55 protein-coding genes (1 of these 55 cut by a window edge) are annotated in these 57,183 nt (G+C 71.3%); 27 read left to right on the top strand and 28 right to left on the bottom strand.

The features are described 5' to 3' along the window. Positions 1-853: the 5' portion of an HNH endonuclease gene (locus ACXVUM_RS15655; RefSeq protein ID WP_458522691.1), read on the bottom strand. 419 nt of this gene lie to the left of the window's left edge; only the first 853 of its 1,272 coding nucleotides appear in the window; the start codon lies at positions 851-853; its stop codon lies beyond the left edge, outside the window. 280 nt (positions 854-1,133) lie between these two features. Here ACXVUM_RS15655 and ACXVUM_RS15650 point away from each other — a divergent pair, with 280 nt between their 5' ends. After that, the gene (locus tag ACXVUM_RS15650; RefSeq protein ID WP_458522690.1) at positions 1,134-2,312 is read left to right on the top strand and encodes a hypothetical protein; all 1,179 of its coding nucleotides are present in this window, start codon (positions 1,134-1,136) and stop codon (positions 2,310-2,312) included. On the opposite strand, the gene ACXVUM_RS15645 is transcribed toward ACXVUM_RS15650, so the two are convergent. Next, a complete protein-coding gene (locus ACXVUM_RS15645) occupies positions 2,295-3,086 on the bottom strand; it encodes an MBL fold metallo-hydrolase (RefSeq protein WP_458522689.1) in 792 nt (263 codons plus the stop codon). The genes ACXVUM_RS15650 and ACXVUM_RS15645 overlap by 18 nt on opposite strands. 7 nt (positions 3,087-3,093) lie before the next feature. Then, positions 3,094-4,050, bottom strand: coding sequence for a glycine betaine ABC transporter substrate-binding protein (locus ACXVUM_RS15640; RefSeq protein WP_458522688.1), 957 nt, complete (start codon positions 4,048-4,050; stop codon positions 3,094-3,096). Between the two features lie 86 nt (positions 4,051-4,136). Between ACXVUM_RS15640 and ACXVUM_RS15635 the strand changes: the two genes are divergently transcribed. Next, positions 4,137-5,207, top strand: a complete 1,071-nt coding sequence (locus ACXVUM_RS15635) for a magnesium and cobalt transport protein CorA (RefSeq protein ID WP_458522687.1) — start codon at positions 4,137-4,139, stop codon at positions 5,205-5,207. A 7-nt stretch (positions 5,208-5,214) separates the two neighbouring features. Here the strand turns inward: ACXVUM_RS15635 and ACXVUM_RS15630 are convergent, their stop codons facing one another. Next, the gene (locus tag ACXVUM_RS15630) at positions 5,215-5,796 is read right to left on the bottom strand and encodes a suppressor of fused domain protein (RefSeq protein ID WP_458522686.1); all 582 of its coding nucleotides are present in this window, start codon (positions 5,794-5,796) and stop codon (positions 5,215-5,217) included. Positions 5,797-5,835: 39 nt separating this feature from the next. Between ACXVUM_RS15630 and ACXVUM_RS15625 the strand changes: the two genes are divergently transcribed. Beyond that, entirely contained in the window at positions 5,836-6,573 is a 738-nt protein-coding gene (locus tag ACXVUM_RS15625; protein WP_458522685.1) for a metallophosphoesterase family protein, read from the top strand. Next, positions 6,563-7,417 (top strand): chromosome partitioning protein ParB, encoded by an 855-nt coding sequence (locus ACXVUM_RS15620; protein ID WP_458522684.1) that lies wholly within the window; start codon positions 6,563-6,565, stop codon positions 7,415-7,417. The genes ACXVUM_RS15625 and ACXVUM_RS15620 overlap by 11 nt, the downstream gene beginning before the upstream one ends. A gap of 7 nt (positions 7,418-7,424) precedes the next feature. On the opposite strand, the gene ACXVUM_RS15615 is transcribed toward ACXVUM_RS15620, so the two are convergent. The 6 genes from ACXVUM_RS15615 to ACXVUM_RS15590 all read right to left on the bottom strand — a co-directional run bounded on the left by ACXVUM_RS15615 (position 7,425) and on the right by ACXVUM_RS15590 (position 13,678). Then, positions 7,425-8,597, bottom strand: a complete 1,173-nt coding sequence (locus ACXVUM_RS15615) for an ABC transporter ATP-binding protein (protein ID WP_458522683.1) — start codon at positions 8,595-8,597, stop codon at positions 7,425-7,427. Positions 8,598-8,601: 4 nt separating this feature from the next. After that, positions 8,602-9,432, bottom strand: coding sequence for a carbohydrate ABC transporter permease (locus ACXVUM_RS15610; RefSeq protein WP_458522682.1), 831 nt, complete (start codon positions 9,430-9,432; stop codon positions 8,602-8,604). Between the two features lie 8 nt (positions 9,433-9,440). Beyond that, entirely contained in the window at positions 9,441-10,475 is a 1,035-nt protein-coding gene (locus ACXVUM_RS15605; RefSeq protein WP_458522681.1) for a carbohydrate ABC transporter permease, read from the bottom strand. Then, positions 10,472-11,974, bottom strand: a complete 1,503-nt coding sequence (locus tag ACXVUM_RS15600; RefSeq protein ID WP_458522680.1) for an extracellular solute-binding protein — start codon at positions 11,972-11,974, stop codon at positions 10,472-10,474. Before ACXVUM_RS15600 ends, ACXVUM_RS15605 begins: the two co-directional genes overlap by 4 nt. A 220-nt stretch (positions 11,975-12,194) precedes the next feature. Further along, the gene (locus ACXVUM_RS15595) at positions 12,195-12,683 is read right to left on the bottom strand and encodes a general stress protein (protein WP_458522679.1); all 489 of its coding nucleotides are present in this window, start codon (positions 12,681-12,683) and stop codon (positions 12,195-12,197) included. A gap of 26 nt (positions 12,684-12,709) precedes the next feature. Further along, positions 12,710-13,678, bottom strand: a complete 969-nt coding sequence (locus tag ACXVUM_RS15590) for an HpcH/HpaI aldolase/citrate lyase family protein (RefSeq protein WP_458522678.1) — start codon at positions 13,676-13,678, stop codon at positions 12,710-12,712. 118 nt (positions 13,679-13,796) lie between these two features. Between ACXVUM_RS15590 and ACXVUM_RS15585 the strand changes: the two genes are divergently transcribed. The 4 genes from ACXVUM_RS15585 (at position 13,797) to ACXVUM_RS15570 (ending at position 18,476) form a co-directional block, all read left to right on the top strand. After that, the gene (locus ACXVUM_RS15585; RefSeq protein WP_458522677.1) at positions 13,797-15,119 is read left to right on the top strand and encodes a magnesium transporter MgtE N-terminal domain-containing protein; all 1,323 of its coding nucleotides are present in this window, start codon (positions 13,797-13,799) and stop codon (positions 15,117-15,119) included. Further along, positions 15,116-15,640 (top strand): DUF1003 domain-containing protein, encoded by a 525-nt coding sequence (locus tag ACXVUM_RS15580; RefSeq protein WP_458522676.1) that lies wholly within the window; start codon positions 15,116-15,118, stop codon positions 15,638-15,640. The genes ACXVUM_RS15585 and ACXVUM_RS15580 overlap by 4 nt, the downstream gene beginning before the upstream one ends. 210 nt (positions 15,641-15,850) lie before the next feature. Beyond that, positions 15,851-17,242 (top strand): lytic murein transglycosylase, encoded by a 1,392-nt coding sequence (locus tag ACXVUM_RS15575; protein WP_458522898.1) that lies wholly within the window; start codon positions 15,851-15,853, stop codon positions 17,240-17,242. A 61-nt stretch (positions 17,243-17,303) separates the two neighbouring features. After that, positions 17,304-18,476 carry an Mrp/NBP35 family ATP-binding protein gene (locus ACXVUM_RS15570; RefSeq protein ID WP_458522675.1) on the top strand — a complete coding sequence of 391 codons (1,173 nt, stop codon included), beginning with the start codon at positions 17,304-17,306 and terminating at the stop codon, positions 18,474-18,476. A gap of 11 nt (positions 18,477-18,487) precedes the next feature. Here ACXVUM_RS15570 and tatB read toward each other — a convergent pair whose 3' ends face one another. The 4 genes from tatB to sigE all read right to left on the bottom strand — a co-directional run bounded on the left by tatB (position 18,488) and on the right by sigE (position 21,719). Further along, the gene (gene tatB, locus ACXVUM_RS15565; RefSeq protein ID WP_458522674.1) at positions 18,488-18,985 is read right to left on the bottom strand and encodes a Sec-independent protein translocase protein TatB; all 498 of its coding nucleotides are present in this window, start codon (positions 18,983-18,985) and stop codon (positions 18,488-18,490) included. A gap of 13 nt (positions 18,986-18,998) precedes the next feature. After that, positions 18,999-20,471, bottom strand: coding sequence for a S1C family serine protease (locus tag ACXVUM_RS15560; RefSeq protein ID WP_458522673.1), 1,473 nt, complete (start codon positions 20,469-20,471; stop codon positions 18,999-19,001). Then, the gene (locus ACXVUM_RS15555) at positions 20,468-20,893 is read right to left on the bottom strand and encodes a hypothetical protein (protein WP_458522672.1); all 426 of its coding nucleotides are present in this window, start codon (positions 20,891-20,893) and stop codon (positions 20,468-20,470) included. Before ACXVUM_RS15555 ends, ACXVUM_RS15560 begins: the two co-directional genes overlap by 4 nt. 163 nt (positions 20,894-21,056) lie before the next feature. Next, on the bottom strand, positions 21,057-21,719 hold the full coding sequence (sigE, locus tag ACXVUM_RS15550; RefSeq protein ID WP_458522671.1) for an RNA polymerase sigma factor SigE: 663 nt from the start codon (positions 21,717-21,719) through the stop codon (positions 21,057-21,059). A 258-nt stretch (positions 21,720-21,977) separates the two neighbouring features. Between sigE and ACXVUM_RS15545 the strand changes: the two genes are divergently transcribed. Next, positions 21,978-22,670, top strand: a complete 693-nt coding sequence (locus ACXVUM_RS15545; RefSeq protein ID WP_458522670.1) for an O-methyltransferase — start codon at positions 21,978-21,980, stop codon at positions 22,668-22,670. Here the strand turns inward: ACXVUM_RS15545 and ACXVUM_RS15540 are convergent, their stop codons facing one another. Genes ACXVUM_RS15540 through rfbD form a run of 4 tightly spaced genes read right to left on the bottom strand, consistent with a single transcriptional unit; the run spans position 22,671 to position 26,648 of the window. After that, the gene (locus ACXVUM_RS15540) at positions 22,671-23,531 is read right to left on the bottom strand and encodes an SGNH/GDSL hydrolase family protein (protein ID WP_458522669.1); all 861 of its coding nucleotides are present in this window, start codon (positions 23,529-23,531) and stop codon (positions 22,671-22,673) included. It lies immediately after the preceding gene. After that, entirely contained in the window at positions 23,531-24,628 is a 1,098-nt protein-coding gene (gene manB / locus ACXVUM_RS15535) for a mannose-1-phosphate guanylyltransferase (RefSeq protein ID WP_458522668.1), read from the bottom strand. Before manB ends, ACXVUM_RS15540 begins: the two co-directional genes overlap by 1 nt. A 54-nt stretch (positions 24,629-24,682) precedes the next feature. After that, complete coding sequence (locus tag ACXVUM_RS15530; RefSeq protein WP_458522667.1) at positions 24,683-25,630, bottom strand: glycosyltransferase family 2 protein; 948 nt, start codon at positions 25,628-25,630, stop codon at positions 24,683-24,685. A 58-nt stretch (positions 25,631-25,688) separates the two neighbouring features. After that, positions 25,689-26,648 (bottom strand): dTDP-4-dehydrorhamnose reductase, encoded by a 960-nt coding sequence (gene rfbD, locus ACXVUM_RS15525; RefSeq protein WP_458522666.1) that lies wholly within the window; start codon positions 26,646-26,648, stop codon positions 25,689-25,691. A 142-nt stretch (positions 26,649-26,790) separates the two neighbouring features. Between rfbD and ACXVUM_RS15520 the strand changes: the two genes are divergently transcribed. From ACXVUM_RS15520 to ACXVUM_RS15510, 3 genes are read left to right on the top strand one after another with little or no spacing between them, the layout of a single operon-like run. Continuing rightward, positions 26,791-28,530: an LCP family protein gene (locus ACXVUM_RS15520; protein ID WP_458522665.1), complete on the top strand. Its 1,740-nt coding sequence runs from the start codon at positions 26,791-26,793 to the stop codon at positions 28,528-28,530. Continuing rightward, complete coding sequence (locus tag ACXVUM_RS15515) at positions 28,527-29,222, top strand: TIGR03089 family protein (protein WP_458522897.1); 696 nt, start codon at positions 28,527-28,529, stop codon at positions 29,220-29,222. Before ACXVUM_RS15520 ends, ACXVUM_RS15515 begins: the two co-directional genes overlap by 4 nt. A 42-nt stretch (positions 29,223-29,264) precedes the next feature. Then, positions 29,265-30,434: an acyl-CoA dehydrogenase family protein gene (locus tag ACXVUM_RS15510; protein WP_458522664.1), complete on the top strand. Its 1,170-nt coding sequence runs from the start codon at positions 29,265-29,267 to the stop codon at positions 30,432-30,434. Positions 30,435-30,455: 21 nt separating this feature from the next. Here ACXVUM_RS15510 and ACXVUM_RS15505 read toward each other — a convergent pair whose 3' ends face one another. Then, positions 30,456-31,613 (bottom strand): acyl-CoA dehydrogenase, encoded by a 1,158-nt coding sequence (locus tag ACXVUM_RS15505; protein ID WP_458522663.1) that lies wholly within the window; start codon positions 31,611-31,613, stop codon positions 30,456-30,458. 150 nt (positions 31,614-31,763) lie between these two features. On the opposite strand from ACXVUM_RS15505, the gene ACXVUM_RS15500 reads away from it, so the two are divergent. After that, the gene (locus ACXVUM_RS15500; RefSeq protein ID WP_458522662.1) at positions 31,764-32,585 is read left to right on the top strand and encodes a dienelactone hydrolase family protein; all 822 of its coding nucleotides are present in this window, start codon (positions 31,764-31,766) and stop codon (positions 32,583-32,585) included. A 21-nt stretch (positions 32,586-32,606) separates the two neighbouring features. On the opposite strand, the gene purE is transcribed toward ACXVUM_RS15500, so the two are convergent. Both purE and ACXVUM_RS15490 read right to left on the bottom strand, forming a co-directional pair. Next, on the bottom strand, positions 32,607-33,152 hold the full coding sequence (gene purE, locus ACXVUM_RS15495) for a 5-(carboxyamino)imidazole ribonucleotide mutase (protein WP_458522661.1): 546 nt from the start codon (positions 33,150-33,152) through the stop codon (positions 32,607-32,609). A 30-nt stretch (positions 33,153-33,182) separates the two neighbouring features. Beyond that, a complete protein-coding gene (locus ACXVUM_RS15490; protein WP_458522896.1) occupies positions 33,183-34,391 on the bottom strand; it encodes a 5-(carboxyamino)imidazole ribonucleotide synthase in 1,209 nt (402 codons plus the stop codon). A 141-nt stretch (positions 34,392-34,532) separates the two neighbouring features. Here ACXVUM_RS15490 and ACXVUM_RS15485 point away from each other — a divergent pair, with 141 nt between their 5' ends. Then, entirely contained in the window at positions 34,533-35,096 is a 564-nt protein-coding gene (locus tag ACXVUM_RS15485) for a GtrA family protein (protein ID WP_458522660.1), read from the top strand. Between the two features lie 19 nt (positions 35,097-35,115). Here the strand turns inward: ACXVUM_RS15485 and ACXVUM_RS15480 are convergent, their stop codons facing one another. From ACXVUM_RS15480 to ACXVUM_RS15470, 3 genes are read right to left on the bottom strand one after another with little or no spacing between them, the layout of a single operon-like run. Beyond that, positions 35,116-36,447 carry a HAMP domain-containing sensor histidine kinase gene (locus ACXVUM_RS15480; protein WP_458522659.1) on the bottom strand — a complete coding sequence of 444 codons (1,332 nt, stop codon included), beginning with the start codon at positions 36,445-36,447 and terminating at the stop codon, positions 35,116-35,118. Positions 36,448-36,455: 8 nt separating this feature from the next. After that, positions 36,456-37,133: a response regulator transcription factor gene (locus ACXVUM_RS15475; protein ID WP_458522658.1), complete on the bottom strand. Its 678-nt coding sequence runs from the start codon at positions 37,131-37,133 to the stop codon at positions 36,456-36,458. 50 nt (positions 37,134-37,183) lie between these two features. Continuing rightward, the gene (locus tag ACXVUM_RS15470) at positions 37,184-37,705 is read right to left on the bottom strand and encodes a PH domain-containing protein (RefSeq protein WP_458522895.1); all 522 of its coding nucleotides are present in this window, start codon (positions 37,703-37,705) and stop codon (positions 37,184-37,186) included. A 159-nt stretch (positions 37,706-37,864) separates the two neighbouring features. On the opposite strand from ACXVUM_RS15470, the gene ACXVUM_RS15465 reads away from it, so the two are divergent. Next, on the top strand, positions 37,865-38,467 hold the full coding sequence (locus tag ACXVUM_RS15465) for a DUF6069 family protein (RefSeq protein WP_458522657.1): 603 nt from the start codon (positions 37,865-37,867) through the stop codon (positions 38,465-38,467). Positions 38,468-38,525: 58 nt separating this feature from the next. Here the strand turns inward: ACXVUM_RS15465 and ACXVUM_RS15460 are convergent, their stop codons facing one another. Next, positions 38,526-39,338, bottom strand: coding sequence for a biotin--[acetyl-CoA-carboxylase] ligase (locus tag ACXVUM_RS15460; protein WP_458522656.1), 813 nt, complete (start codon positions 39,336-39,338; stop codon positions 38,526-38,528). A gap of 97 nt (positions 39,339-39,435) precedes the next feature. Between ACXVUM_RS15460 and ACXVUM_RS15455 the strand changes: the two genes are divergently transcribed. Genes ACXVUM_RS15455 through ACXVUM_RS15445 form a run of 3 tightly spaced genes read left to right on the top strand, consistent with a single transcriptional unit; the run spans position 39,436 to position 42,004 of the window. Further along, a complete protein-coding gene (locus ACXVUM_RS15455; RefSeq protein WP_458522655.1) occupies positions 39,436-41,064 on the top strand; it encodes an acyl-CoA carboxylase subunit beta in 1,629 nt (542 codons plus the stop codon). 35 nt (positions 41,065-41,099) lie between these two features. Then, on the top strand, positions 41,100-41,351 hold the full coding sequence (locus tag ACXVUM_RS15450; RefSeq protein ID WP_458522654.1) for an acyl-CoA carboxylase subunit epsilon: 252 nt from the start codon (positions 41,100-41,102) through the stop codon (positions 41,349-41,351). Positions 41,352-41,359: 8 nt separating this feature from the next. Next, positions 41,360-42,004, top strand: a complete 645-nt coding sequence (locus ACXVUM_RS15445) for a Maf family protein (protein ID WP_458522653.1) — start codon at positions 41,360-41,362, stop codon at positions 42,002-42,004. A gap of 24 nt (positions 42,005-42,028) precedes the next feature. On the opposite strand, the gene ACXVUM_RS15440 is transcribed toward ACXVUM_RS15445, so the two are convergent. The 3 genes from ACXVUM_RS15440 to ACXVUM_RS15430 are packed head-to-tail and all read right to left on the bottom strand — an operon-like array spanning position 42,029 to position 46,102. Next, entirely contained in the window at positions 42,029-43,363 is a 1,335-nt protein-coding gene (locus ACXVUM_RS15440) for a hypothetical protein (protein WP_458522652.1), read from the bottom strand. Between the two features lies 1 nt (position 43,364). Further along, the gene (locus ACXVUM_RS15435; protein ID WP_458522651.1) at positions 43,365-44,771 is read right to left on the bottom strand and encodes a hypothetical protein; all 1,407 of its coding nucleotides are present in this window, start codon (positions 44,769-44,771) and stop codon (positions 43,365-43,367) included. Then, positions 44,744-46,102 (bottom strand): hypothetical protein, encoded by a 1,359-nt coding sequence (locus ACXVUM_RS15430; protein WP_458522650.1) that lies wholly within the window; start codon positions 46,100-46,102, stop codon positions 44,744-44,746. Before ACXVUM_RS15430 ends, ACXVUM_RS15435 begins: the two co-directional genes overlap by 28 nt. A gap of 193 nt (positions 46,103-46,295) precedes the next feature. On the opposite strand from ACXVUM_RS15430, the gene ACXVUM_RS15425 reads away from it, so the two are divergent. The 9 genes from ACXVUM_RS15425 to ACXVUM_RS15385 all read left to right on the top strand — a co-directional run. Then, positions 46,296-47,381: an ATP-binding cassette domain-containing protein gene (locus tag ACXVUM_RS15425; protein WP_458522649.1), complete on the top strand. Its 1,086-nt coding sequence runs from the start codon at positions 46,296-46,298 to the stop codon at positions 47,379-47,381. Continuing rightward, complete coding sequence (locus ACXVUM_RS15420; protein ID WP_458522648.1) at positions 47,378-48,205, top strand: ABC transporter permease; 828 nt, start codon at positions 47,378-47,380, stop codon at positions 48,203-48,205. Before ACXVUM_RS15425 ends, ACXVUM_RS15420 begins: the two co-directional genes overlap by 4 nt. A 26-nt stretch (positions 48,206-48,231) precedes the next feature. Beyond that, complete coding sequence (locus tag ACXVUM_RS15415; protein ID WP_458522647.1) at positions 48,232-49,566, top strand: hypothetical protein; 1,335 nt, start codon at positions 48,232-48,234, stop codon at positions 49,564-49,566. Between the two features lie 2 nt (positions 49,567-49,568). Next, positions 49,569-50,885: a glycosyltransferase gene (locus tag ACXVUM_RS15410; RefSeq protein WP_458522646.1), complete on the top strand. Its 1,317-nt coding sequence runs from the start codon at positions 49,569-49,571 to the stop codon at positions 50,883-50,885. Positions 50,886-50,958: 73 nt separating this feature from the next. Beyond that, positions 50,959-52,005, top strand: a complete 1,047-nt coding sequence (locus tag ACXVUM_RS15405) for an alpha/beta hydrolase (RefSeq protein WP_458522645.1) — start codon at positions 50,959-50,961, stop codon at positions 52,003-52,005. A gap of 281 nt (positions 52,006-52,286) precedes the next feature. Continuing rightward, positions 52,287-53,819: a condensation domain-containing protein gene (locus tag ACXVUM_RS15400; protein ID WP_458522644.1), complete on the top strand. Its 1,533-nt coding sequence runs from the start codon at positions 52,287-52,289 to the stop codon at positions 53,817-53,819. Positions 53,820-53,835: 16 nt separating this feature from the next. Beyond that, on the top strand, positions 53,836-55,263 hold the full coding sequence (locus tag ACXVUM_RS15395) for an acyltransferase (protein WP_458522643.1): 1,428 nt from the start codon (positions 53,836-53,838) through the stop codon (positions 55,261-55,263). Positions 55,264-55,267: 4 nt separating this feature from the next. Then, positions 55,268-56,623, top strand: coding sequence for a condensation domain-containing protein (locus ACXVUM_RS15390; protein WP_458522642.1), 1,356 nt, complete (start codon positions 55,268-55,270; stop codon positions 56,621-56,623). Positions 56,624-56,626: 3 nt separating this feature from the next. Continuing rightward, positions 56,627-57,183, top strand: a 557-nt coding sequence (locus ACXVUM_RS15385) for a glycosyltransferase (RefSeq protein WP_458522641.1), incomplete at its 3' end; no start/stop codon positions are given.

Genomic DNA, 57,183 nt, shown 5'->3' with positions numbered 1-57,183 from the left:
CAGGGATGGGTCCGTAGCCCGGGACATCTGCCGCGGCGCCGCTTGCACCGGTGAGAACGTCCGCACTGACCACGACGTCCACGGCGAGGGGGATCGCCCCGGGCACGGCCACACCGGTGAGCCGTCGGAGCAGGGTGTCGGCCATGACCTGGGCGTGGGTGCGGTCGTCGGACTGACAGATCAGATCGGCTTGCTTCTTCAGCGCGGCGTAGGCCGCGATCCCCGCCGTCATCGGCAACAACGCGGAAAGTTGCACCATGGCATCGGGTTTCGGTCGCAGGCTCACCCGCCGATCCTTCGGGGCCGAGGCGTTGCGGTCGACCACGGCGTGCGGGTCACGGGAGTAGGCGATCCGCTTCGCCAACGCCTCCACCGCCCGATCGCCGACACCGTCGAGTGTCTTGGGATCCGCGCACAGGGCGTCGTCGATCGCACGACGGTCCTCCACCTGCAGATACCCGGTCTCGCGGACGAGGATGGTGGCCCGCCACTCCGACAGGGATCCGTCTCGGAGACGTGCGAAGGTGTTGGGCATCTCACCCATCGCCCGCGCGAACCCCAGATACCGTCCACCGGCGTTACCCGACACCCGCCGCGCCAATGCGACCTCCGCGGACAACCCGCGGCAGCGTCGTTCGACGGGCACACCCCGCTCGGCTTCGGCGGCGGACCGCAACTCCTGCAGGCGCAGGGTCTGCTCGGCCTGCGTCGCCGCGCACGCAGCTTTGACCGACTCGGCCAGAGAGATCAGATCGATCGCCTCGCCCTCATCACCGGCCGCCCCCAGCGCACCGAGCGCAGCGATCATCGCGCGCAGCGCCTCCCGCGCGTCGAGGGTGCTGGCGTGCTCCATACGCACATGTGTACACGAGGGGTCCGACAATCCCGGAGGCCCAAACCAGCGTGTGCACAACCACATTCACGACCCCGCACCCCGTTCGTTGGGCGGCAGGAACCGTCGAGTGGGCGCTTCCCGACGTCGACTGGGCGGTACCCGACGTCGCGGAGCACCCGACCGCCCAACGAACGGTCCCGGCCGCCCAACGGACGGCTCCTACCGCCCAACAGACGGCGTGCGTTGCTATCGTCGTCTGCCGGGCTCGGCCCGGCGGGACACGACGAGGGGGTGACACGTGGGAACGGCCGTCGTCCTGCTCGTCGTCGCGGGCCGCCTGCTCGTACCGCTCGTCATCCCGCGATTCCCGGTGCCGGCGATCGTCGCCGCACTCGTCCTGGACGCGGTGGATCAGACGATCTTCCAGCAGGTCCCGGGTCTCGACATCTCCGGATATCAGTCGTACGACAAGGCTCTCGACATCTACTACCTGGCCATCGCCTACCTGTCGACGCTGCAGAACTGGTCCGACCCGATGGCGTTCGGCATCGCCCGGTTCCTCTTCTACTACCGGCTGATCGGTGTCGTCGCCTTCGAGTACAGCTCCGCCCGCTGGTTGCTCCTCGCCTTCCCCAACACGTTCGAGTACTTCTTCATCGCCTATGAACTCGTGCGCTGTCGCTGGGCCCCCTCACGTCTGAGCCACCGCACGCTGCTCCTCCTCGCCGCGGGCATCTGGGTGGTGATCAAGCTGCCCCAGGAATGGTGGCTGCACATCGCCGAACTCGACGTCACCGACGAGGTGAAGACGCGCGTCCTCGGGGCCGGCCTCGACGACAGCTGGACGGTCGCGGTCGGGAACAGGCCGTGGGTCCTGCCGGTCGCCGCCGTGGTGGTCGCCCTTCTCGCAGTCGGGATCCGCGTCGGTGCACGACATCTTCCGCAGGGTGACTGGCCGTTCGGATTCGACGTCGCCGCCCGCACCCGTGGCGGACGCGTCGCCCGTGTGCCCGCGGACATGCGGGCCACGCAGGGCGCGTTCCTCCGCGGACCGCTCGTCGAGAAGATCGTGCTGGTCTCGATGCTGCTGCTCGTGTTCTCGCGCATCCTGCCCGGCGTCGAGGCGACGTCGACGCAGATCGTCGTGACCGTGGCGATACTCGTGGTCGCGAACTCGGTCGTGAGCCACCACATCGCCGGACGCGGTGTCGAGTGGACGTCGACGGTGTCGCAGTTCATCGCCGTCTCGGCCATCAACGCGGGTGTCGTCGTTGTCCTGGTGTTGCTGCCCACCCCTCGTGGACCCGCGGTGCAGCCCATCCCCTCGCTGTTCTTCCTGCTGCTGGTGTCGCTGGTGGTGACCCTCTACGACCGCTACCGGATGCTCCGGATCCTGCGGCAGGGACGTCCGTTCCCGATCTGGACGATCCGACGACGACAGCTCGAGCGGATGCGCGCGTCACGATCCGAGTCGTAGGACCTGACCCGGGAGCAACTCGTGAGCGCGGGTGTCGGGGGCGTGGATCGCCGCCGCCCGCACGAAGTCGGATCCGGGCGGCAGGAACTCATCGGGCGCGACGGCCGACATCCCGCGTGGCCACAACGTCCCGAAGTGGATGGGCACCGCGGTCCCGGCGCGCAGCCGACCCGCTGCGACCGCGGCACGATCGGCGGTCATGTGTCCCTCGCCGAGGCCCGGGCCCCACCCGCCGACGGGCAACAGCGCGAGATCGCACCCGCCGACGGCGTCGGCCATCCCGTCGAAGAGATCGGTGTCCCCGGCGAAGTACGTGCGCGCCGCACCCTCCAGCACGTAGCCCACGGGTTCGACCCGGGTCGAGGCCAGCGCATGCCGTCGCCCGTCGTGCCGGGCGGGGACGGCGCGGATCCGCACGGCGCCGACATCGACGACGTCACCCGGGGACACCTCACGGATGTCGCGGTCGCGCAGTCTCGACAACCCGCGGACCGCTCTCCCGGCGTCACGCGGCACCACGAGCACCGCGGCGGGATCGACCATCGCCACCGAGCGGACATGCAGGTGATCGGCGTGCAGATGCGACACCACGACCACATCGGCGTGACGGGCGTCGTCGGTGGGCCGGGGCCCACGGCGTCGGCGTAGGTGCGCGACACCACCGGTGAGGATCGGATCGGTCAGGATCCGGACACCGCTGTCGACGACCGTCGTCGTCGAGTGTCCCCACCAGGTCACCGCGGTGGGAGGCGCCGCTCCCCGATCGCCTGCCACCGCGGGGTCAGAACCCGTGTTCGGCGAGCCAGCCGCTCACCACGGCCGACCGCGACGCCTGGCGCTCCGAGACACGCTGGGCCATCGTCGCGAGATCGGCGGTGGTCAACTCGCCCGCGACCTTGTTCATCGCACGGACCTGGTCGCGGGTGAGTGATCCGGATGCGTAGACGGGCACCAGGATCTGCGCCCGGATGGCGGTCGGATCCACCGGTCGGGGGGAGGTCGGGGGGGTGGTCGTGGGTCCCGCACCGGAGTCCTCGGAGGCCTCCGCGGGCGTGGTGAGCGAGGTGAGGTCGGCGGTGGTGCCGGCAGCCGAGAGCGGCGAGACGAGGCCCGCCGCTCGACCGCCGCGGACGGCAGCGATCACCTCGGCGACGGACCCGAGACGCTGATAGGGCGCGAATCGACACCCCGACGCCGCCAGCGCCGACGCGGTCATCGGGTCGAGGTCACGGTCACCCACCAACGACAACCCGACGGGCAGACGCCCGCACTCCGACAACTCGTCGACCCCGGTCGTCTCGGCGAGAGACTTCTCGACCACGACCTGGACCTGGTCGCTGACGGTCGTGGCGTCGCCGACCGACGCGCCCTGCGGCAGCGCGCGGTTGAGGTCGACGTAGACGTCGTCCGGCGAGGTCGCCGTCGACGACGGCGCCAGCCGCGACAACAGTTCCCCGTCGAACGCGCCGAACAGCGCGACCCGACCCTGGTCGAGGCCGTCGAGGAGGCGACCGTAGTCGCCGACAGCGGTGTCGTCGGCGACGGGCGCCCCGGCCGACCGCAGGACCTGTCGATAGATGTCGGCGACCACCGCCGCGGCCACCCCGGGAGTCGCGCCCACGACGAGCGGCGCCGGTGTCCCGGAGGTGCTGGTGGAGCACGCGGACACCGCGACGACGACGGCCGTGAGAATCGCCCACGCCGCCCGGCGAGGGCGACGGCGGCGCAGCGGGATCACGGGAGACCACGCTAGCCGACGGGGTCGGTCTCTCCTGCGCCGTACGATGACGCGCGTACGCCACACCGCTCACGAGGAGGTCGGAGATGCCGTCGTTGCCGTCGTTGCGCGCTGCGGGCGGACCACCCGCCGGGCGTCCCCGGATCCCGATCCCGCCGTCCCGGGCCGTCGTCGACTGCGCGGTCTACGTCGACGGTCGTCGCCGCCCCGGCAAGTGGACGCACAGCGGTGCGCTCAACCAGGTCCGATCATCCGGTGAGGGTTTCGTCTGGGTGGGGCTGCACGCCCCGGACGACCGGCAGATGGCCGATGTCGCCCAGACGTTCGGCCTGCACGAGCTGATGGTCGAGGACGCCGTGGCCGCCCACCAGCGGCCCAAACTGGAGCGCTACGACGACACGCAGTTCATCGTGCTGCGGACGGTCAAATACGTCGAACACGAATCCCTCACCACCACCAAGGAGGTCGTGGAGACCGGCGAGATCATGATCTTCGTCGGCCACGACTTCGTCATCACCGTGCGCCACGGCGACTTCACCCACCTCGCGGGCGTCCGCCGGGATCTCGAGTCCCGGGCCGATCGCCTCGCCCTGGGGCCGTACGCGGTGATGCACGCCATCGCCGACCACGTCGTCGACACGTATCTCGACGTGACCGCTGCCGTCGAGAACGACGTCGACGCGCTCGAGCGCGCCATCTTCGCCCCGTCCGGCGGCGTCGACATCGACCCGGTGTACCTGCTGAAGCGGGAGATCACCGAGCTCAAGCGTGCGGTGGGGCCGCTCACCTCACCGTTGCAGCGGCTCACCTCGTCGGAGAACGACCTGTGCCCCAAGGAGGTCCGCCGCTATCTGCGGGACGTCCTCGACCACCAGATCACGGTGTCGGAACGCATCTCGACGTTCGACGAGGTGCTGACGTCGTTGCTCGGCGCCGCGTCGGCGAAGGTCGGCATCCAGCAGAACACCGACATGCGCAAGATCACGTCGTGGGTCGCGATCGCGTCGGTACCGACGATGTTCGCGGGCATCTACGGCATGAACTTCGACAACATGCCCGAACTCCATTGGCGCTACAGCTATTACGTACTGCTGGTGTTCCTCGCGGCGGTGTGCGTCGGGCTGTGGCGCACCTTCCGGCGCAACCACTGGCTGTAGAGGGCGGTCAGGCGCCGGGTTCCACCGCGACGCGATGCGGGTCGGCGACGTCGATGCCGGCCTCGCGCCAGGCCTTCCGCAGCTCGTCGACGCCGCGCAGCCGCACCCACGCGGCCTCGTTGGCGGTGATCGGGACGGCGCGCAGGAACGTCACCGGCGACATCGGGTCGGGCAGCGGGCAGTCCGGGACGGTGTCGGCCTCCAGCACGACGGCCGTGCACGACGACCCGGTCCACAACGGCTCCGAGAGGTCCACGAGCGCGTCGACACCGAGGACCATCCCCTCCACGGCGGGAGCGGCGGCGAGGACCGCGATCGCGCGATGCAGACCCGACAGGTCTCCCCGGGACCGCATCCGCACCACGACCTCCGCACGCGGCCCCCGTACCGGGTCCGCGGCGAGGTCGGTCGGGTCGGTCATCGGGTGCCGCGAGCACCCGGCGCTGGCGAAGACCACCTCGTCGGCGGCGGCGAACCGCAGCACGTCGATCGTCTCGACGCCGAGGAAGGTGACCGACGCGCGCTGGGGATCGGTGCCGATCGCCGCACCCAGATGTGCCACGACGGTGTCGACGACTGACTCGCTCATCGGGTCCAGTGAATCAGACCCGGTTGTACCCTGACGCCCATGGTGCGGGTGCTCGCGGTTGCCGACGAGGTCGTCGACGGACTGCTGTGCGGCCTCGCCGAACAGATCGCCCCCGACCTCGTCCTCGGCGCGGGTGACCTGCCGTTCGACTACCTCGAGACCCTCGCCACCCGAAGTGGGGCACCGTGCGTCTTCGTCCCGGGCAACCACGACCGGGACCTGTCCGGGTTCCGACGCGGCCGATCGGGGTGGACGCGGGCGGGGCTGCCCGCCGCCGACCCGGGCCCCCGCGGCGGGGTCAACGCCGACGGACGGGTGGTGTCGGTCGCCGGTCTGCGGATCGCCGGTCTGGGCGGGTCGATCCGCTACAACGACGGCCCCAACCAGTATCGCGAGAAGGCCCAACGACGCCGCGCCCGCGCACTGCACCGACGCGAGACGCTCGCCGCCCGCATCGCCCGCCTGCGCGGGCGACCGATCGGCGGTGTCGACATCTTGCTCACCCACAGTCCGGCGCAGGGATACGGCGACGGGCCCGACGGGCCGCACCGCGGCTTCGGATGTCTCGTCGACCTCGTCCGCGCCCTCCGCCCTCAGACGTTGGTCCACGGCCATGTCCACCCCTACGGCACCCGACCGGCCGACCTGGCCATCCCGTTCGACCCCGCCCACCGCGACGGCGTCACGGTGTCGGTGAACACGGTGGGCTACACCGTGTTCGACATCGCACCCGGGGGCGGCGGGATCGAGATCACCCGGCGGCGACATGGCGCGTGACACCGGCTTCCCGGACGCGGATGCCGAGAACGACTTCAGCAGGCAGCGGCGCCGCGCCGAACTCGCGCGCCTGGCTGCCTGGTTCACGCGCCAACCCGCCGACGTCAACACGGTCCTGCCGTTCGACGAGGTGGTGGCCGCACTCGGCCGGACCGGTGAGACCGCACTGGGCCTCGTCGTGGTCGAGGTGTCGACGATCGTCGGAAGCGTCGACCGCACGCGGGATTTCGACCGGTTGTTCCGGCCCACCTCGGCCCGCGTCCGCGCGCGCTGGCAGCGACTGGCGGCCGCACAACGCCGCGGCGAGTCCATGCCGCCGGTGGTGCTCTACCGGATCGGCGAGATGCACTTCGTGGTCGACGGTCACCACCGCGTCTCGATCGCGATCGCACGGCACCTCGAGACCATCGACGCCTACGTCACCGAGATCCACACCCGCATCTCCCCCGACGGGATCCGCGGGGTGTCCGACCTGGCGCTGAAGGATCACCGACGACTGTTCCTGTCGCGGGTCCCTTTGCGCGGCAAGCAGGCCGAGGCGATCTCCGTCGAGGACCCGTTCGACTACGCCGAGCTGGCGGAGAGCGTCGAGGCGTGGGGGTTCCGACTCAGTCAGGAGGTCGGCGAGTACCTCGGCCGCGACGAGGTGGCACGTCGCTGGTTCGGCGAGGAGTTCCTCCCCGTGGTGCGGATGGCCCGCCGTGCGGAGATCCGCCCGGAGGCGACCGACGCCGAGCTCTACATGTGGTTGGCGTGCGAGCGCTACCGCCTCGTGCGCCGACACGTCTGGGACGAGTCGATCATCGACGACCTCCGGGACTCGTCGGACCGACGACGCCCCTGACCCCCGCTCAGCCCAGCAGGTTGTGACCCGAGGACTGGTCGAAGAGCGCGACCTTGCCCGCGTCGTACCAGAGTTCGGCGTCCTGCCCCTTCGCCACCGACGACTCGGGCGAGAGCCGCGCGATGAACTGGTTGCCACCCAGATCGGCGCCGGAGTCCGCGGCCAGCTCGGCGAGGGCGTCGCTCGATGCACGATCACCGCCGACCGAGAAGTAGGCGTAGGAGTCCGATCCCATCGACTCCAGGACCTCGACGTGGGCGGTGAACGTCCCGCCGCGCGCACGGGCGGAGTCGTCGAGGAGCCGCGCGTCCTCGAAGTGCTCGGGGCGGATGCCGACGAGGACGTCCCCCGTCGAGCGCAGCGACTGCGCCTTCTGCACGGCGCGATCGTGCTCGGGCACCGCGATGGTCCCGATGGCCGTCTCGACACCGGACCCCGTGAGGCGACCGGGCAGGAAGTTCATCGCGGGCGACCCGATGAAGCCGGCGACGAACAGGTTGGCCGGGTGCGCGTACAACTCCTGCGGGGTGCCGATCTGCTGGACGTGCCCGCCGCGCAACACCACGACACGGTCGCCGAGGGTCATCGCCTCGGTCTGGTCGTGGGTGACGTAGACGGTCGTGGTCCCCAACCGCTGCTGCAGACGCGAGATCTCCGACCGCATCTGCACACGCAGCTTCGCGTCGAGGTTGGACAGCGGCTCGTCCATGAGGAACGCCTGCGGCGACCGGACGATCGCGCGGCCCATGGCGACACGCTGCCGCTGACCACCGGAGAGGTTGGCGGGCTTGCGGTCGAGGTACTGGTCGAGGTCGAGGATCTTCGACGCCTCGGCGACCTTCGCGTCGACCTCACCCTTCGACATCTTCGCCAACTTCAGCGGGAACGCGATGTTGTCGCGCACCGACATGTGCGGGTACAGCGCGTACGACTGGAACACCATCGCGATGTCGCGGTCCTTCGGTGCCTTCTCGTTGACGCGTGTGCCGCCGATGCGCAGCTCACCCTCCGAGATGTCCTCCAGGCCGGCGATCATGTTGAGCGTCGTCGACTTCCCGCAGCCCGACGGCCCGACCAGGATGATGAACTCCCCGTCGGCGATCTCGATGTCCACCTCGCTCACCGCGAGGGACCCGTCGGCGTATCGCTTGCTCACCTTGTCCAGAACGATGTCGGCCATGGGTTTATCCCTTCACAGCGCCGGAGGTCAGACCGGCAACGATTCGACGTTGGAAAATGAGGACGAAGACGATGATCGGGATGGTGATGACCACCGCGGCGGCGGCGACGGATCCGGTCGGGTCCTCGAACTGGGAGCTGCCGGTGAAGTTCGTGATCGCCACCGGCGCGGTGATGGACCGTTCGGTGGACGTCAACGACAGGGCGAGCAGCAGGTCGTTCCAGGCGAAGATGAAGACGAGGATCGCCGCGGTGACGATGCCCGGCGCGGCGAGGGGTGCGATGACCCGTCGGAACGCCTGGGCGGGTGTCGCGCCGTCCATCTTCGCGGCCTTCTCGAGCTCCCAGGGGATCTCGCGGAAGAACGCCTGGAGCGTGTAGACCGCCAGCGGGAGCGCGAACGTGATGTACGGGAGGATCAGACCGGGCCACGTGTCGAACAGTCCGACCGACCGCTCGATGTTGAACAGCGGTGTCACGAGCGAGATCTGGGGGAACATCGCGACGAGCAGGACGACGCCGATGAACACCCGCTTGCCCGGGAAGTCCAGGCGGGCCACGGCGTATGCCGCGAACGCGCCGATCACGACGGCGATCACGGTGGTGATGAGGCCGATGCCGATCGAGTTGATCAACGCCGAGGTGAACTCGTTCGTCTTGAAGATGTTCTTGTAGTTCTCGAACGAGAACGAGGTGGGGATGAAGTTGCCGTCGGTGACCTTCGCCTGCGGTTTGAAGGACAGGCTCACGATCCACAGCACCGGGATCAGCGCGTAGAGGATGACGAGCAGGTTGATGACGGACCAGCCGACACGGCGTCCCGCGGTGACGTTCATGGGTGTGACTACCGCCCCTCTTGGTCGGCACCGGGCGCCGAGGCACCGAAGCCCTTGATGAACAGGAACGCGATGATCGCGACGACGATGAAGATGAGCACGCTGATCGCGGATCCGACACCGAGGTTGAAGGCCTTGAACAGGTTGTCGTAACCCAACATCGACACCGAGTAGGTGCTGTTCGCACCCTTGGTGAGGACGTAGATGTTGTCGAAGACGCGGAACGCGTCGAGCGTGCGGAAGAGTAGGGCGACGAGGATCGCCGGCTTCATCAGCGGGATGGTGATCTTGATCAGACGTGTCCACGCGCCGGCGCCGTCGACCTGGGCGGCCTTGAGGAGGTCGTCGGGGACGAGGGCGAGACCGGCGAGCAGCAGCAGCGCCATGAACGGCGTCGTCTTCCACACCTCGGCGAGGACGATGATCGCCAACGACGGCCACTGCTGGGTCAGCGGCGCGGACCCAGTGGGCAACAGGTTGGCGAGGTAGCCGGTCTCCGGGGTCCAGGCGTAGTACCAGGACAGTGCCGCGACGACGGTGACGATGCCGTAGGGGATCAACACGACGGTGCGGATGAGGCCGCGGCCGAACAGGGTTCGGTGCATGACGAGTGCGATCGCGAGTCCGAGGACGAACTCGATCGCCACCGAGACGACCGTGATGCCCAGGGTGACCCCCAGGGCCGTCCACCAGTACTGGTCGCTCAGCGCGGTGACGTAGTTCGAGAACCACACGAACTCGTTCTTGCCCGGCGCCGACAGGCTCGCCTTGAAGAGGCTGAGGTACACCGAGTAGACGATCGGGTAGCCGGTCACGACGAGCATGACCACGACGGCCGGCGCGATGAGCATCAGGCCGAGTCGACGGTCGGCTTTCTTGCCCTCCGACGACGCCTTCTTCGCCTGTGGGTCGGCGGCCCGTACCTGCTGCGGTGCCGCCGATTCCGGTGCGGCGTGACGGCCGCGGCGACCGGTCCCGCCGAGCGCGTCGGAGTCCCCGACCGCTCCCGGGTCCCCCATCGCTCCTGGGTTCGCAGTCGTCATGGGATCAGCCCCTTGCCGTCGATTGCGTTGCGGACCTGCTCGGCGAGGACGGCCGGGCCGGTCTGTGGGTCGAGCCCTCCCGGCGGGCTGAGCTTGGCGGTCAGCAGCGTCGAGATCGCCTGGTACACCGGGGACGCCGGGCGTGTCGAGGAGGCATCCGTCTGGAGCTGCTGGCGGATGAGCTCACCCATCGGGTAGACGGCCTTGAACGCAGGGTCGTCGTAGACCGAGGCGATGGTCGGCGGCGTACCGCCCTGCACCGAGTAGACGTTCTGCGCCTTGGCGTCGGTGAGGCACGCCGCGGCCTGGAACGCCAGGTCCTTCTGCTTCGAGGTGTCCGCGACGGCGAAGTTCACACCACCGACGGTGACCTTCGCGGGATCGTTCGGCCGGATCGCGGGGTAGCGGGCGAAATCGAACTTCGTGCGCACCACCTGGTTCACGCGACCGAGGCTGGAGTCCTTCGGAGGATTGTCGTCGTCGGCGAACAGCGACTTGAACTGGGTCATCTCCGGGAAGAACGGGACCGCGCCGGTGGCGGCGTTCTTGCGCATCGACGGGAACACGAAGGGGTAGTTGACCTGGAAGGTCGCGAGCCCGTTCTCCATCGTGCGACGGCCGTCGTCCTCCTTGGCGTTGCTCAGCGACGGGTCGGCGCCGGGCGCGCGGGCGATCGCGCGCATCACCTGCAGCGCCTTCACCGTCGCGGCCCGGTGCTCGGGGGTGTCGTCGAGCGTCACCTTGCTCGGATCGTCCGGGTCGACGACCTCGCCGCCGGCGCTCTGCAGGAGCGTGTTGAACCAGACCATGAGGCCCTCGTACTGGGCACCCTGGACCTCGATGTAGCTCGGCGCCGGCCCCGGACCCTTCCACGCCTTGCGGATCGTCTCGTTGTCCGACAACAGCTGATCCCACGTGGTGGGGGGCGTCGTCCGGCCGAGGTACTCCTTCAGGATGTCCGGGCGGAACCAGAGCAACTGGGTGTTGGTCCAGGTCGGGATCGCGTAGAGGCGCTTCGCGCTGTCGTCCTTGGTCTTCCACTCCGCCGTCTGCAGCGGCCCCGGCAGCGACTCGGCACGGATGGAACCGGCCATGTCGTCGGGGACCGGGACCAGCCATCCGGCGTCGGCGAACTCCGCTGTCCAGACGACGTCCATGCCGAGGATGTCGATCCCGGCGTCGTTGCCGGCCAGTCGACGGGCGAGCTGCAGTCGTTGGTCGTCTGCGCTACGCGGGAGTTTGTGTGTGACAACGCGATACGCGCCGTTCGACCGGGCCGTGCAGTCCTTGCCGACCGAGTCGATGAGAGACGCGTTGTCCGGCGGCGTGTACACGTTGATGGTGCCCTGCGTGTACCCCGAACCGCAGGCCGCGATCGTCGGCACGGCGACCGCGGCCGCCATGGCGGCCAGTGCGAGACGACGGCGGGACCGTCGCCGGGTCGGTCGGTTCACCCCGGTCGAGCGGGATCCCCCGCCGGAGCCATCGTTCCCCGCCACGTGCGCCTCCTAGCGGCCAGTGCACGACACCAGAGATGTCCGGCGTGCGCCATCGAATGCCTGAGGCGATACGTTATAGGGGCGGTTTCGTGACTCGCAACACATTCGGGATGATCGTCCCACCCTCGAGGGAACGCCTGGTCACAGTCACGACACGACCATGCGTGGGCGTGTCCGATCGGGGCGTCGGTCGTTGCGGGCGTCCGCGGCGAGCGTGTGATCAGATGGCGGTGCGCGCCAAGAGGTCGCGGGCCTGCTCCGCTGTCTTGGGATCGCAGATCACGTCATAGCGACCTGCGACCAGCTGCATCGTGGACGCGAAGTCGCGCTGTCCTCGGGTCGCGCCGTAGGCGAGCGAGGCCGATATGACCCCGAACAGCGCACCGAACACCAGGCCGAAGACCAAGGACGGCAACAGATTCCCGGTGACGATGCTGAGCAGCAGACCCACGAACAGGCCGAGCCAGGCGCCCGACGCGATACCGCCGCCGATGACGCGCCCCCAGGTGAGGCGGCCGGTGACGCGCTCGACCTGCATGAGATCGACGCCGACGATGGTGACGCCCTGGACCGGGAAGTGCTGGTCCGACAGGTAGTCCACGGCCTTCTGCGCCTCGGCGTAGGTGCCGTACGAGCCGATCGGCCACCCCGAGGGCGGCGTGGGCAGGCCGGGACCTTGTCCCTGGCGGGGTCCGAGCGGGTTCGTCATGGTGTCTTCCTCTTCTCGTTGCTTCGTCAGGAGAACGTCGGGCGGTCGATGTCCGTTCCCGCGGCCGCCGCGCGGGCGAGAACCGACCGCGCCATCGCCGCACTCGCCTCGTCGATCATCTCGCCCGCGTGCCGGGCGGCCCCGCGCGCGCCGGCCGGGTCGGCGGCGGCGGCGGCGTGCGCGTCGAGGAGCGACCGCGCGGCGTCGAGCTGCCCGGACGTCGGCGTGAACACCTCGTTGACCGTGTCGATCTGACCGGGATGGATCACCCACTTGCCGTCGAACCCGAGCGCTGCCGCGGCAGATGCTATGCGCCGGAGACCATCCGGGTTGTCGAGCGCGAGGTAGGGGCCGTCGACGGCCGCGAGTCCGTGGGCCCGTGCGGCCACCAGGACCGTCATCATCACGTGGTGGTGGGCGTCACCCAGGGCGTACCCGACGGGCTGCTCCCCCGTGGTGAGGGTGCGCATCCCGAGGTCGGCGGCCATGTCGGCGGGACCGATCACGAGCGCCTCGAGACGGGGTGTGGCCGAAGCGATCTCGTCGACACGCGTCAGGGCCAACGCATCCTCGATCTGCGCCTGCAGGGCGATCGACCCCGGGGCGAGATCGCACCGCATCTCCAGCTGGTCGAGCAGCAAGGCCGCGGCCACGACCTCGGCACCCGACCGCACCTTCGGGAGGATGATCGAGTCGAGATGGGCACCCGCGCCGGTGACGACCGCGATGATGTCTTCGTGGGTCCACTGGCCCGCCCACCCGTTCACCCGGACCGCACGACGGCCGGGCCGCCACCCACCGGTGTTCAACGCGGCGACGACGCCCGCACGCGCGGCCTCCTTCTCCGACGGCGCGACGGCGTCCTCGAGGTCGCAGAAGACCTCGTCGGCATCGCTGTCACGGGCCTTGGCGAGCATCCGCGAGGAGTTGCCGGGCACGGCGAGGACCGTGCGGCGGGACCGCAGCCGCGGGTCGGGCGGGATCGTGCTCGTCACCGTCGCCTCCCGTGCCCACCCGTCGTGTCCTGATCCGTCGTGTCACCTGGCGTGCCCGACAGGCCGCTCGGGAAGGAGTGGTCCGGTCGGGCAGCAGCGCCCTACTACCCTTACAGCCATGGCAACGGTGGGCAAGGTGTTCGTGGCCCGGCTCGTGGGTCTCGCGGTGCTCGGCCCCGACGGGGAGTCGATCGGCCGTGTCCGCGACCTGGTGCTGTCGCTGCGTCACGACTCCGCCCCGCCACGTGCGCTGGGTCTCGCGGTCGAGCTCACCACCCGTCGCCGCATCTTCGTCCCGATGTTGCGTGTGACGTCGATCGAGTCGACATCGGTCACGCTGACCACCGGTACCGTCAGCCTGCGGCGGCTCGACCTGCGCCCCGGTGAGGCCCTCGCGGTCGGACAGATCCTCGACACCCGTGTGCGCGTGAACGATCCCGACCTCCCCGATCTCGCCGGCATGGACGTCACCGTCGTCGACCTGGCCATCGAACGCACCCGTACCCGCGACTGGGTGGTCTGCCGCGTGGCGGTGCGGGCGCACCGGTCGCGACTGCGTCGCCGCGGGGGTACGCACGTCGTCGAGTGGCCTGCGGTCCAGGGCCTCAACCACCGCGCCCTGCAGTTGCCGGGACAGGCTGTGTCGCAGGCACTGTCGCAGTTCGACGGGATGCGAGCCGCCGACGTGGCCAACGCGCTGCGGGAGTTGCCCAGCAAGCGCAGGCAGGAGATCGCGGCGGCCCTCGACGACGAGCGCCTCGCCGACGTCGTGCAGGAACTCCCGGTCGACGATCAGACGGACCTCATCGGTCACATGGAGGTCGACCGCGCCGCCGACCTGCTCGAGGCGATGGACCCCGACGACGCCGCGGACCTCCTCGGCGAACTGCCCGACCTCGAGGCCGAAGCACTCCTGCAGTTGATGGACCCCGAGGACTCGGCCCCGGTGCGTCGCCTGCTCACATTCTCCCCCGACACCGCGGGCGGTCTGATGACCCCCGAGCCCACCGTCGTGACCCCCAGCACCACCGTCGCCGAGGCGCTCGCCCGTGCGCGCAACCCCGACCTCACGCCCGCGTCGGCGAGTCTCACCTTCGTCGTCCGGCCGCCGACGGCGACGCCGACGGGCAAGTACCTGGGCTGCGTCCACCTGCAGAAGCTGCTGCGCGAGCCCCCTGCCGACCTGGTCGGCGGCATCGTCGACACGGATCTGTCGCACCTCGGCCCGGAGGACACGCTGGAGGAGGTCACGCGGTACTTCGCGACCTACAACCTCGTCTGCGGTCCCGTCGTCGACGCCGAAGGACACCTGCTGGGGGCGGTGACCGTCGACGACCTGCTCGACCACCTGCTACCCGAGGACTGGCGGGACACCGAACCCGGTGACCGGCCCGCGCGGGCACCCGTCGCGCCCGCCGTCGACGGACGGGCCGACCGATGAGCCCGGATCGCGCGCGGAGTCGATTGGACACACCCCGCACCCGTCGTCGCGGGTTCGGTCTGCACGTCGACTCCGACCTGGTCGGCGTCTACTCGGAGAAGTTGGCGCGGTTCCTGGGGACCGGTCGGTATCTGGCGATCCAGACGGTCATCGTGGTCGTGTGGATCGCGCTGAACCTGGCCGCGGTGAGCATCCGATGGGACCCCTATCCGTTCATCCTGCTCAACCTGGCGTTCTCGACGCAGGCCGCCTACGCCGCACCGCTCATCCTGCTCGCACAGAACCGGCAGGAGACCCGCGACCGCATCGCGATCGACGAGGACCGTGCCCGGGCCGAGCAGACCAAGGCCGACACCGAGTTCCTCGCCCGCGAGCTGGCCGCGGTGCGCCTCGCCGTCGGCGACACCGTCACCCGCGACTACCTCCGCCGCGAGCTCGACGACCTCCTCACCGAACTGCGGACCGCCCTGCGTGACCCCGAGGGCACCGACGACCGCCCGCGGGGCTCCGGTCGATCCTGAGCGTCTCGCGAAACGCACCGACCGCGGAGGCCCCATATGTATCGTGGGTCACAATCCGCCTCGGGGCCGGCGGAAGACGGTCGATCGGTACACCGTGACGTGATTGCGTCGTCGAGGTGTGCCGAATCGGGAAGCACCACAGTGTGAGTCGCACGCGCACCGCGCCGTGACGACAAGCGCGACGAGCGGTCACAGGAGCGCGCTGACGTGATGAACGGTCGAGGCAGGGGTCGGTCGGCGATCGGCGCGGCGCGGCGCGGCGCGCGACAGGTGTCGGAGGCGACGGCAGCCCGGTGGCGTGAGGCCTCGGCGCACACGTCGGGCCGCGTCCTCACCGCCGGGCTCGCGAGTCTCCTCATCGGCATCGTCCTGCTCGGGGCGTCGACGTCGAGTGCGCAGCGACTGCCCGTCCCGGTCGGCGCCGCGGCCGCGGTGCCCGCCGCCGGGATCGCACCGGTGGCCGAGCACGCGTCCCGCATCGTCGCGCCCGTCGGGCCCGCGACCCCGGTCGCGGCGGCACCTGCGGCCGCGGCCCGTGTCCTCGCGCCGCCGCTGCCGTCCGGTCCGCTGGGCATCCCCGGGATCGCGATGCGCGCGTACAAGCTCGCCGCCGACCGCATCGGCAGCGAGAACCCCGGGTGCAAGATGCCGTGGTACCTGCTGGCCGGGATCGGGCGCATCGAGAGCAACCACGCCGGCAACGGCAACGTCGACTCCTCCGGCACCACCCTGACGCCGATCCTCGGGCCCGTGCTCGACGGGTCCAACGCCGGCGACGCCGTCATCACCGACACCGACCACGGTGCGATCGACGGGGACCCGGTCCACGACCGCGCCGTGGGACCGATGCAGTTCATCCCCAGCACCTGGGCGGCCTGGGGCGCCGACGCCAACGGCGACGGCAAGGCCGATCCGAACAACCTCTTCGACGCCACCTACTCCGCGGCCCGCTACCTGTGCGCCGGTGTCAGCGACATCTTCAACCCCGTCCACCGGGTGTCGTCGGTGCTCCGCTACAACCAGTCGCTCCCCTACGTGAGCGAGGTCCTCGCCTGGGCGATCGGGTATGCCACCGGCGCGGTGCCCACCACCCCTGTCTCGGGGCTGCCCGCGCGGCCGGCGACACCGGCCACGCCCGCACCTCCCGCCCGTCCGGGAGCACCCGGCGCCACCCCGGTACCCGGCGCCCCGCTGCCGGAGTCGCCGGCGACCGCACCACGCTTCGCGGCGGTGAACGCAAAGTTCACGGCGCCGGCGACACTGTCCGTGACCTCGCCCGCCGGACCCGTGACCTGCTCGCTCGCGCTCACCGGGACCGTCGCGGCGGACGGCACCACCGCGACCGTCACCACGGCGACCGTGAGCGGCGCGAACCCGCTGTGTGGACTGGCCCGCACCGCCACGCTGCCCTGGACGATCACCCCGACCGGGCCGACGGCGCTGGAGATCGCCGGCATCACCGTCGACGCCCTCGGCATGCGATGCGGACCGGCGACGGTGTCCGGCGATCCCGCCGACCCACTGACGGCCGCGGCCACGACCGGCCCCTGCCAGGTACGCACGCTGACGCTGACGGCCACGCCCGCCCTCGCACTCGCCTGACCCGCCCACCCGGAGGCCGCCGCGTCCGGGTCGTCGGACACGGGCGGATACCCTGGTCGCGATGACTGACGACACACGCCGTGACGTCGACCGGCGGCCCGCCGCCGACACCGAATCGGCGATCCGCACGGCCCTGGGCAAGGTGAACGACCCCGAGATCGGCAAACCGATCACCGAACTCGGCATGGTCAAGTCGGTGACCGTGGCCGACGACGGCAGCGTCGACATCGGTATCTACCTGACGACGTCGGGATGCCCGCTGCGCACCGAGATCACCGAGCGTGTGACCACCGCTGCGTCCGACGTCGCCGGCGTCGGCGCCGTGCGCGTCGAGCTCGACGTGATGGACGATGCGCAACGCACCGAGCTGCGCAAGAGCCTGCGCGGCGACCGCGCGGAGCCCGTGATCCCCTTCGCCCAGCCCGGGTCGCTGACCCGTGTCTACGCCGTGGCCTCGGGCAAGGGTGGCGTCGGGAAGTCCAGCGTGACGGTCAACCTCGCGGCCGCGCTCGCCGATCGCGGTCTGTCCGTCGGCGTACTCGACGCCGACATCTACGGCCACTCGGTGCCCCGCATGATGGGCAACGACGCCGCACCGACGCAGGTCGAGAAGATGATCATGCCGCCGATCGCGCACGGCGTCCGGTTCATCTCGATCGCCCAGTTCACCAAGGGCAACACCCCGGTCGTGTGGCGCGGACCGATGTTGCACCGTGCGTTGCAGCAGTTCCTGGCCGACGTCTACTGGGGTGACCTCGACGTCCTGTTGCTCGACCTCCCGCCGGGCACCGGCGACGTCGCGATCTCCATCGCCCAGCTGATCCCGGGTGCGGAGATCCTCGTGGTCACCACGCCACAGCAGGCCGCGGCCGAAGTGGCCGAGCGGGCGGGCGCGATCGCGCTGCAGACCCGGCAGAAGATCGTCGGCGTCGTGGAGAACATGTCCTGGATGGAACTGCCCGACGGGACGCGGATGGAGCCCTTCGGCTCGGGTGGCGGCGCGCTCGTCGCCGAGCGCCTGACGCGCTCGGTCGGCGCCCCGGTCGAACTGCTCGGGCAGATCCCCCTCGAGACCGACCTGCGCGTCGGCGGGGACAGCGGCATGCCGCTCGTGTTGTCCCACCCCGACTCACCGGCCGGTGCGGCTCTCCGCGGCGTCGCCGAACGCCTCGCCGTCCGGCGGCGCGGGCTCGCCGGGATGAGCCTGGGGATCGACACCACCCGCAACGTCTGACGGCGACCGCCTCAGGTGGCGTCCCAGTCCGCGACGTCCGGCCGGCCCGTCCGGCGGGGCCGCGATCCGGGCTGCGACGTCGGGGCGGGACCCTTCGTCAGCGAGGGCGGCTCGTCGGGGGTGTCCACGGTGAGCGACGGCGCAGGGGTCGGGTTGACCTCCGGCATCGGTGCCGACACCGGTTTGATGCGGGTCACCCCGTCCGAGGCACGGCCGTCGAAGTCGCCGGTGAAGAAGGAGTCGTCGCCGTCGAGCAGGTGTTTGGTGATCAACGACCGCGGTGTCATGCCGCGCAGCTCGTTGAGGTCGGCCAGCGGCTTCCGGAAATCCTCGAAGTCCGGGCCGAGGTCCTCCTTGAGCTGGTTGGTCGCGCCGGAGGCGTAGTCCCGGACCTGCTTGAGCGACCGCATGGTCCACTGCACCGCGTCCGGTAGACGGTCGGGCCCCAGGATGACCAGGCCTGCGACCAGGAGGACGAGCAGTTCGCCCCATCCGATGCTCGAGAACACCCTTGCAGGGTACTCAGTCGGCGGTGGGCGTGATGGTCCCGGTGAACGTGCGCCCGTCGCGCCAGTAGGAGAACGGCACCGCCTTGCCGATCGTCGCGGTGCGGGCCGCGACGGTCAGCTCGTCGGCGCCGTCGATCGGACGCCCGTCGAACTCGGTCACCACGTCGCCCTCCCGCAGTCCGGCCGACGCAGCCGGCGATCCGGCGACGATGTTGCGGACCTGGGCACCGAGCACGCGGTCGTTGCGGACCGAGCTGGCCGAGACGCCGATCTGGGCATGGGTGGCCCGACCGTCGCGGATGAGTTCCTGTGCCACCTCACGGGCCTCGTCGATCGGTATGGCGAACCCCAACCCGAACGATCCGCCACCGGAGTCGGCCCGGGCCGTGTTGATGCCGATGACCTTCGCGTCGTCGTCGACGAGCGGACCGCCGGAGTTGCCGGGGTTGATCGCGGCATCGGTCTGGATGGCGTCGATCACCGCGTCGGTGTCGGACGTCTCGTCGGGGCGAAGCGGGACCGCGCGGCCGGTGGCGCTGACGATGCCGCTGGTCACCGTGCGGTCGAGACCGAGCGGGGAGCCGAACGCGACGACCTGCTCGCCGATCACCACATCCGACGAGTTGCCGAGGGAGGCGACCGTGAGGTTGTCGACGCCGTCGACCTTGATGACGGCGAGGTCGGTCTTCGTGTCACGGCCGACGATGCGCGCGGGCACCCGCTGACGATCGGAGAACGTGACCTCCAGGGTCGCGCGTTGCGTCGCGGCGAGCGAGATCACGTGGTTGTTCGTGATGATGTAGCCCTGCTTGTCGAGCACCACACCCGAACCCGTGCCGACGGCTCCCGACGTGCGCACGGTGATCGCGACGACCGCGTCCTCCACGGCGCGGGCGACGTCGGCGACGGCACCGCGCCGGGCGTCGGGTGACGACTCGGTCTGACGCAGCGAGACCGTGTTCGAGTGCAACGGCGGGACGACCTCGGCGGTGTACCGACCGATCAGCCCGCCGAGTGCGCCGACGGCGAGCGCGACCACCGCGAGCACCACGAGGGCCCGGCGGCTGACCAACCGGTCGAAGAGCAGTTCGCGGACCCCGAGCCGGTGGCCGGGCACGGTCGGCTCGGGCGCCTGCGGGGTCTGGAGCGCGGGTCTGTCGAGTGCGGCGACGCTGCCCGGATCGCGCCACGGGTCGGCCACCTCGGGCTCGTCGTCGGTGCTGCCGTAGCGCGCGTACGGGTCACGGCCGAGTGAGTCGGAGGCGTCCGGCGGGCGCGAGAACGCCTCCCGCAGGACGGGATCGGGCGGGGCGGTGACGGGCTGACGGGGTCGAGCGCGCTCCTGCTCCGGCGCGGCGAACGACCCCTGGACACCGCGGGGGCGGCCGAAGACCGCTGCGGCGTCGGCGTCGAGGACTCGGGGCGAGCCACGATCGGGCCCGGCGGCGTCACTGTCGGTGACGTCGCGACGGTCGGGATCGGTCACCGACCGCGCCGCCGGTGGGGACGGTGGACGGGGAAGCCCGGCGCCGACAGCGGACCGCGACGAGCGGAGCGGGCCCGCGCGTCACGCAAGTCGATCTCGCGGGTCGGGATCTGCGAGAGCTGGCCGAGGAGTTCCAGTGGTGTGGTGACGGCGCCGGAGGTCCGCAACGCCGCGCGGGCGGTGCCCTGCGCCTCGACCTCCGCCGCGCAGTCCGCGCACAGGGCGAGGTGCCGAGCCGCACGCATGTGGGCGGCGAATCTCAGTTCGCCGTCGACGAAGGCCGCGATCGCCTCGGAGGCGAGATGGTCGGTGGGCGCGAACTCGGGCGGTCGCGCGGGACCGTGCACCGTGGATCCGGGGAGGTCGGCGGTGCGACGATCCGGACGGGGGCGGTCCGCACGCGATCGGGGATCGAACACCACGTCTGGCTCCTTCCGGCGTCGTCGGTGTCGCCGGGTGACCGGGCGACGGTGCGCTGGCGCCCACCATAGCGAATCACCGGTGGGCGGGCCGCCGCCGGAAAGCAGTCACCGGTCGTCGGCCACGGGGTCAACGACCGGTGGCCGGTCCGGGTTCCCGACCGGGTCAGACCGATGCGGCGACGGAGCGGCCGCTGGTGTGCCCGGCCCGGGCGAGGTGGTCGCGGATGGCCTGACGACCGCGATGGATGCGGCTGCGGACCGTGCCGAGCTTGACCCCCAGCGTCGCGGCGATCTCCTCGTACGACAGACCCTCGACGTCACACAGGACGACCGCGGCGCGGAACTCCGGTGCCAACGCGTCCAGGGCGGCCTGCAGGTCGGGGTCGAGGTGTGCGTCGTCGAAGACCCGTCCCGGGTCCGGGGCGCTGCCCGGGACCCGCTCGCTGTCGTCGGGGAGGGCCTCCATGCGGATCTTGGCGCGCCGACGCACCATGTCGAGGAACAGGTTGGTCGTGATGCGGTGCAGCCAGCCCTCGAAGGTGCCGGGCCGGTAGTTCGAGAGGGATCGGAAGACCCGGATGAAGGTCTCCTGCGTGAGGTCCTCGGCGTCGTGCTGATTGCCGGACAGCCGGTAGGCGAGGCGGTAGACGCGATCGGCGTGCTCCCGGACCAGCTCGTCCCACGACGGCATCAGCGACGAGTCACCGGTCTCGTCGAAGCGGGCCGTCCCGACCGGGGAGTCGACCTCGGGGGTGGTGTCCACGGTCGCGTCCGCACGCGGGTCCAGGACCTGGGGTGTGCGGGTCGGGCTGGGCGATGGCGTCATCGGCGCTGCTCCACTTCCTCTCGTGTCGGAGCGTGTCCGGCACAACCCCCGGGGGCCGGGAGATGTTCCGGATCCGGCGAACCGCCCATGCCGGACGATGCGCGCGGCGCTCCGTATGGCTCAGACTCTCTCCGATCGGGGTGTGGCAGCCGTATGAGTGGCCTGAGGTTTGGCTGAGAAGGTGGCGCGGCGGTCTGCCACGGGCCGCGGCGGTGTGGCGGGCCCCTCGTGGCGGGGCTCCCCAGCTAGGGTCGAGCCGTGCCGACCACGCCCGATCCCCCGACTCCTGCCGGCCCCGGATCGGCCCCCGACCCGGGATCGCTGTCCGCGTACGCCGAGTCCGCGATCGCCGAGGACGCCGCCCTCCTCGCCGCCCGCGAACGTGCCGTCGAACTCGGCGCGCATTCGGTGTCGCCCGCCGTCGGCGCGACGTTGTGCCTGCTCGCACGTCTCGTCGACGCGCGGTCCGTGGTCGAGATCGGCACCGGCGCCGGGGTCAGCGGTCTGTGGCTGCTCGGTGGGATGCGTCCCGACGGCGTGCTCACCACCATCGACCCCGACACCGAACACCAGCGCGCTGCGCGCTCGGCGTTCACCGCCGCCGGCATCACCGGATCGCGCACACGCCTGATCAACGGACGCGCCGCGGACGTGCTGACCAAGCTCGCCGACGACTCCTACGACGTGGTGTTCGTCGACGGACCCGTCATCGACCAACCGCTCTACGTCACCGAGGGACTGCGCCTGCTGCGGTCCGGCGGGCTGCTGCTGGTGCACAACGCGACCGCAGACGGTCGCATCGCCGACCCGTCGCAGACCGACCCCGAGACCGCCGCGGCCCGTCAGGCCGCGCTGCAGATCTCCGAGAACGACGGTCTGCTGCCGGTGGTCATCCCCCTCGGCCGCGGACTCCTCGCCGCCGCGCGTGCGGCGACACCGCCCGAGGACTGATCAGCCGGCGGTGACGCCGGACGCCCCCGACGCCGCGACCGGTCGTGGCGGGAGCACCTCGACCCAGTCCGGGAACCTCGGTGAGAGGTCGTCACCGCGGGACACCCCGCGCAGTCGGCGACCGATCCAGGGCGCCGCCTCCCGCGTGACCCAACGGCGGTCGTCCTTGCGTCGCGCTCCCGGCGACAGCTTCTCGGCCGGCCCCCAGGTGGTGTGGGCCAACCCGTGCTCGACACCGAGCGTCTCGGCGACGCGGACCGCCATCTGGTGATGTCCCTCCGGTGCGAGGTGCATCCGGTCGAACTCCCACATGCGGCGGTCGGAGAACTCGCGCAGCCGCCAGAAGTCGACGAGCAGCAGGTCGCGGCGCTCGACGATCTCGCGGAGGAGTTCGTTGTAGATGGCGAACCGCCCGCGCAGCGCGGCGAACAAGGGCCGTCGGGCGGTGTCGAAGGCGGTGAAGGTGAGCACGGTGGCCCCGGTGGACGCGAGGTCGCCGAGCAGCGCGTCGTAGCGGGCCATCAGGTCGTCGATGTCGACCGACGGTCGCAGGAGATCGTTCGCGCCGGCGCAGACCGCGACCAGATCGGGCCCGAGCGCACGCACGGGGGCGGTCTGGTCGGCGACGACCTCGTCGAGGACCTTCCCGCGGACCGCCAGGTTCGCGTAGCGGACAGGTCCGTACCCCCGCAGCGCCGCGGACCGCGCGAGGATGTCCGCGACGCGATCGGCCCAGCCGCGGACACCGTTGGGGAGGTCGGGATCGGTGTCACCGACCCCCTCGGGGAACGAGTCGCCGACGGCGACGAACCTCGACCACGACGGGGTGTGGCCTGCGGGTGGGCCGGTGGTCGCGGACATCAGACGTCGGTGGAGAACCGCACGCCGCCGTCGGGAAGGGTCACCCCGGGCCACACACGCGCGCCCCGCAGCAGTTCGCATCGCGCGCCGATGTCCGCACCGTCGCCGATCACACCGTCGCGGATGAGTGCGCGCGGCCCGATACGCGCCCCGGCGCCGATGATGCTGCGCTCGACGACCGCGCCGGCCTCGATGACGGCGCCGTCGAAGACGACCGCACCGTCGAGACGGGCGCGCGCACCGACCTCCGCGCCGCGACCGACGACCGTGCCGCCGACGAGCACGGCACCGGGTGCGACACCCGCCCCCTCGTGGACCAGGGACTCACCCCGGTGACCGGACAGTGCGGGCGACGGCGCGATGCCCCGGACGAGATCGGCCGAGCCGCGGACGAAGTCCTCCGGCGTCCCCATGTCGCGCCAGTAGCCGGAGTCGACATGTCCCTGGACGTGCCGACCGTGCGTGAGCAGGGACGGGAAGACCTCCCGCTCGACCGAGACCGGCCGGTCGGCGTCGATCTCCTCGATCACCGAGCGCCGGAACACGTAGCAGCCGGCGTTGATCTGGTCGGTCGGCGGATCCTGGGTCTTCTCGAGGAACGCGGTCACGCGACCGTCGTCGTCGGTCGGGACGCACCCGAACGCTCGCGGGTCGCCGACGCGGACGAGGTGCAGGGTGACGTCGGCGCCGGACGAGTGGTGGGTGTCCAGCACGGCGCGGACGTCTGTACCGCTCAACACGTCACCGTTGAACACCAGGATCGTGTCGGCGGTGAGGGCGGGCAGCACGTTGCGGATCGCACCGCCGGTGCCCAGCGGTTCGGTCTCCGTCACGTAGGTGATCGACAGCCCCAGCGCCGAACCGTCGCCGAAGTGTTGCTCGAACACCTCCGCCTTGAACGACGTGCCGAGGACGACCTCGGTGATCCCCGCGGCGGCGATCCGCGACAGCATGTGGGTCAGGAACGGGACACCCGCGGTCGGCAGCATCGGCTTGGGTGCCGAGAGGGTGAGCGGACGCAGCCGGGTCCCCTTGCCGCCCACCAGGATCACCGCCTGCACGGGCCGCTCCCGCCGGCTCTCGTCGGTGTCGGTCACTACGTCTCCCTCGGCATCGCGGTGGTGGGCTGGTCAGCGGTCCCGGTCAGAACCCTAGGCGACGGGACCCCCGCGGGTCGGCGCGGCGCCACGCCGGGATCCGCCGGACCGGCGGCGCGCCGCCGCGACGGTCGCCTTGGACCGCACCCAGAGGCCGACCGCCAACGCCCCCCGGAGCGGGGCCCACGCCGGGCCGGGGTGGCGGTCGGCCTGGAAGCGGTACGCGCTGCGGTGGTGTGCCGGCAGCATCGCCTCCGGGTCGGCGCCGGCGACATGTCCCTTGCGGTGGATGATCTCGGCCGACGGCGCGTAGACGTTCAGCCACCCCGCGCGCCCGAGGCGGTCACCGAGGTCGACGTCCTCCATGTACATGAAGTACCGGGAGTCGAATCCGTTCACCGAGTCGAAGGCGCTGCGTCGCAACAGCAGACACGACCCCGACAGCCACCCGACGGTGCGTTCGCCGATCTCCTCGTCGAGGTGGCGGTAGGACGCGGTCCACGGGTTGTTCTTCCAGACCAGTCCGGCGAGGGCGTGCCCCGTGCCGGACACCAGGTCCGGGACGCTGCGCGCGGACGGGTAGACGGACCCGTCGGGCTCGCGGATGAGAGGGCCGATCGAGCCGGCCCGCGGGTGCCTGCGCGCGACGGCGACGAGTTCGTCGATGCTGCCGGGGCGCCACTCGACGTCCGGATTCGCGACGACGACGAACTCGACCGACGGATCGATCTCGGCGACACCACGATTCGCGGCGGCCCCGTAACCGATGTTCGCCCCGGTGTGCAGCACCGTCACGTCGGGGTGGGCGCGTTGCGCCTCCTCGAGCGACCCGTCGGTGGACCCGTTGTCGGCGATGACCACCCGCGGCGACCCGACCGTCGCGGTCTCGAGGCTGGCGAGGAAGGCGTGCAGGTGCTCACCGGAGGAGTAGGTGACCGTCACGACGGCGACCGTGTCGTCGGTGGGGGTCGCATCGTCGCCGGTCCGGCCCTGCTCGATCACCGGGCAAGGGTAACGAAAGGGGTCGGTGCACCGGCGCCACCCCGCCGGGCCGGTGCCGTCAGTTCTGCGACGTGGGGACACCGTCCGCGGCCAGCGCTGCGGTGAGTGCGTCACGCCAGTCGCGCAGCGCCGGCAGCCCGGCGTCCGTCCACGACCGCCCGGACAGCACCGACCACGCCGGTCGCGGCGCGGGACGCGGGAAGTCCGCGGTGGTGGTCGGCCGCACCCGGTCGGGGTCGGCGCCGATCCCCGCGAAGACGGCGCGGGCCAGCTCGAACCAACTGCACGCACCGGCGTTGGTGGCGTGCAGTGTCGCCCCCGCCGTGGACGGCCTCGCGGCGACCGCGAGCAGCGCGTCGGCGAGGTCTCGCGCGTAGGTGGGCGACCCGATCTGGTCGTCGACGACGGACACCGTCTCACGGTGCGCCTCCAGTCGGCGCATCGTCGCGACGAAGTCCGTCCCGCCGGCCGCTCCGGTGTAGACCCATGCGGTCCGGACGACCGTGGTGCGGGGATCCGCCGCCCGGGCCGCACGTTCGCCGTCGAGTTTCGTGCGGCCGTACACCGACGCCGGTCGCGTGCGGGCGTCGAGGTCGTCGGGCTCGAGGGGACGACGTCGGCCGCCGGCGGGTCGCGACCCGTCGAACACGTAGTCCGTCGAGATGTGGACGAGACGCGCCCCTGCGGCCGCGGTGGCCCGCGCCAGGTTCGCCGGCCCGGTCACGTTGATCTGCTCGGCGGCCGCGACGTCGGTCTCCGCGGCGTCCACGGCCGTGTGCGCCGCGCAGTTCACGACCACGGAGTCCTCGGACAGTCCGGCCAGGACCCGGTCGACGGCCGCGGGGTCGGTGATGTCGACGTCGGCACTGCCGAGGGCGCGGGCGGCCGGCGCGGCGGCCACGAGAAGCCGACCCACCTGTCCACGGGCACCGATCACGACCAGTTCCGGCAGGGCCACGCTCACCAGCTCATCCTCCCCATCCGTCACATCGGCCACATCCGACGCGCCCGAGCGCATCCCGGATCCGGCCCTCCCCGGCCCGTAGCCTGTCAGACGGCGACAGTCCCCGCACTGCGCGGAACTCGCCGACAGGGACGCCGCGGTCGACCATCTCGGCCCCGACGTCCGGGGCCACGCGACATCACGAGGAGAACGGCAGGTGCTGGAGCCACCCGGTGAGCGCGGCCGCCGACGCGCCGACGCGGGCGAGCGTGCCCCCGGCCGCGGTCGGGGTGAACCGACCCGACGGGCACCCGGTATTCACCGCACCCCACCCGGCACCTCGGCGCCGGGTGGCCGGCCCGCCGCGGGACGGTCGCCCTCGGGCCGTCCGTCCCGAGCTGCCACCGCTCCCGGGAACGCACCGTCGGCCACACCCGCCCCGCGGGCGGCACGGCGCCCGCGAGCTGCGTCCGACGACCGGACCCCTCCCCCTGCCCCGCCCACGACACCCCCGACCGGCGGACGACGCCGTCCCGCCGCGGGCCGGATCATCGCCGCGCTGGCGTCCGTCGCGGTCCTGGTGGTGACGGGATACGCGTGGAACAGCGTGACGTCCCTGGAACAGAACGTGACGCGACTGGGCGGCCTCGGGCTCGGCACCGGGACAGACGGGGCGGTGGACATCCTGCTCGTCGGGACCGACTCCCGCACGGACGCGCAGGGCAACCCGCTCTCCCCCGCGGAGCAGGCGAAGCTGCACGCCGGCGATGAGGTCGCGACCAACACCGACACCATCCTGTTGATCCGGGTGCCCAACGACGGGTCGTCGGCGACGGCGATCTCCATCCCCCGCGACTCTTACGTCGACGTCCCCGGTATCGGCAAGACCAAGATCAACTCCGCGTACGGCTCCACCCGGGAGGCCCGGCGTGAGGCCCTCGTCGAGGCGGGCACCCCCGAGGCGCAGGCGGAGAAGGAGGCCACCGAGGCCGGCCGCCAGGCGCTCATCACCACCGTCGCGAACCTCACCGGCGTCACGGTCGACCACTACGCGGAGATCGGTCTCGTCGGGTTCGTGCTGCTCACCGACGCCGTCGACGGTGTGAACGTGTGCCTGCGCAATCCGGTCGACGAACCGTTGTCCGGAGCGCACTTCCGCGCCGGGCCGCAGACCCTCGACGGCGCGCAGGCCCTCAGCTTCGTGCGTCAACGCCACGATCTGCCCCGCGGTGACCTCGACCGCATCGTGCGTCAGCAGGTGTTCATGGCATCGCTCGCGCAGAAGGTCCTGTCGGCGGGCACCCTCACCGATCCGTCCAAACTGGCGTCCCTGCAGGACGCCGTCAAGCGGTCCATCGTCATCGACAGCAACTGGGACATCCTCAAGTTCGTCGAGCAGCTCAAGGACCTCTCCGGCGGCAAGGTGCGGTTCGCGACGATCCCGGTGGCGAACGAGCAGGGATGGAGCGACGACGGACAGCAGTCCGTGGTCGACGTCGATCCCGCTGCCGTGCACCGGTTCACGGCGAGCCTGCTGAAAAAGCCCACCGGCGGTCTCGACCGCTCGGCGTACACCGTCGACGTGGTCAACGCGGGGTCGGTCGACGGACTCGCGTCGAACGTCTCGACCATCGCGACCACGCGCGGGTACGCGAGGGGCACGACCAGCACCGACGACAGCGGCACCGTCACCGGCAGTGCCGTCGTCGCGCACTCCCAGGACGCCGCGGCGAACGACCTCGCCCGGCAGATGGGCGGCCTGCCCGTGCGGGTCGACCAGTCGGTCCCCTCCGATCACCTGAGACTGGTGCTCACCGACTCCTACACCGGGCCGGGATCGATCACCGACACCGGCGCGCAGCCGGACGCGACCCCGTCGGCCTCGTCGGCTGCCGCCCCGACGAGCACCCCCGCCCCCATCACCGCCTCCGGAGGGGGACCACGATGCGTGAACTGACCGTGACCGACGCGATCCTCGGGGCCCGTGCCGACGCATCCGCACCGCTGATCACCTTCTACGACGACGCGTCTGGCGAGCGCACGGAGCTGTCCGCGGTCACCACGGCCAACTGGGCCGCCAAGGTGGCGTCGTTCCTCCGCGACGAGGTGGGCGTGATGCCCGGCGACCGCGTCGCGGTCCTGCTGCCCGCCCACTGGCAGACGTTCGTCGTGCTGGCGGGGATCTGGTGGGCGGGTGCGGAGGTCGTCGTCGGCGCCGACACCGGTGCGGCGGTGGCGTTCTGCGGCCGCGGCGAGATCGACGGGGTCGACGCCGACGAGGTGATCGCCGTCCCGCTGGACCCGTTCGCGATGCCCGTGCCCGACCTGCCCGCCGGCGTCACCGACTTCGGGTCCGCGGTCCGTGTCCACGCGGACACCTTCTCGCCGGTCGTCGCGGGCCCCACCGCGCTGCAGGGGCGCACCGTCGACGACGTGCTCTCCGCCGCGCGAGAATTCGCGGTCACCGCGGGCATCGAGTCGTCGTCACGGGTGTTGTCGAGCCGACACTGGGACGGCGCCGACGACATCGTCGCGAACCTGCTGGCGACCGTGGTGGTCGGTGGGAGCCTCGTCCAGGTCGCCCACCCCGACCCCTCCACGACGGGCGGTCGCGTCGCCGCGGAACGGGTCACCGTCACGCTCAGCTGAGCCTCCCTTGACACCCCGACAGGCGGTCCGGAGGATGCGGGGATGGCGGACTCAGAGGTCACCGAGGACGATTTCCGGGTGATCCTCACCCAGGTGCGGACGTTCATCGCGAAGGAGGTCATCCCCCGCGAGGCCGAGATCGCGCGTGAGGACCGGGTTCCCGACGAGATCCGCCGCGCCGCGGCCGAGATGGGGCTCTTCGGCTATGCGATCCCGCAGGAGTGGGGCGGACTCGGACTCGACCTCACCCACGACGTCGAACTCGCGATGGAGTTCGGGTACACATCACTCGCGCTCCGGTCGATGTTCGGCACCAACAACGGCATCGCCGGACAGGTCCTCGTGCACTTCGGCACCGACGAGCAACGCTCGACCTGGCTGAGCCGGATCGCCTCCGGCGAGGTGGTGGCGTCGTTCGCGCTCACCGAGTCCGAGGCCGGGTCGAACCCCGCCGGCCTAACCACACGCGCGACACGTGAGGACGGTGGCTGGCGGATAGACGGTGCGAAACGCTACATCACCAACGCACCCGTCGCCGACCTCTTCCTCGTCTTCGCCCGGACGCGACCGGCCGACGAATCGGGCACGGGTATCGCGGTGTTCCTGGTCCCGGCGGACACACCGGGCGTCACCGTCGGACCCAAGGACGCCACGATGGGTCAGGAGGGTGCGTGGACCGCGGAGGTGTTCTTCGACGGTGTGGTCGTCGACGACGCGGCCCTCGTCGGCGGCAGCGAGGACGCCGGGTACCGGGCTGCCATGACGTCGCTGGCCAGGGGGCGCGTGCACATCGCGGCCCTCGCCGTCGGATGCGCGCAGCGCGCGCTGGACGAGTCGGTGGCACATGCCGCGACCACCCGCCAGGGCGGTACGCCGATCGGGGACTTCCAGCTGGTGCAGGCCCTGCTCGCCGACAGTCACGTCGGTGTCGAGAGCGGTCGCGCCCTCGTCCGCGACACGGCCCGCAAGTACGTCAGCGGCGAGGACACCCGTATCGCACCGTCGGTCGCGAAGCTGTACTGCACCGAGATGGCGGGCCGCGTGGCCGACGCCGCCGTCCAGGTGCACGGTGGTGCCGGCTACATGAGAGGCGTTGCCGTCGAACGCATCTTCCGCGACGTGCGGCTGCTACGCCTCTACGAGGGGACGAGTGAGATCCAACGCCTCATCATCGGCGGCGGACTCGTCCGACAGGCGAAGAAGGGGCTGTAGAGCCCGCCGACGCCCGACGCGTCAGCGCAGCAGTGCGCGGGACATGACGACACGCTGGATCTGGTTGGTGCCCTCGTAGATCTGGGTGATCTTGGCGTCACGCATCATGCGCTCGACGGGGAAGTCACGGGTGTAGCCGGCACCACCGAACAGCTGGACCGCGTCGGTGGTGACCTTCATCGCGACGTCGGATGCGAAGCACTTCGACGCCGAGGAGATGAAGCCCAGGTTCTTCTCGCCGCGCTCGGCGCGGGCGGCCGAGCTGTAGACCATCAGCCGGGCCGCCTCGATGTTCATCGCCATGTCGGCGATCATGAACTCCACACCCTGGAACTGGCTGATCGACTTGCCGAACTGCTTGCGGTCCTTGACGTACTCGATGGTCTTGTCCAGCGCACCCTGCGCGATGCCCACGGCCTGGGCACCGATGGTCGGTCGGGTGTGGTCGAGGGTCTGCAGTGCGGTCTTGAAGCCGGTCCCCTCGGCACCGATGATCCGGTCGGCGGGGATCTCGCAGTTCTCGAAGTGCAACTCCGCCGTGGGCGAGCCCTTGATGCCGAGCTTGCGCTCGAGGTTGCCGACCGAGAACCCGGGATCGTCCTTGTGGACCATGAACGCCGAGATGCCGTTGGCGCCCTTCTCGGGGTCGGTCACCGCCATCACCGTGTACCAGGTCGACTTGCCGCCGTTGGTGATCCACGCCTTGCCGCCGTTGAGGACCCAGCCCTGCGAGGTCTTCTTCGCGCGGGTCCGCATCGCGGCGGCATCGGAACCGGCCTCACGCTCGGACAGGCCGTAGGAGGCCAGTGCGCCCCCGTCGATGTCCGGGAGGACCTTCTTCTTCAGCTCGTCGTCACCGTTGAGGATCAGACCCATCGTTCCCAGCTTGTTCACCGCCGGGATCAACGACGCCGACGCGTCGACGCGGGCGACCTCCTCGATCACGATGCACGCCGCGACCGAGTCCGCGCCCTGCCCACCGAACTCCTCGGGCACGTGGATCGCGTTGAAACCGGAGGCGTTGAGCGCGTCGAGCGCCTCCTGGGGGAACCGCGACTTCTCGTCGACCTCTGCCGCGAACGGCTCGATCTCCTTCTCCGACAACGCGCGGATCGCCTCACGCAGCGCCTCGTGCTCCTCGGGGAGGGCGAAGACATCGAAATCCGGGTTGCCCGACATGGCATTCACTCCTGTTCGGCCGCGCGGTGGGGTGTCCGGCGGCGTGCGCCGGGGACTCGGCAGTCCTCTCGATGCTAACCCGTCGATCGGCAGACAGTTACTGACGGGTAACCGAACCCACGGAGGCGCGATCGGTGGCACGCTGACCCGATGACCGACGACACACTCGCCGACTTCGAGCGCACCGAGTTCGCGGCCCACGGCCGCAGCGCACCCGTATACCGCCTGGGCTCCGGGCCGGCGGTGATCGTCATCTCGGAGATCCCCGGCATCACGCCGCGCGTCGCCGACTTCGCCCGCACCGTCGCGTCCATCGGATGCACGGCGGTGATGCCGCACATGTTCGGGGTCGACGGGAAGGACCCCTACGACGGTCCGCCGGTCGTGGGTCCGCTCGCGACGATGGCACGGGCGATGGTCCCGGCCTGCATCAGTCGGGAGTTCACCGTCCTCGCGACCGGGAAGTCCTCACCCGTCACGACGTGGTTGCGCGCTCTCGCGAAGCAGGAGCACGACCGGTGCGGCGGCCCGGGTGTGGGCGCGGTCGGCATGTGCTTCACCGGTGGGTTCGCCCTGGCGATGGCCGCCGACGACCGGCTCATCGCCCCCGTGCTGTCGCAACCGTCGCTGCCGTTCGGGCCCGGCAAGAAGGCGAAGGAAGGCATCGACATCTCACCCGACGAGCTGGCGACGGTGAAGAACCGCTGCGCCAGGGGTGATCTCACCGTGCTCGGGCTGCGGTTCGAGGGCGACAAGATCTCGCCGCCGCAGCGGTTCCGGTGGTTGAGCGAGCAACTCGGCGATGCGTTCACCGCGATCGAACTGCCCGACTCGTCGGCGCGACAGGATTCCCCGATGCCGCCGCACTCGGTCCTCACCGAGCATCTCGTCGACGCCCCCGGCGAACCGACCCGGGCCGCCCTCGACGAAGTGCTCGACCTGTTTCGGCGGCGGTTGTTGACGCAGGACTGAGCCGACCGGCCCGACCGGCGGTCAGTCGCCGAGCAGGGTGCGGCGCAGCGCCGCGTCCTTCTCCTCCACCATCGCCTCGAGATCCCGGGCGAAGGCCGCCAGCCGAGCACGCAGGACGTCGTCACCGGTGGCGAGGATCCGCACCGCGAGGAGTCCCGCGTTGCGAGCACCGCCCACCGACACGGTCGCGACGGGGATCCCGGCCGGCATCTGCACGATGGACAGCAACGAGTCGAGACCGTCGAAGTGCTTGAGCGGCACGGGGACGCCGATCACCGGTAGCACCGTCGCGGAGGCGACCATCCCCGGCAGGTGCGCGGCGCCGCCCGCCCCGGCGATGATCACCGACAGACCCCGGTCGGCGGCTCCGGCGGCGTAGTCGAGCATCTTGCGTGGTGTGCGGTGGGCCGAGACGACACCGACCTCGAACGGGACGTCGAACTCCGCGAGGGCGATCGCGGCCGCCTCCATCGTCGGCCAGTCGGAGTCGCTGCCCATGATCAGTCCGACACGGGGACCGCTCGCGCTCGTGCCGATCGGATCGGACGGGGTGCTCGACGGGGTCATGACTGCCTCTCGTGTGGGTGGCGCACCGGCTCAGGCTCGCGCGGGTTCGGGGATCGTGTCGTCGCCGTGCGGGTCCCAGCCGTCGGTCCAGACCCCGGTGGCGAGCCACGTCGCGGCGCGCTCCGCGCGTTCGCGGACCGTGTCGACGTCCTCGTCGGGTCCGCCGACGATGTTCACGTGGCCGATCTTGCGGGCCGGTCGCTCACCCTTGGCGTAGAGGTGGATGTGCGCGTCGGGCATACGGGCCATGAGGTGGTGGACCCGCTCGTCCATCGACATGGCAGGGGTGTGCGCGGCGCCGAGCACGTTCGCCATCACGGTCACCGGCGCCAGTGCCCGGGTGGCGCCGAGCGGGTAGTCGAGCACCGCCCGTAGGTGCTGCTCGAACTGGCTCGTGACGGCGCCGTCCATGGTCCAGTGACCGCTGTTGTGCGGGCGCATCGCCAGTTCGTTGATGCTCAGGGCACCGTCGTCGGTCTCGAACATCTCGACCGCCATCACGCCGACCACCCCGAGCGTCTGGGCGATCCGCAGCGCGATGTGCTCGGCCTCCTCGGCGCGCTCGTCCGACAGCCCGGGGGCCGGCGCGATCGCCACCGCGCACTGACCGTCGCGCTGCACCGTCTCCACGACCGGCCAGGTGGCGCCCTGCCCGAACGCCGATCGGGCGACCATCGCCGACAGCTCCCGTCGCCATGGGACGCGCTCCTCGGCCATCACGGGCGTCCCGGATGCGGTGGCGTCGGCGAGCACGTCGAGCGCATCCTCGAGGGTCTCGGGCAGCCACACCCCGCGGCCGTCGTATCCACCGCGGACGGCCTTGATGACCACCCCGTCGGCGCAGGACTCCACGAAGCCGACGAGCACCTCGCCGGGGTCGTCGGATCCAGTGAGATCGACGAAACGCGGGACCGGCAGTCCCAGTTCGGACAGCCGTCTCCGCATGACCAGCTTGTCCTGGGCGTGGATGAGCGCATCCGGCGGCGGCAGCACCTGGACGCCCTCGGCGACGAGGGTGTGCAGGTGCTCGGGCGGGACACCCTCGTGGTCGAAGGTCAGCGCCACGGCGCCGCGGGCGACCCGACGCAGGTCGTCGAGGTCGTCGTGCGAGCCGATGACCACGTCGGACGTCACCGCCGCGGCGGGGTCGTCGGGAGACGCGGCGAGAACCCGCAGCGTCTGGCCGAGGGCCACGGCGGCCTGGTGCGTCATGCGGGCGAGTTGTCCCCCACCGACCATCGCGACGGTCGGCAGACCGACCGGATTGCGTCCACTCACGGCTGCCCATCGTGTCATGACACGCCCTGCGACCTGCGCCTCGGGGCCGACCGACCGGTGACTGATTCGCGTCCGCGCCTCGTTTTCGTACACTCGATCCTTGTGTCGTTCACTGACGGGCTCCTGGCCCGTACCCCGGGCCCCATCCGGCGCCTGGCCCTCCGCCACCACGAACTGATCAAGTTCGCGCTGGTCGGCGGCACCACCATGGTGTTCGACATGGCCATCTTCTACGGGCTGAGCCTGACCGTCCTGGAGCAGAAGCCGGTCGTCGCCAAGGTCATCTCCGGCACCCTGGCCACCGTCCTGAGCTATGTCCTCAACCGCGAATGGGCGTTCAAGAACCGCGGCGGCCGCGAGACGCACCACGAGGCGTTGCTCTTCTTCGTCATCAGCGGCATCGGCGTGGTCTTGCAGGCGGCGCCGCTGTGGTTCGCCAACAACGTCTTCGACATGCGCACCCATCTGCCGGTGGCGCAGTTGGTCATCGTCGACTTCGTGCTCGGCTACATCATCGGCAACATCCTGCAGATGGCGTTCCGGTTCTGGGCGTTGCGCAAATTCGCCTTCCCCGAGACGCAGGGCGACGAGGACGCCGAGATCGAGGCCATGGCGACCGGCCAGGTCACCCTCCGCCCCGACGTCGAGCCCGACCCCCGGCCCTAGACCGTCGGCTCGGCGTCGGTCAGCGCGGCTCGCGGATCGCGCGGGCGAGAGCGGGTTCGGGGTCCGTCGAGGTCGTGGTCCCGGTGATCGGGCCCCCGGCCGTGGTCGGCACCACGATCGTGAAGGCCGCAGGCACCCGCGTGGTCAGTTCGAGGCGTCCGCCGTCGGCCTCGATGAGCGCGCGCGCCAACGACAGCCCCACACCGCTCGAGCCGCCACCGGACCACCCGCGGCGGAAGATCTTCGGCACCAGGTCGTCGGGGACACCCGACCCCTCGTCGCGCACCGTCACCCGCAGCAGATCGGCCACCTCGAGCGTGGACACGTCGACGGTGCAGCGCCCCGCACCGTGCCGCAGGGAGTTGTCGACGAGGACCGAGACCGCCTCCCGCAGTCGACTCGGCGTCGCCCAGGCCGAGCGGCCGCCGACGTAGGAGGCCACGATCTCGCGCCCCTGGCGGGTGAAGGCATCGGAGAAGTCGTGGACGAGCGGGTCGATGGTGTCGTCGACCTCGATCGGCGCGGTGGGACGTACACCGGCGTTGCGGGAGACGGCGATCAGTTCGTCGAGTTCCCGGTTGAGTCGCTCCACCTGTCCGTGCGCGGCCTCGGCCTCCTCCACGACGTGCGTGTCGGGATGCAGGGACAACTCGTCGAGCCGCAACTGGATCGCCGTCAGCCGGCTGCGGAGTTGATGGGACACCTCGCCGACGATCTCGCCCTCACGTTCCAGACGCAGGGCGATCTCCTGGTTGGCCACCTCCAGAGCGCTCGACAACCGGTCGAGCTCGGCGATCCCGTGGGTCCGCCACGCCGAGTGGAAGTCGCCCTGTGCCATCCGCGACGCACGGTCGGCCAGTTCCTCGAGGGGATCGGCCAGACGGCCCGCGGTGACGGCGGCGACGGCGGTGCCGCCCGCGATGGACGCGGTCAGGATCAACGCCACCACCCCGATGGCCGTCCACTGGTCACTGCGGACGTTCTGCAGCGGGATGCGCATGGTGACCGTCCCGGCGTCACCGAGACTCGCAGACTCCGACACCGTCGCGCCCCGCAGGTCGTCACCGACCGCCGTGCGCACCTGTGCACCGCCCGACGGGTAGACGAGCTCCAGGCGACCCTCGGCGGGGAGCAGCAGACGGAACGGCGCGACGTCGAGGGGGCGTCCGGTGCGGAGGTCCCCCGACTCCTGGTCGATGAGCTCCGACGAGACCCGCTTGAGCCGCTGGTCGAGGTCCTGGTGGGCGTTGTCGTCGATCCACCACCACGCGCTGACCATGAGCGGGAGCCCGAGCAGGAACCCGATCCCGGCGACCATCGCCAGCATCGACAGCAGGATCCGTCTGCGCACGCGCCGGCCTAGTCCGGGTCGAAGCGGAAGCCGACACCGCGCACCGTGACGATGCGCTTCTTGCGGCCCGCCTGGTCGTCGCCGATCTTGCGGCGCAGCCACGACACGTGCATGTCCAGGGTCTTCGACGACCGCAGGTCGGCCGATCCCCACACCTCGGTGAGGATCTCCTCGCGGCTGACGACCTCGCCGCCGCGTTCCATCAGGAACCGCAGCAGGTCGAACTCGCGGTTGGCCAGCGTGGCGTCCTCGCCACCGACCAGCACGCGACGGCCGCGGGCGTCGAGGTGGATGTCACCCGCCTCGAGCACGAGGTCGACGCCCTGCTTGCGCCGCAGCAGGGCGCGGACGCGGGCCAGCAGTTCGGCGAGACGGAACGGCTTGCCGACGTAGTCGTCGGCGCCGGCGTCGAGTCCGACCACGAAGTCGACCTCGTCGGTACGGGCGGTGAGCATCAGCACCGCGAGCTGGGGGCGCACCCCACGGATCCGCCGGCACACCTCGAGACCGTCCATCTCGGGCAGGCCCAGATCGAGGACGACCAGCTCGAAGCGGGGATCCCGGGCACGCTCGAGGGCGTCGGGCCCCGTCGAGACGATCTCGCACCCGTACCCCTCCCGGGTCAGGGCACGGGCCAACGGGGTGGCGATGGCCTCGTCGTCCTCGGCAAGCAGTACGTCCGTCACGGCGCCACGATACTGGCGTTCGACGGCATCGCCACGTGATCGGACATCGGTCAGCGCGTCCGTCGCCCGGGATCGGACTCCGTGTCGAACACCTCGTGGTAGAGCAGCGCGTGGACCTTCTCCACCTGGGGGATGTCGTGGAAGGCCAGCGGGTCGTCCGAGGCGGACTCGATGATGAGCGTCCCGGTGCGCAGCATCCGGTCGACCACCCCGTGTCGGAACTCCACGGAGTTGATGCGCTGCAGCGGGATGTCGATACCCGACCGGGTGAGCATCCCGTTGCGGAACGTCACCCGTCGATCGGTGAGGACGAAGTGCGTCGTCCGCCACGACACGACCGGGCGGAGGACGAACCACACGACGACGACCGCCCACACCACCGCGATCACGATCCACAGCACCGACCGCGTGGACGACGACACCTGCGACGACCCGGTGAACCCCGCGGCGACACCGGCCAGGGCGGTGATCACCAGGAACCCCAGAAGGGGTCCGACCAGGGCTTTCCAGTGCGGATGTCGGTGCACCACGACGTGCTCGCCCTCGGCGAGGATGTTCTCCGGGTACCCCATGGCGATCGGCCTCCGTGTGGTCGCGACGAGCACCTCTCCCGCGGTGTCGTCGGGGTGAAACTAGCGCATACCGGGCGCCGTTCCTCGACGATCTCGACCGTCGCGCTCGGTAGACTCACGCGAGACGCGGGTGACGACCCCAGCAGCGGAGGTGGCCAGATGTACCCGAACGACCCGTACGACAACCGCCGGCGGGACAGCGGCGGCACCTGGGACGACAACCGGACACGCGCCTACTCGGCCGATCCGTACGCGCGTGATCCCTATGCGCAGGACCCCTACGTCGACCCGCAGCAGTACGCGGCCGAACCGGCGCGCAAGGCTCCCCGTCAGCGCCGCGGTCCGCAGATCAACGTCGGACTGTTCATCGGCGGCGTCGTGGCGACCGCCGTCGTCACGGCGTTGGCCTCGTGGCTCGTCGCCTGGATCATCCGCGTCATCAGCGAACGCGTCACCGAGACCGGCAAGTTCGGCGTCTGGAACCCGGTCGCCCAGGACGAGTACTGGTTCGCCGTCGTGGGCGGGCTGTGCGCCCTGCTCGCCGGTGCGCTCTGGTACGTCCTGCAACTGACGACGCCCTCACCGGACCAGTTCTACGCCTGGATCGTCGGACTGCTGGTGATCGCGGCGGTCATCCTGCCGCTGCTGCTGTCGCGGGAGATCTCCACCGGCATCGGCACCGCCGTGATGCACCTGGTGATCGGGCTGCCGATCCTGTTCCTCATCCGTGCCATGGGCTCACGCAGCGTCGAATACCGCTGACCCGGGACCGGCCCGGGACACGTCGGCCCAAACAGCGCCGAACTCGCGTTCCGCCGGCTCAGTCCTGCACCCGGAGGTGGGTCACGTCGCCTGCGGCGACGGCGGTGGTCGAACCGTCGGCCGTCCGCACGACGACCCGTCCCTCGGCGTCGATGTCGACGGCGACACCCTCGAGGGTGCGGTCGGCGGGCAGGTCGACGCGCACCGGGCGGGACAGCGTCGCGCAGAGCGGTCGGTAGCGCGCGGCGATCGCCGCCGTGTCCGACGGCCAGTCGACGAGTTCCTCGGTGAGTGCGGCCAGCACCGCGCCCGCGAGTTCCGACCGGTCGACCTCTCGACCGGCCACCAGGTTCAGTGATGTCGCCGTCGGCACCGGGAGTTCGTCGTCGCGCAGACCGGTGTTGATCCCGACCCCGACGACCGCACAGGCCTGCGGGCCGGGTGCCAGCTCGGCGAGGATGCCCGCGACCTTGCCGACCTGCCCGGACGGTCCGGTCGACAGCAGGACGTCGTTGGGCCACTTGAGTGTCGCGTCCACCCCGCCCACCTCGGCGACCGCACGGGCGACCGCGACCCCGGTGGCCAGCGGGAGCCAGCCGAGTGCGTCCCCGGCACCCGGCCCGGACGCGTCCACCGCCATCGACATCGTCAGCGTGCCGCCCGGCGGCGCGGTCCAGACCCGGCCGTGTCGGCCCCGCCCCGCGGTCTGGCGGTGCGCCACCACCACCTCGCCGGCGATCGAGCGCTCGGCGGCACGCGCCACGAGGTCGGCATTGGTCGACCCGGTCTCGGCGACGACCTCCACCGACCACCCGGAACCGGCGCGGGCGGTGATGCGGGCGGCGTCGGGGGCGGTGCCGGGAGAGGACATGGCGGTCACGCTAACGCGCCCGGACGGCGGAGAACATGAGCCCGACTCAGGTGCCCGGTCCCACCGACCGAGCGTGCGCTCGCTAGCATCGTCATCCATGACCACTGCCTCGACCGGGTCCGACGGTGCACCTGACATCCACACGACAGCCGGAAAGCTCGCTGACCTGCGCGGACGACTCGCCGAGGCGGCACACCCGGTCGGCGAGGAAGCCGTCGAGAAGGTCCACGCGAAGGGCAAGCTGACCGCCCGCGAGCGCATCACGCATCTCCTCGACGAGGGGTCGTTCGTCGAACTCGACGCCCTCGCCCGCCACCGCAGCACGAACTTCGGGCTGGCGTCGCGACGGCCGCTCGGCGACGGCGTGGTGACCGGTTACGGCACCGTCGACGGCCGCGAGGTCTGCGTCTTCAGTCAGGACTCCACCGTGTTCGGCGGCAGCCTCGGTGAGGTCTACGGAGAGAAGATCGTCAAGGTGATGGACCTCGCGGTGAAGACCGGTCGTCCGCTCATCGGCATCAACGACGGCGCCGGCGCCCGCATCCAGGAGGGTGTCGTCTCCCTCGGTCTGTACGGCGAGATCTTCCACCGCAACGTCCGCGCCTCCGGTGTGATCCCGCAGATCTCGCTGATCATGGGCGCGGCGGCGGGCGGGCACGTCTACTCCCCCGCGCTCACCGACTTCGTGATCATGGTCGACAAGACCAGCCAGATGTTCATCACCGGCCCCGACGTCATCAAGACCGTCACCGGCGAGGACGTCACGATGGAGGATCTCGGCGGTGCGCAGACGCACATGACCAAGTCGGGCACGGCCACCTACGTCGCCTCCGACGAGGAGGACGCGCTGGACTACGTCCGCGAGGTCCTGTCCTACCTGCCCAGCAACAACAAGGCCGAGGCGCCTCGGCTGCCCGTGGCCGACCCCGCGGCCGGGTCGATCGAGGAGACCGTCAACGACGAGGACCTCGAACTGGACACGCTCATCCCCGACTCGCCGAACCAGCCGTACGACATGCACGAGGTCATCGCGCGCATCCTCGACGACGACGAGTTCCTCGAGATCCAGGCGCAGTACGCGACGAACATCATCGTCGGGTTCGGTCGGGTCGACGGGCGCAGCGTCGGCATCGTCGCGAACCAGCCGACCCAGTTCGCCGGCTGCCTCGACATCAACGCCTCGGAGAAGGCCGCGCGGTTCGTCCGCACCTGCGACTGCTTCAACATCCCGATCGTCACGCTCGTCGACGTCCCGGGGTTCCTGCCCGGCACCGAGCAGGAGTACAACGGCATCATCCGCCGCGGCGCGAAGTTGCTGTACGCCTACGGCGAGGCCACGGTCGGCAAGATCACCGTCATCACCCGCAAGGCCTACGGCGGTGCCTACGACGTCATGGGGTCCAAGCACATGGGCGCCGACGTCAACCTGGCGTGGCCGACCGCCCAGATCGCCGTCATGGGCGCGTCGGGTGCGGTCGGGTTCGTCTACCGCGCGCAGCTCAAGGACGCCGCGGCCAAGGGTGAGGACGTCGACGCCCTCCGTCTGCAGTTGCAGCAGGAGTACGAGGACACCCTGGTCAACCCGTACGTGGCAGCCGAGCGCGGATACGTCGACGCGGTGATCCCGCCGTCGCACACCCGCGGTCAGATCGCGACGGCGCTGAAGCTCCTGGAACGCAAGATGGTGGCGATGCCGCCGAAGAAGCACGGCAACATCCCGCTCTGACGAGCCACCACCGACGACCGCCACTGGGAGACACCGTGAGTGACGAGACCACACCCGAGTCGACGGAGACGTCGGCGCAGCAGCGTCCGGCGTTGCGGATCGTGCGCGGCAACCCCGACGACGTCGACATCGCCGTGCTGACCGCCGTGCTGTCGGCCGCCGGTACCGGGGGCCCATCCGACACCACCCCGGTCACCCGTGACCTCTGGGGCTCGCCGGAGCAGCGGCTCCGGCCCGCGTGGTCGCCTGCGCCGACCGGGTTCCTCAACGCACACTTCTCGTACTGACCGCCGCCGTGCGGGTCGTCCTCGGGTCGGCGTCGCCGGCGCGCCGCCGAGTGCTCGTCGACGCGGGCGTCGAGCCGATCGTGCGCGTCTCCGACGTCGACGAGGACGCCGTCGCGGCGGCACTCGGACCCGATGCGGCTCCCCGCGCCGTCGTCACCGCCCTGGCCGAGGCCAAGGCGCGGGTCGTCGCGGACCGCCTGCGGGACGACGACCCCGACATCGCCGCGGACGCCGTCGTCATCGGGTGCGACTCGATGCTGTTCTCCGACGGGGCGCTGACCGGCAAACCCCACACCGAGGCCGCCGCGATCGCCCAGTGGCACCGGGTGCGGGGGCGCAGCGCCGAACTCCTCACCGGACACAGCGTTCTCCGCCTCGTCGAGGGACGCGTGGTGGGCTCGGAGTCCGATGCCACCTCGACCACCGTCCGCTTCTCGGACGTCGACGACGCGACCGTGGCCGCCTACGTCGCGACCGGTGAACCGCTCGAGGTGGCGGGCGCGTTCACGCTCGACGGTCGAGGCGGATGGCTCGTCGACGGCATCGACGGTGACCACTCCGCCGTGATCGGGATCGGTCTGTCCGTCGTCCGGACCCTGCTGGCGCGTCTCGGGGTCTCCGTCACCGATCTGTGGACGGTGCTGCCCACCTGAGTCGGCCACCGGTCGAGTGCGACCTCAGCCGCGTAGACCCCAGCCACACAGCTCCTCGTCGAGCACGCGGTCGATGTCGTCGCGGCCGGCGGGGTCACAGGCGCACAGGGTCACGGTGATCGCGTCGCCGTACTCGACCGCCCACACCGCGAGTCCGGGCATCATCGTGCGCGCGAGTGCCGGCGTCGTCGCCCGCGCGGCCGCCCGCACGAACACCTCCTCGGCCGCCACCCCCTCCCAGGCGGTCAACGGTGCCGGGGCTGGCCCGAGGTGGGACACCGACACATGGGGGCCGGGGATCGCGGCGACCATCCGCGCGAGCACCGGACGCGGCAGTATGCGGGCCACCCGCGCCACGTCGTCGGTGCCGGGTGGATCCGCCAGCGCGGCGCGGACGGCCGCCCGGACACCGCTGAGACCCGCCGCGGGGTCGAGCGCGTCGTCGAGCCGAAGAGCCACCCCCGCAGCAGTGTTCGCGGTCAGGAGGTCGTCGTCGGCGCGTCGGTCGACGGCCAGGCTCACCCGCACCGGGGACGCCGCCCCCGACCGCGCCCCGACCACCCCGGACCGCCGCGCGAGTGCCGCACCGACCGCGACGAGCAGCGTGGTCGCGGTACCACCGTGCTCGCGGGCGGTCGCGTGCCACCGGGCGCGGTCGAGGGTCACAGCGCGGTGGGCGGGCTCCTCGCCGATCGACAACGTCGGCGTCGTCGACGCGTCCGCCGGTCTCTCCGCGGTCCCTGCCGCGGTCGGCGAAGCGTCCCCCCGATCGCGGACGAGGCGGGCGAGCGCCCGGCCGGCGTCCACCGCAGCGGCACCGGCGTCGACGACGTCCCGCACGAGACGGCGACCGGCCCCGATACCGTCCGGCTCCGTGACGACGACTGGCGCGGTGTGCACCTCGTCGTGGTCGCCGACCGCCGCGGCGACGGTCTCCACGAATCGACGTCCGTCGGCGAGGACGTGGGACGCGACGACCGAGATCGCCCGCCGGCCCGTCGCGTCGACGACCGTCGCGACCTCCCACCCGCGCGCCCCGACGACGTCGACCGGGGCCTGCGCCATGCGGCGCGTCGCCCACTCGTGCAGGTCCGTGGAGACGATCGGCGCGTCCTGGCGGGCGGACGCGGCCCCGACAGGACGCACCCACGCCGGGCGCGCGCCGGGGACGAGCGGCACCCGGACCGACCGGTCCAGCGGGCCCGCGACCAGCCGATCGCAGAGACGCTGCGCCACACCGGGTCCGGGATCGCCGGAAAGGATCACGACCACCTGCATCGGGGCGACCACCCCGACGGTCGACTCGAGCAACAGGTAGGCCTCGTCGGTGCCGCCCAGGCGGTCTGGTGCGGGGGGCACGTCAGAGCACGGTGTGGGGGACGTCCCACGCATCGAGTTCGTCGGCCACCAGGGCACGCAGCACGTCCGCACCGCCGAAGCGGTCCGGGTCGACGCCGCACACGGCCATGGTGGCGGTGTCACCGTGCACGGTCAGCCAGGCGAGCAGTCCCGGACGGCACCGCCGTCGGCGTTCCTCGGCGCCGAGACCCCGGACGGCCGCACGGGTGAAGTGCACCCGTGCCCGTCGACCGCCCATCACCAGCAGATCGGGGTCGACCGCGCCCAGGTTGGAGACCGTCGTGTGGGGCGACGGGATGAGACCCATGAGAGCGAGGACCACCCGGGCGGGCAGCAGACGCACCACGGGTTGGATGTTGTCCGCCGACATCTGCGCGCCGCGCGCGGCGTACTCGGCGAGTGCACGGCGGGTCTGCGCCCGGACACCCGACAGGTCGACGGGACGATCGAGCGCACCGCGCACACGCACCCACACGCCCCCCGAGGCGTTCGCCCGGTCGTCGTCGTCGCCGTCGCGTCGGTTCACGGCGAGACAGATGGCGGTCGTGTCCCCGTCAGGAACGCCCGCACGCTGAGCGACACCCCCGATCAGCGCACAGAACAGGGTGTTCGCGGTGCCCCCGTACTCGGCGGCCCGGGCGGAGAACGCCGCGGCGTCGAGCGTGACCAACAGATGCCGTACCGGCGGATCCGGCTCCGCCGCAGGAGGTTCCGCGGGCACACCCGGTCGCGCGGCGACGCCGAGTTCGACCACGGGCGAGCCGGGATCGTCGGTCGCGCCACGTCCGCGACGCAACCCGCCGACGGCGAGTGCGATAAGGCGCAGCACCGATCGCAGCGCCGCGAGGAGCTGTGCGCCGGCGTCGCGGACGTCGTCGACCACCCCGGTGTCCGCCGTGGGTGCGGCCGCGTCGACAGGTCGTGGGTCGGCGAGGAGCGCATTCCGCAGACCCGACCCGTCGCACACCACATGGGAGGCGAGAACCGAGACCACCCGACCCCCCGCGGTGGTCGGTGCGGTGGCGACATGCCAGCTGCGCCCCTGCGTCGGTCGCACCGAGGTGCCGTCGAGATGATCGGCGAACCACTGCGACAGGCTTTCGGGGGCAACGGCTTCCGCGTCGGCGCGGACGGGGGGCGGCGGCCCGGCCGGAACCCAGAGATGACGCGCGAACGGGACCCGGGTGCGGCGGACGACCCGGTGGACCGGACTCGCGGCCAACCGTGCCCGCACGTCCTCGACCGCCTGCTCACCGGGGTCGTCGGCGAACACCCAGCCCATCTGGATCGGTGTCTCGACGCCGGCGAGCGACTCGACGAGCATGAACGTCTCGTCGGGTCCGGTCACCCGCGCGCCGGTGCCGGCGCCGGGAGGCACGGTCACCACAGACGGTTCGGCAGTCCCCATACGGCGAACTCCTCGGACAGGACGCGGGCGAGCACACCTGCGTCGGGGAAGGCGGACTCGTCGAAGGCCGCGACCGACAGCGTCGTCTCCGTGCCGGTCTGCAGGATCCACGACTGCACCCCGTCGCCGAAGCGATGGGGCAGCTGCGGCGCCACGTCCTGTGCGTCGCCGCGGAAGGCCAGGCCACGGGCCGTGCTCGACCCGAGTCGTAGGACCTCGTCCTCCCAGCGCCCGATGTTGGAGGTCATCACGTCGGGCATGCCGCCGCCGGCGGTGACCGCGCGCACCGCGAGGGACGGCGGGATCAGGGTCACGAGCGGTGTCAGGTGGACGGTCGGGTCACGCCTGCCGGCGTCGAGCGCCGTGTAGGCCGCCCGGCATCGTGCACGCACCTCGGCGAGGTCGGCCCGGCCGGTGCCGTCGAGCACGGGGTCGTCGAGGTAGACCGAGACGCCGGCGGTGGCGTTCGCGCGGTCGTCGTCCTCGCCGCGTCGGCTCACCGGGATGCCCACCTTGATCGGCTCCCCCGGTGGCAGCGCACCGGACCGCCGCAGCGCGCCGGCGACCACGGCGACGAAGAGCGTGTTGTCGGTCCCGCCGTGGCGGCGAGCGGCCTCCGCCCACTCCGCGGTCGGCACCGACGCGATCGCCCACCGGGGCCGCGCCTGCGGCGCGCGGTGCGCGAGAGGCGTCCGCGGGGTCCGCGGGTCCGGCGTGGCCGCCGATCGGTCCAGCACGGCGCCCGCCAGCACGCGGCCGACCCCGACGACCCCGGCGAGGACCTGCCGGCCCGCGTCGACGGCGTCGGCGACCACCCGTCGGTCGCGATGTCGGGCCGTGCCCGCGACGTCGGGGATCGCGGATCCGTCACCCGCCGCAGCAGCGGCAGCGGCCGCCGCACGGACGAAACCCTGGCCGTCGGTCACCAGGTGCAGCGTGCACAACGACAGCGCGTGCCCGCCGTCGGCGAGGGGGGCGGCGCGCAGACGCCACGATCGGCCGGCGACGGGGTCGAGATCGACCCCGTCGAGCTCCTCCTCCGACCACCGCGCGACCGCGTCGGGGTCGATCGCGGAGTCGTGCACGGCAGGGATCGTGACCCTCGACGCCGACCACCGTGGTCGGGCGCCCGGGACGGCGGGAGGTGTCACCCGGCGGTGGAGTGCGCTGTGGTGCAGCCGTGCGGCCATCCCGTCGACGAGGCCGGGATCGAGGCGGTCGGGGAAGGTCCACACCAGCTGCAGCACGACCGACCAGCCCAGCGCGCGGTCGACGAACCAGTACGTGAGATCCGGCCCGTCGAGCCGGGTCGTCGTCACCGCCTGCGCCATCGTCAGGACGTTAGTGCTGCGGCCACCGAGGCGCCGGATGAGCGGATATGGCGCATCCCACAGTCACTTCCGAGCGCGCGGACCAGCCGGTTCACGATCGTCACGCGGTGATAGGTGACGCTGCATCGCCCTCCGGGTCGCGTGCCGTTAGCCTGAGCGCGTCACACCACCGGGCCTGGGGGGGACCATTCGAATGACCATGACCTCGAACGAGGCCGACGCGACCGGACCGCGGGTCGGGCGCCACGCCCGACCCGATCCCGACGACGCCACGGCCACCGCGCCCGGGTGGCCGGCGCAGACGCCGCACCCGGGCCGGCGCTCCCCGGCGACCCCGGGGGCGGTCGCGGTCGAGGTCTCCGGACTGACGAAGGAGTTCAACGGCCGGCCGGTCGTCGACTCCGTCGACTTCACCGTCCCCACCGGGACGGTGTGCGGACTGCTCGGACCCAACGGCGCCGGCAAGACGACCACGGTGCGGATGCTGGCGACCCTGTTGCGCCCGACGTCCGGGACGGTCACGGTCCTCGGTCGCGACGTCGTCACCGACGCGACCGCCGTACGCAGCCTCATCGCGCTCACCGGCCAGTACGCCTCGGTCGACGAGGATCTGACCGGCCGCGAGAACCTGGAGATCTTCGGGCGTCTCCTCGGCCTGCGCGGGGGACCGGCGCGGGCGCGGGCGCGGGATCTGGTCGACCAGTTCGGTCTCACCGAGGCCGGCGACCGCGCCATCTCCTCGTACTCCGGCGGCATGCGCCGGCGACTCGATCTGGCGGCGAGCATGATCCGACGTCCCGCGCTGCTGTTCCTGGACGAGCCGACGACCGGGCTCGACCCGCGTACGCGCACCCAGCTGTGGGAGATCGTGCGATCGGTCGTCGCGGCGGGGACCACGGTCGTGCTCACCACGCAGTACCTCGACGAGGCCGACGCGCTGGCCGATCAGCTCGTCGTCATCGACCACGGACGGGTCGTCGGGCGGGGCACACCCGAGTCGCTGAAGCGGTCTGTCGGGGACTTCTCGTTGTCGATCCGCCTCATCGACGCCCACCAGACCGAGGCGGCCGCGGCGACGATGCGGTCGCTGCTGCACGCGCCGATCGACGTCGACGAGCGAACCGGGTCGCTCACCGGCCCGGTACCGCACTCGGCACGGGCGGCGGAGGTCATCGCGGCACTCACGGCGAGCCGGATCGGCGTCGGCGAGTTCGGCGTCCACACCCCGTCTCTCGACGACGTGTTCCTCGCCCTGACCGACGAGGCGAGGCCCGCATGACCGCCACCGACGCCGACCACCCCGCCTTCTCCGACATCCCGCTCGCGCACGTCGTCGAGCGCATCACGGTCGCCAAGGCCGTCCACGACACCCGCACGATGGCCCGCCGGGGACTGCTGAAGTTCAAGCACAACCCGCAGCTCCTGGTCGACGTGACGATCGTCCCGGTGGTGTTCACGGTGATGTTCGCCAGCATCTTCGGCGGCGTCATCGCCGGCGGTGTGAGCGGGTACCTGCCGATCCTCATCCCCGGGGTGCTCGTCAACGTGGTGACCACCTCCACCGTCGTCGTCGGCATCCAGCTGCGCGAGGACATGGACAAGGGTGTCTTCGACCGCTTCGTCTCCCTGCCCATCGCGCGGATCGCACCGCTGTCGGGATCGTTGGTGGCCGCCAACCTGCGCTATCTCATCGCGGCGTGCCTGACGCTCGTCGTCGGGCTGATCATGGGGTATCGCCCGGGCAGCGTCGTCGGCACCCTCGCGGCGATCGTCCTGGTCGTGTTCTCCGCGTTCGCGCTCAGCTGGCTGTTCGCCCTGATGGGCGTGCTGCTGACCAAAGCCTCCGCGGTGCAGGGATTCTCGGCGCTGATCCTCACGGTGCTGGGGTTCATGTCGAACGCGTTCGTCCCGCCGGACACGATGCCGTCGTGGATGCAGACGGTGACCACGATCAACCCCCTGTCACAGCTCATCTCGGCGGTCCGGTTGCTCGCCAACGAGGGACAGGTGAACGAGCACCTCGCGTACTCGCTGCTCGGGTCGGTGCTGTTGATCGCCGTGCTCGCCCCCACGACGGTGAGGATCTACCTCCGCAAGCTGTGACTCACCCGAGAGAGGACGTCCTCGACGTGACCGCCCGCGTGCTGCGCACCAACCCCGACGACGACCTGTTCATCCGCATGGACGCCGCCCTGGGTGTCCCGGTGGTCAACCAGATGGTGTGGCGGCTCACCGAGCTCCCCACCCGTGCCGAGATCGACCGGGTCGCCGAGGCACTCACCGGCGGACGGCTGTCCCGACTCGTGCGACGCAGTCGGATCCCGCTGGTCCGCGACCACTGGGTCGCCGGCGGTGAGTCCGCGGGCAGCGTCCGCGTCGACGCCACCCCGGTCCCCGCGGACGAGGTCGTCGCGTGGATCGACGCAGCCGCCTCCCGGCCGTTCGACATCGTCTCCGGACCGGTCTGGGAGGTGCGCGCCGCGCCGGTCGGCGACGGGAGCGCACTGGTGTCGCTCAGCCTGTCCCACGCCGTGGGGGACGGGCTCGCGGTCCTCACCGCGCTCGGCGACGCGTTCGCCAGGCGGTCGACCACGTTCGCGCCGGGGTCACCGTCCCCGGTCGACCAGGCGCGCGAGGTCATCGCGCGCACCACCGCCATCGCCGGATCGGTGGCCGGGATCGCGCGCGACCGGTTCGGCTCCGACGAGGCAGCCACCACCGCCGACGACGTCGTGACCGCGTCGACGTCGACGACTGTGCCCGCGCACGCGCCCGAGCGGGGACCCGCGATCGCCCCGCTCGCCGTCGTCGGCGTCGCCACCGACGACTGGGAGCGCGTCGCCCGTGACGGCGGGGGCTCGTCGACCGCGCTGTTCGTCGCCGTCGTGGTCGGCCTGGTCGTCGCCGCGGGCCGTGCGGGGCGATCCGACGTCGTGCGGGTGTCGGTGCCGATGTCGACCCGACAGCCCGACGACGACCGCGCCAACGCGAGCACCGGGCTGTCCCTCGACATCCCCGTCGCCGCAGCGCTCGACGGCGACCTCGCGACGATCCGCGCCGTCGCGAAGGGCGCCTACACCGAACGCACCAGCCGTCCCACCACCTTCGTCCGGCTGCAGCCGGTCATGCAGGCACTGGGTGACCGGGCTGTCGCCGCGCTGAGCCGCGGGGCCACCACCCCGCTCGCACTCGCGTCGAGCCTCGGACACATCGACCCCGTGGTGGCCGGGTTCGGCGATCCCGCCCGGACCCTGGGCGTCGTCACCCGGTCGACGACGCAGTCCATCACCACGGCCCGACTGCGGGCCCTGCGCGGCGGACTCGCCGCCTGGGTCAACGACGTCGCCGGCACGACCACCCTCTCGGTGATCGGGCTCGACCCCGACGGTCTCGGTCCCGACACCCTCGTACCCGCGGTCACGTCCGAGCTCCGTCGGTGGGGTCTGGAACCGAGCCCGTGGTGAGGGTGACGATCGCCGCGAACGGCAGCCGCGGCGACGTGCAACCCCAGATCGCGCTCGCGCACGAGCTCCGCCGACGCGGTCACGACGTGGTCCTCGGGGTCCCGGTCAACCTCCTGGCCCTGGCGCGGTCCACCGGCGTCGAGGCGCACGAGTTCGCGCCGGACACCGCCGACCTGCTCGCGTCGCCGCTGATCGCCCGCGATCTCAAGTCGCGCAACCCGCGGACACGGTCGGCGGCGATCCGCCAGGTCACCGAGTTCGGCGCCGCCGCCATGGACGACCGGCTCCTCGAGTTCGCCGACGGTGCGGACGTCGTCGTGACCGGTCCGCTGGGCCAGGAGCGGGGCGCCACCGTGGCCGAGCACCACGGCGCCCGGTTCACACCGGTGCACTTCTGCCCCATCCGCCCGAACCGGTCGGTGCGTGTGCCGCTCGGACCGCTGCAGGCCGTCGCCCCGGGACCGGTCACCGGGGCGATCTGGTGGGCGGTGGACCAGTTCTTCTGGCGATCCTCGGCGCGCGGTTCCGACGACGCGCTGCGTCGGCGCCTCGGCATGACGCCGGCCTCCGGACCGCTCGGTGGACGACTGCTCGCCGCGGGCCTGCCCGAGGTGCAGGCCTACGAGCCCGCACTGTTCCCCGACCTCGTCACCGAGTGGGGTCCGGCCAGACCGTTCGTCGGCTTCGTCGACCTCGTCGACCGACCTGCGGACGATCCCGACCCATCGGTCGACCCGGACGACACGGGCGACACGGGCGCGACGCGCGTCTGGCTGGACGCGGGCGAACCACCGGTCTACGTCGGCTTCGGCAGCATGCCGTTGCCGGACCCCGTCGAGTCCTACCGGCACCTGCTGCGTGCCGTCTCGGCACAGGGTCGGCGGGTGCTGCTCTGCGCGGGACCCAACGGCGAGGCCGCCCGGGCGGCGACGACCGCGAGCGACATCGACGCCGCCGACGTCCACGTCACCGACGCGGTGGACCACGGCCACGTGCTGCCCCGCTGTGCCGCGGCGGTCCACCACGGCGGCGCGGGGACCACCGCGGCGTGCCTGCGGGCGGGGACACCGATGGTGATCGCCTCGTTCAGTGCCGACCAGCCGCTATGGGGTCGCATCGTCGCCGAACGGGGACTCGGGGCCACACTCCCGGTCCGCGCGGTGGCCGACGGGTCCCACCTGCGGGCCGCCGTGGCGACCGCACTGTCGGCGGCCGCAGCGTCCGCCACGTCGTCTTTTGCCGATGAAATGACCACTCCCCGTGCATCTGTCCGTCACGCCGCGGACATCATCGACGGGAATTCCGGATCATCGACGTGAAATGTTCGGTCCTGTCGCCGATTTCGGCGCCATATGCAAGACTGTGCCCCGACCTAACACGATAAGGACGTCGATGCCCTTCCCTGCCGGAATCCGCGCGTCCCGCGGATTCTCTTTCGCGTTCACCACGCCGGTGCGGCGTCTTCTCACCGTCGCGGCGATCGCCACGGCCCTCGTCGCCGGCGCCCCGGCCGTGGGGATCGCCAGTGCCGCCCCCACGGTGCCCACCATCGAGCGGGTCGAGGTGGAGGGGCCGACCCAGTACGGCGTCTACGTCTACGCACCCTCGATGGCCAAGACCATCAAGGTCCAGGTGCTCGTCCCCGCCGTCGACCGCGGTCCGCGTCCGACGCTGACCCTGCTCAGCGGACTCGGCGAGGAGGACCCGACCAACAGCATGTGGCTGCGCAAGACCGACGCGTCGACCTTCTTCCGCGACAAGAACGTCACCGTGGCGCTCCCGCTGGCCGGCAACGGCAGCTTCTACACCGACTGGTACCGCGACGACCCGAAGCTCGGCCGGTACAAGTGGGAGACGTTCCTCACCAAGGAGCTGCCTCCCCTGCTCCAGGAGCGCTTCTCCGGCAACGGGATCCGCGGCATCGGGGGCCTGTCGATGGGCGCGGGGTCGGCATTGACACTCGCTGCACGCGACCCCGGGTTCTTCAAGTCCGTCGCCTCGTTCAGCGGCTGCTACTCCACCGCCGACCTCGTCGCGCAGGCCATCCCCCGGTCGATCGTCGCGGCGTTCGGCGGCAACGCGGACAACATGTGGGGTCCGCCCTCGGACCCCGCGTGGGCCGCTCACGACGTGCTGCTGCACGCCGACGGGCTGCGCGGTTCGACCGTGTACGTGTCGGTGGGCAGTGGCCTCCCGGGTCCGTACGACGCGCCGAACTACCCGGGCAACACCAACCCCGCCGACCGGGCGATCGTCGGCGGCGGCATCGAGGCCGGCGCGAACGTGTGCACCCACCTGCTCGCCGACACCCTGGCGGCCCGCCGGATCCCCGCCACGTTCGACTTCGAGGCCCGCGGCACGCATTCCTGGCCGTACTGGCAGGACCAGTTGCACCGCAGCTGGCCGATTGTCGCCCGCGGTCTCGGACTTGTCGGATAACGCCGGATTTTCCCGGATACAACGAAGAATTCATCACCTCGAAACCAGATGTGGTGACGATCCACAAACATCCAGCATCTGGCGGTGTCGAGTGACCGACGCGAATTGTGCGCCAAGAGTTTGAACTGCTAAATACAGTGGGTGACGCGAAATTTCCCGCCGTACGCGTTACCGTTTTCCGCAGTCGGGGCCACTCTCTCCCCTGACCGCCGGCAACGCCGCTCGCGGGTCCTCTCACACCCCTCCACCCCGGTTGTCCCGAGACCCTGAGGAGATCGTCGATGGAATACACCGAACTCGCCGACTACCCGCTTCCCTCCGGCGTGGTCACCGAGTGGACGCCCACCGCCGACGCCGGGGACTGGACCACCGATGACCGGCGACTCTCCTACGCCCACCTCGAGCACGCCCGCCGTGCGGTCGAGGTCGGCGACGAATGGCACAGCGAGTGGATCGGAACGGCCTTCCGGGTGGCGCATCGGCTCGACCGCGACGCGATGGCGACCACACTGCGTCGGTGGTACGCCCGGCACGAGGCGTTCCGGTCGTCACTCGAGCCGGCGAGCGACGGGCCCGACACCGACACCGCGCCCGAGGACGAGTTCACGCGGCGGATCATCGCCGCCGACAAGGTCGACGTGGTCTCACGGCGTGATTCCGCCGCGTCGAGCAGCACCCGCGTCTACCTGCGCATCGACCACATCTTCAACACCCGCATCACCCCGCTGCAGTGGCCGCACTGCATCGTCGTCACCGTCGAACCCCTCGACGACCCCGACTCGTTCCTCGTGGTCTTCGGCGCCGACCACACCGTGATGGACGCCTACACCCAGGTCTTCGCCATCAAGGAGCTGACGCGCCTGTACGAGTCGGCCCTCCTCGGCCACGACGACTCCCTCGGCGTCTTCGGCAGCTACCTCGACTTCTCGCACGCCGAACGCGCGCACGGGTCACGGCTCGACCACGAGACCGCCGAGGTCGCGCGCTGGGCACGGTTCCTGTCACCGCCGACCGACGGATCCTCCGCCAGTCAGCCCGACCCGATGCCGGCGTTCCCGACCGCGCCCGGCGACGAGCACGTCGAGGCGGTCGGCGACGTCGCGATGCCGCCCTACCAGTCCAGCCTGTCGCGCTGGCTGCTCGACCCCGACCAGACCGATCGCTTCAACCGTGCCTGCAAGGCACTCGGGGCGAACATGCAGGCGGGCGTGCACACCGCGCTCTGCATCGCCAACCACCGGGTCACCGGCTGCGCGGACCTGCGCTTCATCAGCCCGGTCCACACCCGCACGGAGATGCAGTGGGGTGAGGCGGCCGGGTGGTTCGTCGGACTCGTCCCGGTGCACCTGCGCCCGGGGACGGCGTCGACGTTCGGCGAGGCGATCGGTGCCGTCGCCGAGACCGCCCGGGAGCACAAGGAACTCGGCACGGTGCCCTTCCACCCCATCGCCGAGCTGATCGGTCACCGCACGCCGCCGCAGTTCGTCGTCTCCTACATCGACCTGCGCGGCGCCGAGGGCTCCGACGCATGGGACTCGATGGACGCGCGCGTGCTGCGCAGCGCCACACGCTCGTCGGACGAGGTCTACTTCTGGATCAACCGGATCAACACCGGCACCAACCTGTCGGCCCGATTCCCCAGCTCCCACCCCGGGGCGACGCGCGTGCACCGGTTCCTGCACGCCCTCGAACAGGTCCTCCTCGAGGTGGTCGCAGACGGCGACACCGGCTTCGCGGCGCCGATCGCCCAGACCACCGGATCCGCCGGTGCGATCGGGGCAGGCGAACCGGGATCGGCGGGCGGCACGCCGTGACCCAGGCCGGACCGGCGTGATCGCCGGCGCGCTCACGGACTGGCGACCGCCCCTCGGTGAGCTCGTCTGGTGGCACGTCGTCGACGAGGACGAGGCGCGGGAGCGCAGCGTCGTCTCCGAGGTCGGTCCCTCGTTCCTGCAGCGAGATCATCTGCTCGCCGCACACGCCAAGCGGCGGTCCGGGTATCCCCACCGTGCGGTCGTCACGGTCACCACCGAGATCGACGAACCGCTGCAGGTGGACGCCCTCTCGCGCGGTCTCGAGGACTTCGTCCGCGCCCACGACGAGCTGCGCAGCCACTTCGTCGTCGCCGACGACGGATCGGTGACGCGGCACCTCGCCCCGCCCGAGACGATCCGGATCGCGGCCGATCACGCGCCGACGCCGCGGGACCACGACGACCTCGTCGACCTCCTCCACCACCACATCGACCGGGACGCCGCATACGACCGCATCCCGGGATGGAGCGTCGGCGCCGTCGACGCGGGTGCCTCGTTCGCGCTGCATGTGACGTTCGACCACTCACACACCGACGGCTCCGCCGCGATCGAGGCGCTGCAGGAGATCGTCGTCCGGTACCGCGCCCACGTGACCGGCCGGGAGGCAGTGGTGCGTCCCGCGGGGAGCCATCTCGCCCACGTCGCGGACGAGATGCGCCGGGCCGCAGCCGTGACCCCCGACGACGAGCTGGTCGACCACTGGCGCGACGTCCTCGTCGCGCACGGCCGCAGCGTGCCCCGCACGGCACTCGACATCGGTCTCGACGGGCCCGACCCGGTCCCCGCGGTGGCGATCGACGAACCCCTGCTCGACGCCCCCACCACCGCCGCCTGCGAGGCGCGTGCACGGGCGGACGGCGGGTCGTTGAGCGCCGCCCTGTTCGCCGCCCTCGCCCGCGCACAGCTGGCCGTGACGGGCGACCCGCGCTACTTCACCTCGACGGTCCTCTCCACCCGCGACCCGGCCCAGCCGGGCACCCAGGGATGGATGTGCACCTTCGCGCCCCTCGCCCTCGACGCCGCCGGGGCCGACCTCGACGACCTGGTCCGGTCGGCGGCGGAACAACTGCGCCACGCACGGGAGCACATCGACCGACCGGTCCACGGTGTCCTCGCGGTGCTGGCGGCATCGGGCGACTTCGTCCCGGACTCGTCGAGCCCACAGATGGTGTCCTACCTCGACTTCCGCCGTCTCGCGGACCCGGGTGCGCCCGAGATCGTCGCGGGTCGGGTCATGCCCGGTGTCGGACGCACCCGCAACGCCAATCTCTGGATCAACCGCAACGCCGACGGTCTGCGACTGCTGTCCCATGTGCCCGACAACTCCGTCGCCCGGGCCTCGCTCGCGGCCCTGCACCGGAGCCTCGTCGCCGAGCTCACGTCCTACGCGACGGGCACGGAGTCGATGCGGTACGCCGAACACGTTGGCGCACAGGTACCGTGACTCCGTGCTGCTCACCACACTCGCGAATCTGAGGGTCCCCGGCGGGCGGATGCGTCGGTGGACGGCGGCGACCTCGGACGCGGGGACACCACACCCCGCCGGACCGTCGGAGAACGAGCGGTTCCACCTCGACGCGGTCCGCGACGGTGGCTCCGGATGGCTGGCGGTCACCGTGGAGATCCGTTCCACCACGGTCGATCCCGATCGTCTGGCGGCGGCGTTCGCGACGGTGACAGACCATCACGAGGTGCTGCGGTCACATTTCGAGATCGACCCCGACGGTGCACCGCGCCGTCACCTGCACGAACGCGGGTCGATCTCCCTGACGCCCGTCGGTCCGCCCCGCACCGTCGACGCGCAGGGAGTCCGCGACGAGTTGGCCTCCGCCGTGGCCGGTTGCACCGCCTCGACACCCGCGACGCACGTCCTCGCGGTCGTCGAGGGCGACGACGTCAGCACCGTCATCTGCGCCTTCGACCACTGCTACGTCGACGCGCACTCGCTCGCGGTGATCGCCGAGGACGTCGTCACCGCGTACGAGGGATCCCCCCTGCCGGCGGCGGGCAGCTTCCTCGACCACATCGCCGAGACCGCCGCACTCCCCCACCCGCCGGCCGACGATCCCGGACTCCTCGGATGGGCCGACTTCCTCGCCTCCACCGGACACACGGTGCCCGACTATCCGCTGGATCTCGGGGTGGCACCCGGCGAGTTCGCGCCGTCGCGGATCCACGTCGCGCGGGTGCTGACCCGCGACGAGGCCGACGCCCACACCGCGTCGGGCACGCGCCGAGGGGTGCGTACCTATCCCATGCTGTTGACCTGCCTCGCCGAGGCGACCCGAGCCGCCGGCGGTCCCGATCGTCTGCCCGTGGTCCTGCCCGTCCACACGCGAACCGACGGCGACTCGTCGCGGTCCGTCGGATGGTGCGTCGCGAACGCGCCGGTCGTGATCGACGCCGGACCCGCGGTCGGCGGTGACCGCGAGGCGGTCCTGCGAGCGGCGACCGCCGCCGTCACCGACGCACTGCCCCTCGCCGGTGTCGATCTCACCACCGTCTACGGGACGTTCGGCCACCTGTTGCGCAAGCCGCGGCACGACGTGTTCATGGTGTCCTACCTCGACTACCGGCGGTTCGAGCGGTTGCCGTCGCTGCACGCACGGCATGTGTCCAGCGACGGTCGCGCCGACGACCTGCAGCTGTGGTTCTGGCGCGACGACACCGGCATCAGCGTCCGCGCACGCTTCCCGGACACCGCCGTGGCCGCACCGCTGATCACCGCGGTCGTCGACGATCTCGTCGCCCGCGCACGCGATGCGGTGCCGAGGTCCGCGGACGTCACCCCAGCCTCGGTCTGAGTCGTGCACGTCGTCGCGGCGTTCGCGGGCAGCCGCGGTGACGTCCAGCCCGGTGTGGCGGTCGCGACGGAGTTGGTCGCGCGCGGCCACACGGTGACGATGGCGGTCCCGCCCAACCTCGTCGAGTTGGCACGATCCGCCGGCCTGCAGGCGTCGTCCTGCGGTGTCGACACCGCGGCTCTCCTGCGGTCGGACACCGTCACCGGCGACCTGCGGACCCGGAATCCCCTGCGCCGCATGCGCGCGATCGCCGAGGTGACCCGCGCCGGGAGCCGCCGCGCCCTCGACGATCTCCTCGCGGTCACCGCCGACGCCGACGTGATCGTCGGGGGCAGCGTCGGTCAGGAGCGGGCGCTCGCCGTCGCGGAGGCCCGGGGCATCGGTTATCTCCCCGTGCACCTGTGCCCGCTCCGCCGAAACCAGCGGGTGGCCCTCGTGTCACCCCGCAGAGGGGATCTCCCCGGCCCCGTCATCGGTGCGTCGTGGGCGCTGCTCGAACAGGTCCTGTGGCAGACCTCGCGCCGTGACGAGAACCGGTTGCGGGCCGCAGCCGGGCTGCG

This window comes from Williamsia sp. SKLECPSW1 (assembly GCF_054332755.1).
Note: the sequence above shows the minus strand (reverse complement) of the source record. Positions and strands in the feature narration are given on the sequence as shown.

Excerpts from the sequence above, each read along its gene's own strand:
- ACXVUM_RS15635 (WP_458522687.1), top strand. The coding sequence starts at position 4,137 with ATGCCGTCGTTGCCGTCGTTGCGCGCTGCGGGCGGACCACCCGCCGGG.
- ACXVUM_RS15630 (WP_458522686.1), bottom strand. The coding sequence starts at position 5,796 with ATGAGCGAGTCAGTCGTCGACACCGTCGTGGCACATCTGGGTGCGGCG.
- ACXVUM_RS15625 (WP_458522685.1), top strand. The coding sequence starts at position 5,836 with ATGGTGCGGGTGCTCGCGGTTGCCGACGAGGTCGTCGACGGACTGCTG.
- ACXVUM_RS15620 (WP_458522684.1), top strand. The coding sequence starts at position 6,563 with ATGGCGCGTGACACCGGCTTCCCGGACGCGGATGCCGAGAACGACTTC.
- ACXVUM_RS15615 (WP_458522683.1), bottom strand. The coding sequence starts at position 8,597 with ATGGCCGACATCGTTCTGGACAAGGTGAGCAAGCGATACGCCGACGGG.
- ACXVUM_RS15610 (WP_458522682.1), bottom strand. The coding sequence starts at position 9,432 with ATGAACGTCACCGCGGGACGCCGTGTCGGCTGGTCCGTCATCAACCTG.
- ACXVUM_RS15605 (WP_458522681.1), bottom strand. The coding sequence starts at position 10,475 with ATGACGACTGCGAACCCAGGAGCGATGGGGGACCCGGGAGCGGTCGGG.
- ACXVUM_RS15595 (WP_458522679.1), bottom strand. The coding sequence starts at position 12,683 with ATGACGAACCCGCTCGGACCCCGCCAGGGACAAGGTCCCGGCCTGCCC.
- ACXVUM_RS15585 (WP_458522677.1), top strand. The coding sequence starts at position 13,797 with ATGGCAACGGTGGGCAAGGTGTTCGTGGCCCGGCTCGTGGGTCTCGCG.
- ACXVUM_RS15580 (WP_458522676.1), top strand. The coding sequence starts at position 15,116 with ATGAGCCCGGATCGCGCGCGGAGTCGATTGGACACACCCCGCACCCGT.
- ACXVUM_RS15575 (WP_458522898.1), top strand. The coding sequence starts at position 15,851 with ATGAACGGTCGAGGCAGGGGTCGGTCGGCGATCGGCGCGGCGCGGCGC.
- ACXVUM_RS15570 (WP_458522675.1), top strand. The coding sequence starts at position 17,304 with ATGACTGACGACACACGCCGTGACGTCGACCGGCGGCCCGCCGCCGAC.
- sigE (WP_458522671.1), bottom strand. The coding sequence starts at position 21,719 with ATGACGCCATCGCCCAGCCCGACCCGCACACCCCAGGTCCTGGACCCG.
- ACXVUM_RS15540 (WP_458522669.1), bottom strand. The coding sequence starts at position 23,531 with ATGTCCGCGACCACCGGCCCACCCGCAGGCCACACCCCGTCGTGGTCG.
- rfbD (WP_458522666.1), bottom strand. The coding sequence starts at position 26,648 with ATGCGCTCGGGCGCGTCGGATGTGGCCGATGTGACGGATGGGGAGGAT.
- ACXVUM_RS15510 (WP_458522664.1), top strand. The coding sequence starts at position 29,265 with ATGGCGGACTCAGAGGTCACCGAGGACGATTTCCGGGTGATCCTCACC.
- ACXVUM_RS15505 (WP_458522663.1), bottom strand. The coding sequence starts at position 31,613 with ATGTCGGGCAACCCGGATTTCGATGTCTTCGCCCTCCCCGAGGAGCAC.
- ACXVUM_RS15500 (WP_458522662.1), top strand. The coding sequence starts at position 31,764 with ATGACCGACGACACACTCGCCGACTTCGAGCGCACCGAGTTCGCGGCC.
- purE (WP_458522661.1), bottom strand. The coding sequence starts at position 33,152 with ATGACCCCGTCGAGCACCCCGTCCGATCCGATCGGCACGAGCGCGAGC.
- ACXVUM_RS15490 (WP_458522896.1), bottom strand. The coding sequence starts at position 34,391 with ATGGTCGGTGGGGGACAACTCGCCCGCATGACGCACCAGGCCGCCGTG.
- ACXVUM_RS15470 (WP_458522895.1), bottom strand. The coding sequence starts at position 37,705 with ATGGGGTACCCGGAGAACATCCTCGCCGAGGGCGAGCACGTCGTGGTG.
- ACXVUM_RS15465 (WP_458522657.1), top strand. The coding sequence starts at position 37,865 with ATGTACCCGAACGACCCGTACGACAACCGCCGGCGGGACAGCGGCGGC.
- ACXVUM_RS15460 (WP_458522656.1), bottom strand. The coding sequence starts at position 39,338 with ATGTCCTCTCCCGGCACCGCCCCCGACGCCGCCCGCATCACCGCCCGC.
- ACXVUM_RS15455 (WP_458522655.1), top strand. The coding sequence starts at position 39,436 with ATGACCACTGCCTCGACCGGGTCCGACGGTGCACCTGACATCCACACG.
- ACXVUM_RS15435 (WP_458522651.1), bottom strand. The coding sequence starts at position 44,771 with ATGGGGACTGCCGAACCGTCTGTGGTGACCGTGCCTCCCGGCGCCGGC.
- ACXVUM_RS15430 (WP_458522650.1), bottom strand. The coding sequence starts at position 46,102 with ATGGCGCAGGCGGTGACGACGACCCGGCTCGACGGGCCGGATCTCACG.
- ACXVUM_RS15425 (WP_458522649.1), top strand. The coding sequence starts at position 46,296 with ATGACCATGACCTCGAACGAGGCCGACGCGACCGGACCGCGGGTCGGG.
- ACXVUM_RS15420 (WP_458522648.1), top strand. The coding sequence starts at position 47,378 with ATGACCGCCACCGACGCCGACCACCCCGCCTTCTCCGACATCCCGCTC.
- ACXVUM_RS15405 (WP_458522645.1), top strand. The coding sequence starts at position 50,959 with ATGCCCTTCCCTGCCGGAATCCGCGCGTCCCGCGGATTCTCTTTCGCG.
- ACXVUM_RS15400 (WP_458522644.1), top strand. The coding sequence starts at position 52,287 with ATGGAATACACCGAACTCGCCGACTACCCGCTTCCCTCCGGCGTGGTC.